A 56,347-nucleotide genomic window follows, 5' to 3' on the forward strand; every position below is an offset into this window, starting at 1 on the left:
GGGCCGGGAACGCTGCCGCGCGACCCGCTCGTCCCTCCTGCCTTCTACCACCCCGCCCTGTTCTACCGGGGCGACGAGGAGTACCTCGCGGGAACCGTCCCTTTCATCCGGGCGGGCCGCGAGGCAGGCGAGCCTGTCGCCGTCGCGGTGCCGGGTGACCGGCTGACCGTGCTGCGCGACGCGGTGGGCGACATGGCCGCCGAGGTGTCCTGGCTCGACATGTCCGAAGCGGGGCGCAACCCCGGCCGGATCATCCCGGGTGTGCTGCGCGACTTCGCCGACCGACATAGCGCCGGGCGGGTACGGATCATCGGTGAGCCGATATGGCCCGGCCGGTCGGCCACCGAGTACCCGGCCTGCGCCCAGCACGAGGCGCTGATCAACCTTGCGTTCGACGGACGCGACGTGTCGATCCTGTGCCCCTACGACATGTCCGGTCTGGACGAAGTCGTGATCGCCGACGCCCGCGCCACCCATCCGGTCCTCATCGACCGGGACGACGAGTACCCGAGCGCCGACTACGCGCCCGACCGGGTGATCCGCACCTACAACAGGCCGCTGCCGGAGCCGGCCGACGCGGTCACGATGACCTTCGACCTCGACGCGCTGCCCCTCGTCCGCGAGTTCGTCACCCGGTGGGCGGCGCGGCTCGGCCTCGGGCCGCGGGCGGTGGGCGATCTGGAGCTCGCGGCGAACGAGCTGGCCGCCAACTCGTGCCTGCACGGCGGTGGGGCGGGCACCGCGCGGTTGTGGGCGGAGGACGGCCAGGTCGTCTGCGAGATCCGCGACGCCGGGACGATCACCGACCCGCTCGCCGGGCGGCGGCCCGTCCACATGAGCCCCGACGGCGGGCGCGGCATCCTGATGGTCAACCATCTCGCCGACCTCGTCCGGATGCACACCGGCCCGGACGGCACCGTCGTCCGCGTCTACATGCGGCACTGACCCCACGTCCGGCCGGGAACCAGCCGCCGTGAACAGGCCGTCGTGAACAGGCGGCCGGGAACCGGCGTCATGCGGCGACGGCGCGGCCGATCCCGGCGAGCGCCTCCGCGAGCAGCGCCGCGCGGCCGGTGCCCGCGGCGTACTCGGCGAGCGTCGCGCCGAGGTTCAGCGCCAGTGTCCGCGCCGCGGCCTCCCGGTCCTGCGGCACCGGCCCGTACGCCTCCAGGAACGCGGCCCGGGCCGCCCCCTCGAACCCGGAGTAGGCGAGGGACAGGTCGAGGGCCGGGTCCGCCAGGCACACGTCACCCCAGTCGATCACCCCGGCGGCCCGTCCGTCCGGGGTGAGCAGCAGATGCCGGACGTGCAGATCCCCGTGGACGACCACCGGGTCGCCGCCGGGCGGATCCAGGTCGCGGGCGGCGGCGAGGAAGTCGTCCACGGCGGGGGCGCGCCGCCACGCGCCGAGCGCGACGAGGGCGTCCAGCCGGTCCACCGTCCGTTCCGCCCGCCGCGCCGGCTCGGCCCGCGCCATCGGGTCGCGGGGCAGCCCGGCGCCGACCTCGCGGGCGAGCGCCGGGTCGTGCAGGGCCCGCAGGAAGGCGCCGGTCTCGGCGGCGAGGACGGCCCGCCGCTCCATCGGAAGGCGCGCGTCGGCGAACTCGCGGCCCGGGATCATCCGCGCGCCCCAGAACGGCCAGGGGAAGTCGCCGGACGGCTCGCCGACGAAGCGCGGCACCGGCACCGGCAGCGGAAGCCGTGGCGCCAGGACGGGCAGTGTCGCGATCTCGCGCTCGACCCCCGCGACGGCGATCCGGCGGCGCGGGAACCGGAACGCCCATCGCCCGCCGACGAGGAAGACGGTGTTGTCCCAGCCTGTGGCGAGTCGTTCCACGGGGGCGTCGCGCAGCTCGGGGAAGCTCCGTCCGATCAGCGCGGCGGCGAGTTCCGGGGTGACCTCGCGCTCGGGGGCCCATTCGGGTGCGGGCGGTGGTCCGTCCGGTCGAGCCGTCACGTCCGTCAACGGTACTTGACCCGGCGGCAAGTGTAGGGGACGGACGGCGGGAATGAACCGACGATGCGTCTTCTAGCTCGCGCTCACCAGATACCCGCCCGGCTCATCGTGGGGGCGTTCGTCTTGAACTCGGGGCTGTCGAAGCTCAAGGGCGGAGACGAGCTGGCCGAGCAGACCCACGGCATGGCCAAGACCGCCTATCCGTTCCTGGAGTCGCAGGACGCCCGCGAGTTCACCCGCAGGCTCGGCACGGCCGAGGTCACGCTCGGCGCCGCGCTGCTGGTCCCGCTGGTCCCGTCGCTGGTCGCGGGCGCGGCGCTCACCGCGTTCGCCGGTGGGCTGGCGGGCCTGTACCTGCGGCTGCCCGGAATGCGGGAGCCCGGCGGGGTGCGGCCCACCGCGCAGGGCATCCCGCTGGCCAAGGACTCCTGGCTGCTCGGCGTCGGCTCCGCCCTCGTCCTGGAGGAACTCGGCCGGGCCCGCGCCGAACGCCGTACCCGTCAACGCCGCACCCACCCACGCCGCACCCACCAACGCCGTAACCGCCGGCATTCGAGGGCGTGAGCAACCGTCCGAGGCACGGCCGCGTTCCGTTCGCCGTTGCGGCTCGACCAGACCGAACACGACGATCGCGTGGACCGACTGACTGCCGTCGGGGCACACCGCATCCTCCCTAGCGAGCATCGACTCATCCAGCCCACCTGGACCGAAGGAGGCGGGCGGACGACGGCGAGCCGTCGTTCGAGGCGCCCTTGGCCAGGCGCCGGTTTCGTGCGCCCTTGACGTGCGGCCGCGCGACGGTGAAGATCGGCGCGTCCCCCGGGAGGCCGCGCATCATGACAGACGAGCCCAGAACGTCCCCGGTCGTCCGGTCGGCGGGTGCGGGCGACGCCGCCGCGCTCGCGGCCGTCCTCGGCCGCGCCTTCCACGACGATCCGCTCTGGAGCTGGCTGGTGCCGGACGACGCCACCCGCGTACGGCGGCTGACCGGCCTGTTCGAGGTGATGCTGCGCCGGGTGCATCTCCCGACCGGCGGTACCGAGTTCGCCGGACGCGGCGCGCGGACCGAGGCGGCGGCGCTGTGGGCCCCGCCCGACCGCTGGCGCGTGCCCATGCGCGTGCAGCTGACCCAGGCCGTGCCGCTGATGCGCGCCTTCGGCACACGGACGCCCACCTCACTGCGCACGCTCGGCCTGGTGGAGGAGCATCATCCCCGTGAGCCGCACTGGTACCTGGCGGTGATCGGCACCGATCCCCCGGCGCAGGGGAACGGGCTGGGCGGCGCGCTGTTACGGTCGCGGCTCGACCGCTGCGACGCCGAGGGCGTCCCCGCCTATCTGGAGAGCTCGAAAGAGCGCAACGTGCCCTATTACGAGCGGTTCGGGTTCCGGGTGACGCGGGAGCTGGCGCTGCCGGGCAGGGGCGCGCCGCCGATCTGGCTCATGTGGCGGAAGCCCGGCCAGGTCGGCTGACCCGTCCGGGAACGTGTGGGACTCGTCACACAGCGTCGGGGCTCCCTCACCGGATCGCGGCCCCTAGGGTGGCCCGAATGCCGACGAACACCCTGACATCCCCGGAAACACGGATCGGCACCCACCCGGACAGGGCGCCCCGGATGGACTCGCTGGACGCCCTGCGCGGTCTCGCCGCGCTGGTCGTGGTGTTCGAGCACTCCCTCGACGTGCTGCTGCCGGAGGTCCGCGAGACGGCGAGCCCGTGGTTCGACTTCGGCCGGTACGGGGTGTTCGTGTTCTTCCTCGTCAGCGGATACGTCGTGCCGTCCTCGTTGGAACGGCGTGGCGGCGTCGAACGGTTCTGGGTGGGCCGCGCCTTCCGGCTCTACCCCGCCTGGGCGGTGTCGGCGGCGCTCGCGCTGCTGCTCGGCGCGGCGGGCGTGTCCTACGGGTTGCCCGCCGCGCTCGGCGACCGTCCGTGGGCGTCGGCCCTCGCGCACCTGACGATGATGCAGGACCTCCTGGGCGTCCCCAACGCCCTCAACGTCTACTGGACGCTGTCCTACGAGATGGTGTTCTACCTGCTGGTGACGGCCATGTTCGTCGCCGGTGTGCATCGTTCCAGCGCCCGGGTGGCGCTGGGGTTCGGTGTCGGCGCGGCGATCCTGGGCGTCGCGCTGCCGTCCGGGCTGCTGGCGTCGCGGTGGCCGGGCGGGACGATCCTCGTCGCCGTGGTGTTCCTCGTCGGCGGGCTCGCGGCGATGGCCTCCCCTCGGCGCGGCGTGCGCCGCGTCGGGGTCGCGGTCGTGGCGGCGCTGGCGCTGGGCCTGCTCGTCCTCAACAGCCGCATCGGCGCCATCGAGAGCCTGTGCGTCATCGCGACGATGTTCGCCGGGACCGCCGTCCGCGGCGTCCAGGACGGGCGGCTGCGCGTGCGGCCCGCCGTCGCGACGATCTCCGTCGTCGCGGTGTTCACGCTGGTCGCGGGGCTGCGCGCGCCGACCCCGTGGGCCCTGCACGCCAATCCGAACCCGCTCGGCCTCGACTGGTCCGTGGCCGTGGGCGCCGCGTGGCTGACGTTCCTCGCCGCCCTCCTGCTGCGCGACCGTCCGATGCCCCGGGCCCTGGTCTGGTCGGGGCTGGTCAGCTATTCGCTGTATCTGCTGCACCCGCTGGTGATCCAGGTGGTGTGGCACGCCGCCGGGCGCGAGCCTGGAACCCTTCCCGGTTTCGTCCGGCTCGCCTGGGGCGTGCTGCTGGTCACGGTCGTCCTCGGCTCCGAGGGACTGACGCACCGCTACGTGGAACTGCCCGCGCAGCGCGCCGGACGCCGCCTCACGGCACGGACCCTTCGGGGGTCGACTCGTGCCGCCGGGTCGCGGCCGTGGAACGTGACAGCATCGCCACCCCGGCGGTGAGGAGCAGGGCGGTGACCGACACGGCGACGAACGCGGACACCGTGCGCGGCGGGAGGGTGTCGAAGGCGAGCACCGCCACCAGGTAGGACGCGATGGGGTTCGTCATGGTCATCGCGGTCATCGCGACGGGCAACGACCCGGCGGCGAACGCCCGCTGCTCCAGGATGAGCCCGAGCAACGTGCTCCCGGCGAGGGCGTACCCGGGCCAGTCGACGGCGGTCGCGGCGACGCCGTGGTCGACGAGGCTGGCCGTGGTGAGCTTGATCAGCACGGCGGTCGCGGCGAAGAACAGGCCCGAGCAGACGCCGAGGAGCGCGGCCCTGACCCGGCCCCGGCGCAGCCACGCCGCCCGGGACAGCACGATCACCAGCGGCAGGGCGATCAGCCCCGCGAGCAGCAGCCGCGGTCGGGACGGTTCCCCCTCCGGCGGGATCGCGCCCGGCACCGTGAACAGGACGGCGAGGCCCGCCGACACGGCGACGCCGCCGAGCAGGTCCATCCGCACGGGACGGCGTCCGGTGCCGACCGTGCCGAGCAGGATGGTGAACACGAGCTGGGTGACCAGTAGCGGCTGAACGATGGCGGTCGACCCGAAGTGCAGCGCGACGGCCTGCGAGCAGAACCCGGCGAGGTTCACGGCCCATCCGGTCAGCCACACCGGGTCGCGGACCAGCCGCCGGATCAGGCCCTGCGCCGCCGTGGCGTCCAGGCCGCCGCGCACGGCGCGTCTGGCCGCGCGGTACTGCAACGCCGCCGCCCCGGCGAACAGGAACGCGGCGAGCAGGCTGAACGCGGCGGACCATGCCATCAGGGTGTTCCGGCCCGGGTGCCGCCGTCCGCGCCGAGACCGGCGGTCAGTTCCTCGAACGCCCGCGCCATACCGCCGGTGAACGCGCCCGCCTCGGGCAGCGACGCCGGCTCGGCCGTCACGGAGATGTGCAGCGCCCCGTTCCAGCTCAGGGCGCCCACGGCGAACGGCACGCCGTCGGCCAGCGGCAGGATCGGGTGGACGTCGCCGAGCGGCGCGCCCGCCATCGACATCGGCACCGCGGGACCGGGCATGTTGGACACGATCCCGCCGAAGTACCGGCCCCGGTACGTGCCACGCGCGGCGCGGGCGTGCAGCCACGGCGGCAGCGCGCCGAGCAGGCCGACCACGGCGGTGCTCGCCACCGCCCGGCCCGACCCGCGGCGCCGCTCGGCGGACCGGTGCACGGCCGCGAGCCGCTCGTGGACGGGCATCGGGTCGACGGGGACGTCCAGCCGCAGCGCGGCCGTCAGGTTGCCCGGCACGGCGGTGCGGCCCCGGCCGGGCGGGGCGGGCGCGCGCAGCGTCATCGGCACGGCGGCGCGCAGGGCCCGGCCGTCGGCGCGTTCACCGCGGCGGGCGAGCACATCCGCGACGACCTCGCCGACCAGCGCGAGCAGCACGTCGGTGACGCGGACACCGGCGGACCTGGCGGCGTCCCGCACCCGGTCGAGCGGCAGCGTGACCGTCCCGAAGACACGTTCGGGCCCCATGTCGCCGGTGCCGTTCCGGACGAGCGACACGGTCGGCGCGGTGCCGTCCAGGCCGAGCAGGATCAGGCCGGGGACGACGGCGGCGGCGCGCACGAACCCGCCGGGTCCCCGTATCGCCGCCGCCTCCGGGAGCGGCGGTTCCAGGATGCCGCGCAGGATGTCGACGACGCCGATGCCGTCCGCGATGGCGTGGTGGAGCAGGATCACGACGGCGTCAGGCCCGGCCGCCCCGCCCGCGACGAGCCAGACGCGCCACAGGGGACGGTCGAGGTCGAGGGGCGCGGCGACGAGGCGGGCCACGAGGGCGTCGAGCGCGCGGCGACCGCCGGGCGCGGGCAGGTCGATCGACCGGACGTGCCGGTCGAGGTCGATCTCGCCGGCGTCGACCCAGCGGGGCCGCCGGACCGGGCCGCCGGGGACGATCCGCTGTGTGAGGCGCGGCAGCCGGGGCAACCGCTCGGCCATGAGGTCACGCACCCGCTCGGCGGACGGCCCCGGCCCGGCGAACTCGGCGACGCCGCCGACGACCTGCGGGACGGCGGCGCTCTCGACGTGCAGGAAGAACGCGTCGGCGGCCGCGACCCGCTGCGCCTGTGCCTTCTCCCGTGCCTGTTCCTGTGCCCGCCCCCGCCGTGCCCGTCGTGGGGGCCGCGCGGGCCCGACGTCCTCCGCACCGGCCACGCCCGCTTCGGAACGGATCAATGCGCCCCTCCCGCCTCGTCCGTCACACCGCCCACTACCGATCATCTTCCCCGTCATCGACAGCAACGACCAGGGTCGGTTTATTGCGGTGCCGCCGCAGGAAGAGGCGCGGCCGGCAGGTGGGGTGAGGCGGGCAGGTGGGGTGAGGCGGGCAGGTGGGGTGAGACGGACGAGGTCCACGGCGAGGGCGCCCGGCGGCCGGACCCGGCGGTCAGGCCGAGCGGGACGGGTGGCCGGCGGGCGAGACGGTCCCGCGGCGTCCGCCCCGGCACCGCGGGACCGTCCGGCCCGCCGGCGACCACCGGCGCGTCCGGTCGCCGCGCGGGCTCCCCTCCTCAACAGCCCGCGGGCGCCATCGCGCACCGGCTCCCACCATGTTCAGCGCACGCCCCCCGTGAAGTGTCACACGGGTGGTCTACCAGGGACGATGCGCCGGAACGGCTTCCGTGGGACCAGGCGGCCGGGGGGCAGGACCGCGTCAGGTCCGCAGGCTCCGCGGGCGCAGGTCGGTCCAATTCTCGGTGATGTGGGCGAGGCAGTCCGGCCTCGCGGCGGGCCCGAACGCGGTCGTCCACCCGGCGGGGACATCGGCGAACTCGGGCCACAGGGAATGCTGGCCCTCGTCGTTGACGAGGACGAGGAACGTGCCGTCGGGGTCGTCGAACGGGTTGGTCATGTCAGATCTCCTGGGTGACGGGAGCGGAGCGGCGGGCGATGGAACGGACGATCTCGCCGGTGCGGACGGCGGTCATGGACAGCAGGGACGAGGCGATGCCGTGGCTGTGCTCGGTGGCGCCCTGAAGGTAGACGTTCCAGCGGGGGCCGGGTGCGGTGGCGACACGGTAGTCGCGTTCCACGACGGGACGTCCGTCGGAGCCGGTCCGGCAGTGCGCGGCGGCCTCGCCGAGCAGGGCGAGGGGGTCGCGCTCTCGGTAGCCGGTGGCGTAGACGAGGACGTCGGCGTCCAGGTCGGTCTCCTCACCGGTCGGCATGAACCGCACCCTCGCGCGCACTCCCCCGGGCTCCTCCCTGACGTTCACGAGGCGGGAGGCGTTGAGGATGCGGAGCCGTTCGGCGCCCGCGACCCTCTCGGCGTAGGAACGCCGGTACAGCTCGTCGATGAGGTCGAGGTCCACGACGGAGTAGTTGGTGTTGCGCGAGTACTCGAACAGCATCCGCTTCACCTCGTCGGGGGCCGCGTAGTAGTGGTCGACGGCCTCCGGGTCGAAGATGCGGTTGGCGAACGAACTGTCGTCGGCGGGCGAGTACCCGTACCGCGCGAACACCGCGCACACCTCGGCGTCCACGAAGGAGCGGTGCAGGTATTCGACGGCCTCGGCGGCGCTCTGCCCCGCGCCGACGACGACGAGGCGCTTCGGGTGCCATCCGGGACGTTCACCGAGGCGGGTGAGCAGGTCTTCGGTGTGCCAGATCCGTTCGCCAGCCTGGACGCCGTCCGGCAGGACGGGCTCCAGGCCCGCGCCGATGACCACGTTGCGGGTCAGGTGCCTCTCCAGCTCGTCGTCACACCGCACGACGACTTCGAGGATGTCGTCGTCGTAAGGGCGCAGCGCGACCACCTCGGACCCGTAACGGACCCGGTCGGTGAACGCGGCGGCGACCCATTCGAGGTAGTCGTGGAATTCCAACCGCGTCGGGAACATCGTCTTGTGGTTGACGAAGTCGATGAGGCGGCCTCGGGCGTGCAGGTACGCCAGGAACGAGTAGGGGCTCGCGGGGTTGCGCAGCGTCACCAGGTCCTTCAGGAAGTGGACCTGCATGGTGGCGCCGTCGATGAGCATGCCCCGGTGCCAGCCGAACTCCTGCTGCTTCTCGAAGAACACCGCGTCCGCGCCGTCGCCCGCGGCCTCGTCGAGCGCGACGGCGAGGGCCAGGTTGGACGGACCGAATCCGACGCCCACCACGTCATGCACGGGGGGCTGTACGCACTCCTCTGACATCGGCGGGTCCTCAGACTGACTTCGCCGCGGCGGACGCCTTGGCGATCTTCGGGACGACCTGGTCGGCGACGTACGGCACCCACAGCGGGGCCGGAGTGCGCGGCGGCCAGAAGGACTTGGGGTCGAGCGCCACGTGCGAACCGCGTTTCACGACGGCGAGGTCGCTGAACAGCCTGTCGCCCTCGATCTTCTTCTGCGTGGCGGGGTCGTCGTTGTAGTGGCTGAGCAGCACGGAGATCTTCTCCATGCTCAACTCGGCGGGCCCGGTCTGGTAGGCGACGGTCGGCGCCAGCTTGGCGTACTCCTTGTCGATGGTGAAGTCCCCCGCCACGAGGAACAGGGCGGGACGCAGCGCCGCGACCTCCTCCCGGTTGGACCCGGCCTCCCCCGCTTTGAGCGACTTCGGCTTCCGACCGGTGAGTTTCGGCGCGCTCCAGGGGGCGAGGCCGTCGGGCCGGACGCCGGTCGGCTCGACCATCCCGACGGGGGTGACGCCGAGGGCGACGACACGCTTCGGCACGGATTCGATCTTGGCGGGGCCGAGCCTGTGGGTGATCATGACCGGGAACGCCCCGGCCGCGGCGTTGCCGGCCGAGGCGTCGTCCGCGGGTTCGTCTTCGCCGCACGCGGCGACCGTGCCCGGACTGGGCACGAGCGCGGCGGTGATGGCCATACGCCGCATAATGGTGCGCATAGAGGACCGGTGTCCTTCCAGGGGGTCCAGGGGTTCGGGGAGTGTCGGGGCGATCTTAGGTTAGCCTCACCTAACCACGCAATGGTTGCGAGGGTCCAGGCGGCCTCGCCGACGCTTCACGCATCGACCTTGGCCCGGAAAAACGGAGAAGGTTAGCCTCGCCTAAGTTGCGGGACGGTTCCGGGCCCGTGAACCCGGGAGTTGGCTGCCTTGGTCATCGCTCCGCACGCTGACGCGAAACCCGCCGAGCCGGTCGTCGAGACCGCCTCCGACCTCCTATCTCTGATGTCCCGCCTGGGGCGACTCGCGGATGTTCACCGAGTACGTGGGCTACGAACGACCCGGCCTCTGGACGTTCGCGGGCGGCTCCGCAGGGAGGTCGTCCTCGACGCGTCCCATGTCCACACCCGCTGGCGGGGCGAGACCCCACCTCCCACACCTGGACGGGCCGCCCGGTCGACGCCCTCCGCACGGCCCTCGACGACGCCCCGCTTCCCACCCGGGCCTATAGGTGGAACGCGTTCGAGTTCGCCGCGTCCCGGCCCCGCCGCGGCAGGCTCGCGCACCCTGCTCGTCCCCCGCACCGAGGTACGCGTCGAGGACGGCCGCGCCCGGATCACCGGCGACGCGGCCGAGGCCGAACAGGTCGCCGCGCTGCTGACCGAGGCCGTGCCCCTCACCGTGGACGCGCCGTCACCGGTCGACATCCGGGCCGGCGGCAACCGCTACCGCGCCCAGGTCGCCGAGGCCGTCGCGGAGATCAGGGCGGGCCGCTACCAGAAGGTCATCGTGTCCCGGCGGTTGGACGCCGTCCGTCCCGTCGACATCGTCGCGACCTACATACGTGGACATCACGCGAACACCCCGGCGCGCTCGTTCCTGCTCGACCTCGACGGTTTCCAGGCCACCGGTTTCAACCCCGAGGTCCTGGCGGCGGTGGACTCCACGGGCGGTGTCCCGCCCAGCCCCTCGCGGGCCCCCGCGCCTTCGGGCTCGGCGCCGCCACCGACGTCTGCACCCGGCAGGACCTGGAGACCGACCCTAAGGAGATTTACGAGCTCGCCGTGTCCGTCCGCACCTCCCAGGAGGAGGTACCAGGTCTGCGATCCCAGCACCGTCCAGGTCACGGGATTCATGACCGTGAAGGGAACGCGGCAGCGTCCAGCACCTCAGCTCCAGGGTCGGCGGCCTCCTCGCCCCCGGCCGCACGTCCTGGGACGCCTTCGACGCCCTGTTCCCCGGCGTCACCGCGTCCGGCATCCCGAAACCGGAGGCGATCGAGGCGATCACCCGCCTCGACGCCGATTCGGCGTAGTCCTCGGTGTCGGTGACGGCGGGTTCGGATGGGGCGCCCTCATCGGTGACGGAGACGGAGACCTCTCCGTCCCAGCGGACGATCTTGACGGCGAACACGCCGCCGGGCTGCCCCGACTAGGTGTGGCGGAGCGCGTTGACCACGAGCTCGTCGACCGCGAGGAGCACGTCGTCCAGCTGCGGACAGTCGGCGAGGAGCGCCGCGCCGAAGCGGCGGGCGGCGCGTGCCTGGTCGAGTTCGCGGGGAAAGGCACGCCGCCAGCGCAGCGCGCTCACCGGGACGGTCGTGGCGGAAATCAGGCAGGACATGGGTTTCCTCAACAGTGTGCGTCCGGTTCGTCATCGAGCGTGTTCATCGTCACAGCACGAACCGGCGAGCACCCGCGAATCCCCTAGTCAGAGCTGATACGGACGCCTGGGATACGCGCGTGGAGGCCCCGTGCACGGGGCACCCGAATGTCCACCGCCCGTGCGTCCGCGCAGCCCGTTCTCGGCCGAACACATGACGATTCAGTGTGGAGGTGCGGCGACCACACCGGCCCAGACCGAGTGGCACTCGCAACCAGCCAGGCGCGCGTCGGGTGGCGACGCTGGAAGAACGGCACCAAGCCGTCCAGGCGCGGGCCGACGTTTTCCCCGCCCGAACAGGCCGCAGGAGCAGCGGAACTGGTGACCATTGGCGTCCTCTTGCTGCGAGGACGCTCCTCCGCCGCCCGTCTTCAGCCAGGGGACAATGCGGAAGTCGTCCGGCCCAACTGCGCCGAACCCGTGTTCGCGACGACCGGCTCCGCCCCCACCCGATGACCGGCACGCGGATTCGACACCGGGACGCGACAAGAGGTCCCTGGGCTCTCGGGCGCAGCCGCACGGAACCCGCAGCAGCTGCCTGGCGACGTCATCGCGCCCGCCGCCGGTTGAAGGCCGCCGCGATTCCGGCTCCGATCGCGAACGGAATGGCGATGATGGTCGCGACCAGCGGCAGCGCCCAGGACGGGTCCGTGCAGGCGAGAAGGACCGCCGGTACGAGGGCGGTGGGGGCGACCAACAGCGCGGCGATTCGCCTTCCGCCCGCCAGTAACACCAGAGCGCCGAGGCCGATCACACCGGACGCGGCGTAGACGTGCGGCCGCGCCTCCCTCGCCGTCCGCTGCTCCTCGCTGGTTCCCCAGTCCACCACCGGTACGGCTCGGCCCATGGCGCTGTAGAGCCAGCAGACGCCGATGGCGATGATGACGAGCGCCACCATAGCCACGGGATCGATGCGTTTGATCCGGTCACGAATGGTCACGAGGTCAACTCATCCTTGCGTATGCGGATTGCAAAGATCAGCCCACAGAGCCTTGCCGGTCAAACGGCAGCACCCCGGGTTCGGGTGAGCCTGAAGCGCGGCATCAAATCCCCTACGCCACGCACAGCCCGTACTTCCTTGAGTCGGACGCGTTCGACCAGGTGCGTCGCATGACTCACACCGTCGGTCAGAGAAGCGAAAAATGACGTGCGACGCCGCCGAGTCCGTATATCACGAGGCGACCGGCCCAACTCCTGCCCGAGGAACGGTACGCCGTCGCCGCACGGATTCGTCTGGGAGTCATCGTGTCTGTCGCGGCTTGAGGACCGCGGCGATCCCCGCCCCGATCGCGAGCGGAATGGTGGCCACGGCCGCGAGGAACGGCAATGCCATGGATTCGGACGTGAAGGCGAGGAGGAGCGCCGGTACGACGGCGGCGGGAGCGACCAGCAGCGCCGCGATCCGCCGCCCGCCCGCCAACAACGCCAGAGCGCCGAGGCCTATCACCCCGGATGAGATGTAGACATGCGGCCGCGCCTCTCGCGCTATCCGCTTCTCCACGCTGGTCCCGAAATCCACCACCGGCGCGGCCCTGCCCGCGGCGTCATATAGCCGGTACGCGCCAACAACGATTACGATGAGCGCCACCAGCGCCACCGGGTCGATCGTTTTGATCCGGTCACGAATGGTCATGAACGATCCCGTCCTGGCGTTCGCGTGCTTTGATGGTCGTCCCCACGGCTCGGTAGGGTCAAGCGATAACGCCCCGAGCCTTCGAAGATCGGAAGTGACTCGGGGCGATATCGAGAAAACTCCATGCGCGCCTTGTCGGCTACTTCACCCTGACCACATCGGCCGTTGCGAAGCCCATCTCGCCTTCGTTGTCCATCACGATGAGCGTGACGGTGTAGGTTCCGGCCTTCTTGTAGGTATGAGAGATGGATTTCCCGTCATCCATCGTCCCGTCGTCGAACTCCCAGAGGTACTGGACGATCTCGCCGTCGGGGTCGTGGGAGCCAGAGGCGTCGACTTTGATGGTGTCACCATGCTGAGTGAGTGTGAGTCGAGCCTTCGGCGGGGTGTTGGCCTTGGGGAGCGGAGTCGGCACCTTGGTGTTTCGCCTGGGCGGCGCGGCGAGCTGTTGTCTGATCACCGGACGCAGGTGATTCGCATTGACTTGGTACCCGAACTTCGTCGGGTGGAAAGAGTTGTAACGTGGGTTGAGGCTGATCCCGTTCAGGTAGTTGTCGTTGCCATCGGGATTGCACAGCTCATGGCCGTCGGAGGCGGCGTAGAAGTCCACCGGGATGGCTCCGACGCTCTGCGAGGACCCGATGATCGCGTCGTCCAGGCGCCTGATCCAGTTGTTGATCCACAACTGGTCGCTGACGCGGACCGCGTGGCATCGCTTGATCAGCAGGCCGCTCTCCCACCAGCGCCACCCACCGCGGCGGGGGAAGAATTTGGCGTAGGTGGGGGTGATGAGGCGGGTCAGCGGCGCCCGGTGGAACAGGTCGGTGTAGACGGCCTGGAGCCGGTTGAGACCCGTGGCGGGGTCGAGAGTGTTCACCAGCCTGTCGAAGTTGGCCTGCACCTGATCGTCGTAGGCGCTCGCGCAGGACCGTCCGACCCAGTGACGGGTCACGCACCTGGTGATGAGCGGTCCGAACTCCAGGTCGTTCCCGCCGATTCCGAGCGTGGTGACCCGGATCGAACCGGCGTTGTCGAGTACCGCGTCCGCCTGGGGCGGCTCGCCGTTCATGCTCCGGTAGAGGTCATGGCTGGTGGCGCCTTCACAGGCCACGAAGGCCAGCGGCTTCGGTCCCGATCCCTCGGCGTCGAGTAGGGAGATGTGCGACCACTTCGAGCGGTGGCAGTCACCGGTGTACTCCTCCGTTCCGGTCCCCGCCTGGTAGGAGTCACCTAACGCGACCCATTCCGCCCCATCGGATAACGGCTCCGCTGCGGCCGGAGCGGCCATGGCCGTGACCGACATCGCGACTCCCATCGCGATCACGAACACGGGTTTCACATACCTCATCACCCATCGTCTCCCTTCTTGCGATCAGCCTTACTTGCCAACGACCGACCGCGTTCGATTCATGACAACTCATCGAACAATGAGTGTTCTGTGCTGCTCGAAGATAGATCAACACTTTGTTACTGACAAGGAGTCATTCACTTCGAAATCGACTGCGGCTACCTCACCTGCGGAGGCAGGATCCGGCCACGCGTTGCGGTAAACCGATCGAGGCGTACGCGAGTCGGCTTCGCTTCAGGGCGCCGATGTCAGCGGCCCCGGTTACGATCGGCAACCTCAACCCACACGCACGCTAGGAGGCAGCCGAGATGCCGTTGACCAACCAGAACGTCCTTGGGCACGAGTTCCTCAAGGGCATGTACGACGACGGATATTTTCCGGATCACCTCGTTGACAAGGGGAAGGCGATCCTGCTGAGGCTGTGCGAGGAAATCGAGGCCGACGCGCCAGCCGACCTGGAGGAGCTCTACCGACTGACGCACGCCGCGACCGAGGAGTTCAACGACCTGGAAGAAGAGTTCGTGAATGCCGGCAGCGAACTCGAAACGGCCGCCCGCGAGGTGATCGGGGAGGAGTTCTGGTTCATCGCCACCGGCTACGGGTTCTCCAACGCCGACCCCGAGGAACTGATCGCCACCCGGAACTGGTGACGCCGAACGTCCCCTGCCGAGCCGATACCTTCCGCGTACGCCTTCGAACCCAACGGGCCCGCCCCCGACCGGTCCGGCCATGCCTCGCCTGCTTGTGTCAGATTCGGCGTCCTCGGCCCCTCGGCGATTGGGCGAGAATGAGCAGATGTACTACCTCCAGGCCGCCGTCGCAGCCGAACATGTCCTTCGCAAGTTGGTCGGCCAGGTCGCGGAGGCTTGCTTCGTCCCTCTCAACCAAGGCCTGTGGCTCCTGCCGATGACCGACGCGCTGTTCGACGCGATCACGGTTCCGGATGCAGCCGAACTCGACGGGTTCTGGAAGGCACCTGCGGGCTTCGAACGCATGCTCATCACGTGCTCGGAAACAGGGCCCGTGGCCTACGTCGAAGCGGACTACTTCGGCGGCACGGGGATGCAGGCCGCGCAGGTCTGGGACGCGGGCAAAGTGGCCCTCGGCCCCCTGTACAAGAATGTGGACGAGCGGTTCCCGCCGACCGGGTCCCCGATCTCGCAGGCTCTGCGGCGGCTCGGCGTCGCCAAGGGCAGACACTTCGACGAGTTCGACGCGGTCGGACTCACCCGCCACCGCGACACTGACGACTGGTTCTCGCGCACGTAGCGGACGGAGCTGTCGACCAGGTGCAGCGAAGCTCCGGGAGCCGGGACGCATATTGGTGCCCTGGTGCGTTACCGAGCGCAGTGCACACCCACTGACGTGAGAGCACAGGCACACGTCCGGCTGCCTCGGTAGGCACCGTCCGTCCGGCGTTCACCCGCGCTCCCGCATTCGTTGGCTTCTCACGCCGCCGTGACGACAACGCCGCTCCCCGCTCATGTCAGGCACGAATACCTGGCACTTCGCATAGTCATCCCGTCGACTCGTCAGCCCGGCTCGCCGCGCACGAATTTCGCACGTGCGAAAGGGCGACATGCACGCTTACATGGACGCGACGCATGGAGGGTCGACTCCGCGCCACCTCCCATCCGACATGCAAGGGAAACGGGCGATAAGTCCGTTATATGGCTGATCGTTCATGCGGACTTGCGGCCACCGGCGGAAAGGGCACCAGGCGTGGGCGTCGAACGCACCCCCGGCACGGACACCCGTACCGACACCACCAACACCCACGACCGGCCCTCCACCCCTCCACCGGACAACCCCGGCGCCCCCGGCCAACCCTCCCGCCTCGAAAGCCTCCGCCGCGCCCGCGAAGAACAACACGCCAGAGCCGCCCAAATCGCCGCGACCCGCGAAGCCCAAACCGAACAACGCGACAAGCCCCGCGAGGACACCTCCTCCACCGAGGACACAGACCAAACACAAGACACCCCGGCCGAACCAGAGGACAACGACGAGACGTGCGAGCCCGACACTCAATCCAGCGAGGCTGACCGCGACCCGGAAGACCCAGACTCACAGGCCGAGACCGAGCAACCTGACATCTCGGACGAGTCGCAAGGCGCCGAGGCCGAGCCCAAGGACGCCGACGAGACGCAACCCGAAACCGGAGACGCCGAGCAACCCGACACCGACGACGAGGAAACCCGCACCCGGGACACCGAGCGGACCGCCCCCGACCCATCGGACGAAACCGAACCCGAAGGACTACAGGAGCACGACCGTCCGCCACTCCCCCAGAACGAGCATCAACCGTCTAACACCGCCGACCGCGACCCGGAAGGCGCACAACCCAACTCCGATGAGACCGAACAACCCGATCTCTCGGACGAAGAAGCCCACAGCCAGGACACCGACCAGACCGCCCATCGCCCGCCCGATGAGACTGAGCAGCCCCAGGTCGGTGATGCCGACAACCAGGACCCACAGGACCAGGGCCGGCCACCGCTCCCCCAACACGAGGAACCATCGTCCGACACCACCGCCCCAGAAACCGCGACCGAGGAGACCCCGGACGAGCCAACCGGTCAAGCCCAAGAGGTAGCGGACGAACAGGCCCCGGCCCCCGAGCACCGACCTCACAGGCCCGAGTCCCCACCACAGCCCGAAGCACAAGCGCCCCTTCCGGACTGGCCACCCAGGACGAACGACGGCACCACCCGATGGTCCACCCCCACCTACCGCGTCGACGACAGAACACCGGGCACCCAGGGCGAGCCCCGTGATAGGAATGCCGAGACCCAAACCACCAACGACGAATCGACCAAATACCGCGAACTACCCGACGCCCCCCGAGACGGAACACCCGGACGCGGCGAACTCCGCAACCCAGAGGACGACCCGGCAAGCCGCGACTACTCCGAAACCGATCCCGAAAAGAGGTCACGCAGGAGAGAGGGCCTAAGGGCTGCTGTGTACAAGCCCGGCGATGCGGCCAAGAGCGCGAACGAGTTGTCGGACAAAGTCAAGAAATTCTTGGATCGACCTCCACCGAAGAGCACTCCGGAAGTCGTCAAGGGCAACTCTCCTGACATGCAGCCAACACAAACCTCCATCAAGTATGGGGACGCGGGAATCGGTGTGATCGGTTTGGCGATCATCACGGTTGGGGCGACCAGAAAGGCAATCGTTGGAAGCCGCTGGCTCCGCGCAGAGATAGGGCGAACACTAGGAAGGGATCATGGCAGTAACCGATGAGCAGGTCGCAGCTCTGCACGCTCAACTCGCCGGTCGCGCTGAAGAGCACAAGAGGCTCCTTCAACAACTTGATCGGGCCAAGGCCAACGAAGGCTACAGCGCGCTTGTCGCTGCGGCCTTCTTCGAGGCGGCGGAGCGACGTTTTATACGGGCCGGCGAGGTAGCGGACAAGGCCGAAGTAATCGACTTCGTCGGCTCTATTCGTGCACGCGCAGAAGAGAACGTAGACCTAATCGATCCTGAGATCGCCGAGCGCATGATTCTACATGTGATCGGCCAAACGTCGAACGAAGAGGTCAGGAGCTTCGACGCCGAGGTAGCTTTCAAACACCAGATCATTCTCATGGCGGCACTGGTCGGAGAAGCACAGTTCAGCGACGAGGAACTGGATGCGTTTATTGTTAAGGTGAGGGCCGACGCCGAGGATCTGTTCGAGTAATGGACTGGGCAGCAGTCAAAATAGATGATGACCACGCAGCAGCGCTGCGCGCGTTTCTGGATGGCGACGTCGAGACGTGGGAAGATCTGTACAGCCGAATGACGACCGATGAGGCGGCTGCCGGTTACATGTCGATGATCTATGCCGGGTTCGTGGTGGCGGTGCGACGCCGATTCTCACCCACATACACGACCCCCGAGATCGTTCGATGGGTCGCGGATCTGCGCATGACTCTTGGAGATGACGGAGAGCAGCTCAATCCGCGAGTGACCGAGAATCTAATGCGAGACGTCCTCGGCGACCCGGATCTAAGGAGCGACGATGGAATAGATGACCCATATGCCGTCATCCCAGCCCAATGCGCAGTTTTGTCAGAGTTGGCAGCCGAGGTTGTGATCGACGAGGCAACGTTGGAGGAGTTCATCAAAGACTCCGTTGATTTCGCCGAACAGTGGGTGTCCGCCAGGCAAGGCCAGACCCGGGAAGCGGCCGCTCCAGAAAGCGTTAGAAGGAACGCCGATGCCTAAGCGTGAAGTTTACATCTCGGCTGATGTGGAGGCTGACGGGCCGATCCCGGGGCCGTACTCCATGCAGAGCTTCGGGTTGTCGGCCTGCGGGACGTTCGATGGACACACGTTCACACCCACCGACCCGACCAAGGACACGTTCTACGCAGAGCTGAAACCGATCACTGACACCTACGTGCCTGAAGCGGTGGCGGTCAGCGGCTTGAAGCATGATCGCCTCGCCGCCGAGGGCCGCGACCCGGCCGAGGCGATGAACGCCGCCTCGGCCTGGGTAGCCGAGGTGGCCGCTACCGCGGGAGCCTCGCCAGTGCTGGTTGCCTACCCACTCGGCTTCGACTGGATGTTCCTGTACTGGTACTGGATGCGGTTCACCGACACCGGGTCTCCGTTCGGCCACTCCCGGCACCTGGACCTCAAAACCCTGTACGCCACCAAGGCCAACACCATGGTGACCCGCTCGACCAAGAGACAGATGCCCGCCGAACTGCTGTCCGACCGACCGCACACCCACAACGCCCTGGACGACGCGATCGAGCAGGCCGAACTTTTTCACAACCTCGTCCGCTGGGCCGGACCACCCAAATAGGGCCACTCCACGGAACACCTCCTTCCGCGCCCCTTCACAGCACCCCCGCCATCGACCGCACCATGTCGGTCCCGCTTAGATCTGTGCTGACACCGACGCTCGGTGATCGGACGGACGAACTAGCACGCTCAGCGAGACCATCGAAACGCAGGAAAATTGTGCGGCCATATACGATCCTGTTCGATATGAAAGCGTAACCATTTTCGACCAGCGAACCCGTTCAATTTGCCGCGCGAGGTCTCAACGGTGGTGTACACAGGGTAGCTAGACGAACACGCTCCAGTTCCCGGGGGGTTGACATGGGTAGCCAGTACGCACGATGCCACCGTCTCGCTGCCGAGCTTCGCGCACTCCGCGAAGAGCAGGCTTGCTGGCAGACGAGTTGGCCAAGCGCATCCACTACTCGCGCACGAAGATCATCCGCCTCGAGAACGCCAGCGGCCGCCCTGACGTCGCCGACGTCATCCGCATTCTTGACGTTCTCGGAGTGCCGGACGACCGGTGGACGTACATCGTCCGCCTAGCCTCCGACGCTGCCAAGAAGGGGTGGTGGGACGCCTACGGTGAATCGATGGGGCGGCGCCAACGCACCTACGCGGACCTCGAGTCCGGAGCGGACACCATTCGCAGTTACAACCCCACTTCTGTCCCGGGCGCCCTCCAGACACCCGAGATGATCGCCGCAATGATCGAACTGGCGAAAGCTGAAGGTCCCACAGACTTCTCTCCCGCAAAGATGACCAAAGCTCGGCTTCGCCGCCAGGAGGAGCTACTGCGGCCTGGTGGTCCAACCTACGATCTAGTCCTGGACGAGGTCGCTCTGCGTCGGATCATCGTTTCCGAAGAGGTCCTCGCAGCTCAAATACGCCACCTCATCGATACTGCCACAGGAGCACCGCAGCTCACCGTCCGTCTCCTACCGGTAGATATCCGAGCCCCGAAGTATCCGCTTCCTACCGTACCGTTCTACGTCTACACCTATCCGGAGGCTGATGAGTCTCCAGTGACTGTTGTGGATACGGTCACAACTAACGTTGTCCACACGGCACCCGAAGAGGTTGAGAGGTATACACGAAGGTATCATCACCTCAGCCGTGTCGCTCTATCCCCCGACGACAGTCTGTCCAGACTGAATGAGATCGCAGAGACTCTGACCAGCCAGGCAGGAGCCAGAGGATGAATGAAAAGTACTCACAGTGGCGCAAGGCTAGCCACAGTGAGGCAGGAAGTGAGTGTGTCGAAGTAGCGTCCGCCAATGACCGTCAAACCGTAGGTATTCGCGATTCCAAGGAGAACAACATCGGTAACATTTTGGAGATCACACGCCTGGATTGGACCGCACTGCTAACGATCATCCGATCAGGTTCGTAGCACGCATAGCGACTTCCCCGCTCGAAAGTGGTTCCCTCCACAAAAAAGCCATATATTCAGGGGCGGAAGTCCGGCCGTGGCGAAGCAGGCGGTCACTGTGTGGAGATGAGTCAGTCCGCCGCTCCAGTAGTCGCTATCCGCGATCCCACACTTCACAGCAAAGTCCCGTTCTTGAGTTGACCTCCCCAGAATGGATCGCTCTCCTTGTAGCCATCAGATTGAATTCATGATGCGCTGTTGGCGGGCGAGACTCTTAGCCCACCGTAGAACTCGTAGCCAGAGCGGCTGTAGTGACGAACGGGAATTCGCAGCGGCTCTAATTTGACTTCTCAGACCAGCCGGAAGCCTCACTTCGTCTGCCCCCTACGCTACGCTTCTCGGGGCACCATTTCCTACGTTCGTCGGCACATATACCCTGCTCGTGCTAATTGGTCCCCAAGCACCTCGTCTCGACATCAGCAGGCCCCCGTCCACCCGAAAGGACGGGTCAACTCCCATACCAGCGATACGCCCGCCTAATCTTCCGGTCGCGTCATGACACAGCGATGAACGAGGCCTATTTAGACGACCGTGAACGTCTACAGCGTGGAACCACTGGAGACGTACCCAAGTCTGCGGCGGCTCTACGCCTGTCTCACCGGATGACCAGGCAGCGTCCCTCCTCCCACCCCACCCATCAAGGCTTCTTGGGACGCCAATTTTCGCATTCGTCGTCCAAAATGCCGTCCTCCCGTCGCCTGATCTCAGGAATATCGCGTACTCGTCAGCAGGCCCTGGCCGCGAGCCGGGTCCCCCGCCGCTGTTTCACCTGTGCCGACCGGGAATCATCCCTCCTCCAGCCGTCGCGCCTAGGTGTCTTAGAACACCAGTTTCTGAGTTCGTCGTCTGACGTGCCTCGCGTTGCTAGGACTCCAGGCGTGTCCGTCTCGGCAGGCCTCTGCTCAATGGCCAGGCCTGCCCATGCCGTTGCCTCACCCGTCAAGCCATCCGGTAGCGTTCACGACACACCAATGAGCGGCGGTCCTCTCAGATCGACCGCAAACTCCTGTAGTGCGGAGCCGCTGTAGACACGTACGCGAGCCCGCGGCGCACTACACCTGGTTCACCGGCCAGCCATAAGACCTTGCCTTTCAACCCCCCATTAGGCCTCTTGGGACGCCGGTTCTTGAGGTCGTCACCCGAAATGCCATCGTCACGCTGCTGGGTCAACCAACCTCCCCTGCCAGTGCCGCCCAGGCGATAGAGAGGGTGGGCACCTTCGGGGGGTTCAACTAGGACGCTCCCCCGGAGACTCACAGCGTCCGCCCAAGCATGAAGGGCCCGACATTTTTCTCGCGCTTCTGCATTCGTTGGGTTCTCCCGCCTGTACGACGGCAACGTCTACCTCTCACGCATAGCGGACACGAAGAGATGACAGAGCACACAGTCATCCCGCCGAGTCGTCTGGTCAGTTCAATGTGCACGAATCTCGCACGTGCGAAGGGGCGACATGCACGCTTACATGGACGCGACGCATGGAGGGTCGACCCCGCGCCACCTCCCATCCGAAATGCAGAGGAACGGGCGAAAAGTCCGTTATATGGCTGATCGTTCATGCGGACTTGCGGCCACCGGCGGAAAGGGCACCAGGCGTGGGCGTCGAACGCACCAACGGCACAGACACCCGTACCGAAACCACCGACACCCCCCACACCCAAGACCGCCCCACACCACCACCGGCGGACAACCCCGGCTCTCCCCGCCAACCCTCCCGCCTCGAAAGCCTCCGCCGCGCCCGCGAAGAACAACACGCCAGAGCCGCCGAAATCGCCGCCGCACGCCAAGCTCAAACCGAACAGAGCGACAAACCCCGTGAAGGCGCCGACACCACCGAACCGACTGCCGAGCAAGAGGACAACGACGAAACGCGAGAACCCGCCGAGACCGGGCACGACTCGGAAGACAGGGACAAGCAGGCGGGAACCGAGAAGGCCGAGCAACCTGACACACCAGGCGAGACGCAGGACGCCACGGCCAAGTCCAAAGACGGCGAAGAGACACAACAGCTCGACGAGACGACTCAGAAGCACGACACCGGGGCCGAAGACACTGGCCGCAACCCAGTCGACACACAAGCCGAAGTCGAAGACGCCGAGCAACCCGACTCCCAGGACGCCGACCGGAACTCCCCCGCTCCACCGGACGAAACCGACCAGCCCCAGGACGGCGAGGCCGACAACCTGGATCTACAGGAGCAGGACCACTCGGCTCTCTCGCCAGACGCGGAACGCTCGTTTAACACCGCCGACCGCGACACCAGCCCGGAGACCGGCGAAGCCGAGCGACTCAACATTGCCGGCGAGACGCAGGACACCTCGGCCGAGCCCGAGGGCGCCGACGAGACGCGGGAAAGCGCCGAGACCGCACCGACACCCGACACCGAAGCCGTTGGAACCGAGCGCGGCTCGGAAGACGGAGACACGGATGCACAGGCCAAGGCCGAGGAGGTCGAGCAACCCGACTTCGCTGACGAGGAGCCCCACTCCCAGGACACCGATCAGGCCAGTCACCGCCCGCCCGACGAAGCCGGCCAGGTCCAGGATGGCGAGCCCGACAATCAGGACCAGCCACTTTCCCGACACGAGGAACCATCGTCCGAAACCGCCGATCAGGGGAGCGGCACCGCGGAGTCCACGACCGAGCAGGACCCGGACGGGCCAACCGGTCAAGGCCAGGAAGTAGCAGACGATCAGGCCCCCGGCCCCGGAGATCAGCGAGCCGCCGAAGACCAACCCCGTGTGTCCGAGCCCCCACCACGGCCTGACGCACCGGCGCCTCTTCCGGACTGGCCGCCGAGAACGAACGACGGCATCACTCGTTGGGCCACACCCGTCTACCGTGTCGACGACAGAACGCCGGGCGGCCAGGTCGAGTCCCGTGATAGGAATGCCGGGACCCAACCGGAAACCTCGACCGCCAACGAGGGCAATGATTATCGATGGCTCCCCGATCTCCCACGCGATGGAACACCCGGACGCGGCGAACTCCGCCCGCCGGAGGAGGACCCTGTGGACCGGGAGGCCGAGTTCGAGGAGAGGAGGCGGAGCCGCTGGGAGCCGCTTGACCGGCTACAGGCTGGGATGGACGGTGTGAAGAAGGCAACGGAAGGCGCAAAAGGCTTCCTAGACAAGCCACCACCGGCTGGCAAAGCGGAAGTGAAGACCGACACCGGTTCCATGCACTCCCCTACGACGAATGCCGCAGCGTATCCCACGGACGCGATACTCGGCGCCGCCATAGTAGCGACAGCGGCCATTGGTGCGATTACCAGAACAGTGGACAGGATCAAGAATAGAGAGGCGGAGCGTGAATGAAGATCACTGACGAACACGTCGCTACCTTGCGCGCCCAACTGTCCGGGGACACAGACGAGTATGCACGCCGTCTCGACGAGCTGGTTTCCACGGAAACCCAGGCAACTTACACAACCCTGATCACGGCCGCCTTCTTCGAAGCCGTCGATCGGCGCTTCGTCATCAATGGCAAGACTGCCGGTGATCGCGAAATCATTGACTTCGTTGCCACGAAGCGCGAAATCAACCCCATCGCCGCCGAACGCCTCGACCCGGTTATAGCCGAGCAAGTGCTCGCGCATGCACTGGGCAAGGGATCGATACCCGGCGACATCGACAGCGACACGCTGATGGAGACTCAGGTCCTCCTGCTCGCCGCGCTGATCGGCGAGGCCGATCTCAGCGAATCAGAGCTTGAGGCATTCCTGGCGAAGGCGCGCGCTGAAGCAGACGAACACCTGGACTGACACACCCGCCCCCAGATCGGATCTCGACATGACAGGCAAGGCTCCCATCACGATTAGCGACCTACACGTAGCAGCTCTGCGTACGTTCTTGGTCGAAGGCACCGAGGTTTGGCTGAAGCAGCACGAAAATCTACTGAAGGACGAAACGGACTTCGGGTACTCGCTTCTCCTCTACGCCGCATTCACCAAGGCGGCAGAGAGGAAGTTTTCACCACTCTACAGCGTTCCGCAACTGATCCGCTACGTCGCCGATCATCGGCTCAGTCTTGAGGAGCATGCGGACGAGTTGAACCCTCGTGTCGCAGAGAAGCTTCTTCGATTCGCGCTGGGCGACGAGGGCTTGAATGAGCGCCCGCCGTTCGGGATGGATCCGGTCAGTGTGGCGCGGGCCGAAATGTACCTGCTCATGGCGCTCGTTCAGGAAGCGAAACTTACCGACGCGGAACTGGAGGAGTTCATCAAGGACTCCGCCGTTCTCGCCAACGAATGGGCGGCCGCCGACCAAGAGCAGGCGTAGGAAGAAGCCACTCCGGGAAGCGCCACAAGGAACGTTGACGCCCAAGCTTGCGGCGTACGCCTCCCCCGATGTGGATGCAGACGGGTCGACCCCAGGCCGTACTCCCTTGCTGCGTTTGGGATAGACGGCCTGGGGGACCTTTGGCGAGCGCATGTTCCGCTGGCACGATCGTCATCATTTAAACGCCATGCGCCGCTGCAACAGCGCCGCCTACGTGGGTTTCGTCCGCGCCCCCCGTTCTTCGAGCAGATCTTTGTTGATTGCCAGGCCCGGCCGGTCTGCTCCCCGCATGGTCGATGCGACCCGAACTGCCCACCCTTGAGCGAAGTATTAGAGCGTCGTTGACGGAACGCTCTGAACCAGAAAACCGGGCGGCTTGGCGTGCCTGCGCGTGCTGAGGCCGACATTCGCCCTCCCCGCGTGCTGGCGGGCCAGAGTCGGCACCGCTCAGTTGATCATCCCCGCCGGGCGGCGTATGGAACGGTGGCGGGCAGGGTCGTCGGTTCGCTGCGACATCGGCGGCGCGTTGCGTCCTGTTGATGGTCGAGCGGGCCTGTGGACTTGGTTGTTAGGTGGTGGGGGTGGGGAGGGTGGCGGCGAGGTGTTCGGCGGCGTGGCGGAGGTGGTGTTCTGGGGTTTTCATTGCGGCCTGGGGTGAGCCTGCCAGGTCGGTGAGGCTGAGCATTGTTACGCCGGGGTGTTCCGTTGTTACGCTTCCGGCGATTACTGCGGCGGGGACGCCGTGGCGTTCTGCGAGGTTGATGATGTGGCCGGTGATCTTGCCGGTGTAGGACTGTGCGTCGTGGCGGCCCTCTCCTGTGACGACCAGTGTGGCGCCCGCGATGCGGGTCGGGAGGCCTGTCAGGGTGGTGAGGTAGCGGGCGCCGGATTCCGTTTTCGCGTTCCAGCAGGCTGAGAGGCCGTAAGCGATGCCGCCTGCTGCGCCTGCGCCTGGGGTGTTCGGGGTGCCGCCTAGTAGGTCCGCCCATCGGTGGAGGCCGTTGTCTAGGACCTGTATGAGGGCGGGGTTTGCGCCTTTTTGTGGGGCGAAGACGATTGCGGCGCCGTGGGGGCCGTAGAGGGGTGCGTCTACGTCGCAGAGGACCAGGACGCCGTCGGGTGGGGGTGGTAGCAGGTTCGTGGTGTCGATGGTGGTCACGTTGGTTAGGGCGGTGCCGCCGGGTGGGAGGGTTTGGCCGTGGTGGTCCGTGGTGCGGAGGCCTAGTTCGCGGAGGCAGCCGGCGCCGCCGTCGGTGGAGGCCGAGCCGCCTAGGCCTACGACGATGCGCCGGGCCTCCTGACGGGCCTCGCGGAGGACGGTGCCCAGCGGGGCGCTGTCGGCGCCGCCCGGGTCGTGGGTGCCGAGGAGGGGGAGGCCGCAGCATTCGGCGAGTTCCACAACCGCCGTGCCGTCGGCGAGCATGAGCCAGCGGGCCTCGTGCGGGCCGCGCGGCAGCCTCACCGTTGTCTTCCGGACGGTCGCGTCCGGGCGGGCGGCCAGCACCGTGTCGAGTGTGCCCTCGCCGCCGTCGGCCTGGGGTAGGAGTTCGGTCGTCACGTCGGGGCGGACGCGGCGGAAACCGTCGGCCATCGCGGCGGCGGCCCGGGCCGCCGAGAGGGTCGACTTGAACGAGTCGGGTGCTAGCACCACCCTCGGGATCACGGTCGGGCGTCTCCCTAAGCGAGCAGCGGGGCGACGGCCCGCCGCATGGTCTCGGTCGGATCGGGCAGGCCCGTCCACCGGCACCATGCGGCGGCGGCCTGCGCGACCAGCATCCCATCGCCGTTCGACGCCCGCATTCCGCGGGCCCGGGCCCGGCGGACCAGTTCGGTCTCCGCCGGGATGTACACGACGTCGAACACGGCCGCGGACGGGTCGAGGACGTCGACGTCGATGACGGGGCCCGGGGACAGCATGCCGACGGACGTCGCGTTGACGAACAGGTCGGCGTTCGTCAGTCGGTCGCGGGCGCGGGGGTCGTCGAACGTTAGGGGTTCGATTTCGGCGGCGTCGCCTAGGTCGTCGGCGAGGCGGCGTGGCATGTCGGCGTCCAGGTCCAGGACGGTGAGGGCTCCTACGCCTGCGGTGGCGAGGCCGTAGGCGGCGGCGTGGCCTACGCCGCCCGAGCCCGCGACGACCACGGACCGTCCCTTCACGTCGCCGTTGAGGCAGGCGTGGACGCCCGCCAGGAAGCCGGTGACGTCGGTGTTGAAGCCGATGAGGCGGTTGTCTTCGGCGGCGACGCTGTTGACCGCGCCGATCGCGCGGGCGTCGGGTTCGATTTCGTCTAGAAGGTCCATGACGAGGAGTTTGTAGGGGGCGGTGATCTGGAAGCCCATCCAGTTGTCGCGGCGGGCCTCGGCGACCTGTTCGGTTAGGCCTTGCTCGTCGACTTCGCGTAGTTCGTATCGGGCGTCTACGCCGGCGGCGGCGAACGCGGCGTTGTGCATGACCGCGGAGTGGCGGCGTCGCAGGGGGTTGCCGAAGAGGGCGACCGTGCGCATGGTGTTCTCCTTGCCGTTCGGGGTCATCGGCCGGTGAATCGGGCCGGGCGCTTGGCCAGGAAGGCCGCCGCGCCCTCCAGCATGTCGTCGGTCGCGAAGACCGTCTCCGAGCCGTCGAGTTCGTGGGCGAGGCCGTCTTCCAGTGCCGTTTCGGTGGAGAGGTCGAGGAGGTGTTTCGCGACGCGCATCGCGACGGGGCCGCGGGAGGCGAGTGTTTCGGCCATCTCGCGGGCGGCGTCGACGGCCTGTCCGGGGTCGACGACGCGGGTGACCAGGCCGATGGCGAGGGCGTGGGCGGCGTCGATCGGCTCGCCGAGCAGGATCATCTCCTTGGCGCGGGCGAGGCCGATGATCCTCGGCAGTCGTTGGGTTCCGCCGCTGCCCGGGGTCACGCCGAGTTTCAGCTCCGGCATGCCGAGCTTGGATCGGCGGGTCGCGATCCGGAAGTCGCAGCACAGGGCCAGTTCTAGGCCGCCGCCGAGGGCGTGGCCCTCGATCGCGGCGACGGTCGGCACCGGGAGCGTGGCGAGCTGGCGGTAGACCAGCCGTTCCAGGAGCAGCTTGTCCTCGGCGACCCGGCCGTGCAGGTCGTGGAACTCGGCGATGTCGGAACCGGCGCAGAAGGCCTTGCCTCCGGCGCCGTGCACGACGACCGCCCGGACCTCGGGGTCGCGGGCCACCGTGTGGAGCGCGGCGCGTAGTTGTCGTGTCAGTTCGCGGGACACGACGTTCAGGGGCGGGTTGTCCAGGACGATTTCCGTGCACGGCCCGGGGACGACGCGGACGAGGTCGGTCATGGGGCGGTGCCTTTCTCGGTGAGGTCGGCGGCCAGGCCCATCGGCGCGGCGGTGAACAGTCGCGGGTCCATCAGGGCGGGCCGGGCGGGGACGGCGGGTTCGATGTCCATGTGGGCCAGGACGTTCTTCTCCACGTCGATGCCGGGGGCGACCTCGATCAGCGCGAGCCCGGAGGGCGTCAACTCGAACACGGCGCGTTCGGTGATGTACCGGACGGACTGTCCCTTCTCCGCCGCCAGGCGCCCGTTGAAGCTGATCTCGTTGACGGCGTTGATGAACTTGCGGTGCCGGCCCTCGTTGAGGATGGTGAGCGTTCCGTCCTCGACGGCTACTCGGAGGCCGCCCGCGGTGAAGGTGCCGACGAAGCAGAGGCGTTTGGTCTTGGTGCTGATGTTGATGAAGCCGCCGGGGCCGCGTGGACGGTCGTCGAACGCGTGGACGTTGACGTTTCCGCGCCGGTCGACCTGCGCGAACGACAGGCTGGCGATGTCGAGTCCGCCGCCGTCGTAGAAGTCGAACATCGACGGTTGTTCCAGCCGGGCCTGGTAGTCGTATCCGGCGCCGCCGTCGCCGCCGAACGCCGGGACACCGCCGAAGATGCCCTGCTCGACGGTGAGGGTCAGCGCGTCCGAGACGCCTTCCTCGGCGGCTATGGAGCCGATCTGCTGCGAGATGCCGAAGCCCAGGTTGCAGATGTCGCCGCGGTGGAACTCCATGAGGGAACGCCTCGCGATGACCTTTCGGACGTTCAGGGGCGAGGCGGCGACGGAGACTGAGGGGGCTCGCAGTTCCCCCGAGTAGTACGGAGAGTGCGCGGTCGCGTAGGTCTGGCGTTGCGCGGCGTCCACGTAGACGAGGTCGACCAGGGCGCCGGGGACGCGGACGTCCGCCGGGCGCAGCGAGCGCCGCGCCGCGAGCCGTTCGACCTGGACGACGACCTTGCCGCCGTTGTTGTGCGCGGCCATCGCCAGCGCGAGCGTGTCGCCGAGGATCGGTTCGTGTTCGAACGTGAGGTTGCCGTCCTCGTCGGCCGTGGTGGCTCGCAGGACGACCAGGTCGATGGGCAACGCGTGGTACAGCAGCCACTCCCGTCCGGCCAGTTCGACGACCTCGACCAGGTCCTCGGTGGTGCGGGCGTTCTGCTTGCCGCCCGTCTGCCGCGGGTCGACGTAGGTGCCGAGGCCGACGTGGGTGAGGTGGCCGGGGCGTCCGGCGGCCATGTCGCGGCACAGTGCCGACAGGACGCCCTGCGGCAGCGAGTACGCCTCCAGGGCGCCGTCGGCGACCAGGGCGCCGAGCCGGGGTTCGTTGCCGATGTTGCTGCCGATCGTCCGGCGGGCGAGGCCGGGCAGGCCCAGCTGGGAAAACCCCTTGTCGGCGAAGTCGCCGACGCCGACGACGCGGACGGTGGTCAGGTCGCGGGGGTGGCCGGTGGCGCGGAACCGCTCCGCGAGCGCGTCGATGAACGCCTGTGGCACGCCGTGTCCGGCGCCCGAGCCGCCGACCCAGACGGCGTCGCCGTCGCGGACGAGGGCGAGCGCGTCGTCGACGGTTCCGATGGCGGGGCTCATGGCATCAGCCCTCCGCTGTTGGGGTTGAGGGTCTGGCCGAGGAGGAGCGCGGACGCGTCCGACAGCAGGAAGACGACGCAGTCGGCGACCTCCTCGGGTTCGCCGAACCGGCCCAGCGGCAGCTCGGCCATGCGTTTGCGGCCGACCTCGCCCTCCATCACGGTCCGGCCCATGTCGGTGTTGGTGACGCCGGGCGCCACGCAGTTCGCGCGGATCCCGCGCTGCCCGAACTCGCGGGAGATCGACTTGGCTAGCGCGATCAACCCGGCCTTGGCGCCGGCGTAGTGCGCTACGCCGGGCCAGCCGACCAGGCCGAGGCGGGACGCGATGTTCACGATGGAGCCCGACCCGCGCTCCAGCATTCCGGGCAGCACCGCCTGGCTCGCGTGGAACGCCGCGGTCAGATCGGTGGCGATGACGCGGTCCCACTCCTCAGGGGTGACGTCCAGGAACGGTGTCTCGGGCATGATGCCGGCGTTGTTGACCAGGCCGTCGAGCCGGCCGAACCGTCGCTCCACCGCCGCGACGAACCCGAACACCTGGGCGCGGTCGGTGACGTCGCAGCGGTGGACGTCCGCGTCGACGCCGAGGGCGCGGGCCTCGTCGGCGACGCTCTTCGCCCCGGCCTCGCTGTCCCGGTAGGCGATCGCGACGTCGGCTCCGGCGGCCGCGGCGGCCAGCGCGATCGACCGGCCGAGGCCCCGGCCGCCGCCGGTCACCGCCACCACCCGGCCGTACAGCGGGCCCGACCCGTTTCGCTCCGACATGCCCCACCTCGTTCTTTGTAAGCGCTTTCAATTTTCCGTTACCATCTCACAGCGTGATGACCACTTCAAGCCCCCATCCGGCCACGGGCGGCGGACGCGTCGTCGACGTCCACGCGCACGCCGTCCCGGCGGCCCTGCTCGCCGAGCTGAAACCACCCGACCTCACCGACGACCTGCGCCTCAGGTTCGGCGCGCGGTTGACGCCGCCCGTCCCGGAGGCCCTCACCGACGTGCGGTCCCGCATCGCGGAGATGGACCGAACCGGTGTGGACGTCCAGGTCGTCTCGCCGTGGCTGGAGTTGAGCCCGGACGAGCTCGACCCGGCCGCGGCCACCGCGTTCCTGAACGTCCTGGACGAGGCCATGGCCGCGGTCGTGGCGACGCGCCCCGACCGGCTGATGGGGCTGGTCCTCCTCGACCGGCACGATCCCAAGGCGGCGGCGGTTCGGCTCAGGCGGGCGGCGGCCCGGCCCGGCTTCGCCGGTGGCGAGCTGGCCGTGGGCGGGCCCGGTCCCCGGCTGGACGACGCGCGCTGGGACCCGCTCTGGAAGGCCGCGTCGGACACGGGCGCGCTGGTGCTGCTACATCCCTGGCGGGCGGCGTCCCCGGCGTGCCTGCACACCGACCGGCTCGGCGACATCGTGGACAATCCCGCGCAGTCGACGGCGGCCGTCGCCGCGATGATCCTCACGGGTGTCCTCGACCGCTTTCCCGATCTGCGGCTGTGCGTCGTCCACGGGGGCGGGTTCCTGCCCTACCAGGCCGGAAGGCTCGACGCGATCGCCCGGCTCCGGGCCGACTGGTCCGATGACCGGGTGCCGCCGAGCATGGCCCTGCGGCGGCTCTACTACGACTCGCTCACCCATTCGGCGACGTCACTGGCGTGGCTCGTCGAGTTCGCCGGGAGCGACCACGTGCTGCTCGGCAGCGACTATCCGTTCCCCACCGGCGACCCCGAGGCGGTCGCGGCGGTGGCGACGGCTCCCGGCCTGTCGCAGGCCCAGCGCGGCGACGTTCTGGGCGGTACCGCCGCGGGTCTCCTCGGCCGCCGCGCCTTGACAGTCCCGAATTCCATGAAATAGAAAGCGCTTACAGAAATCCAGGGAGGTACTCATGGATCAGGTGCGCATCGGCATCATCATGAACGGCGTCACCGGACGGATGGGGACGCGCCAGCACCTCGACCGTTCGATCGTGGCGATCCGGAACCAGGGCGGCCTCGTCCTCCGGGACGGCCGCAGGCTCGTCCTCGACCCCATCCTCGTCGGACGCAACCCCGCGAAGCTGGAGGACCTCGCCCGGCGCTACGGCGTCGACCGCTGGACGACCGACCTCGACGAGGCCCTCGCCAACGACGACGACACGATCTACTTCGACGCGCAGACGACGCAGCGGCGGGCCGAAGCGGTGCGCAAGGCCATCGCGGCGGGCAAGCACATCTTCTGCGAGAAGCCGACGGCGGTGTCGCTCGACGAGGCGCTCGAACTCGCCCGGCTCGCCGACGCGGCCGGGGTCAAGCACGGCGTCGTCCAGGACAAGCTGTTCCTGCCCGGCATCCGCAAGCTGAAGAGGCTCATCGACGGGGGCTTCTTCGGCACGATGCTGAGCTTCCGGCTGAACTTCGGCTACTGGGTGTTCGAGGGCGACTGGCAGCACCTCAACCGCCCGTCGTGGAACTACCGCAGCGAGGACGGCGGCGGCCTCATCCTGGACATGTATCCGCACTGGCGGTACCTGATCGACAACGTCGTCTCGCCGATCAAGTCGGTCCTGTGCCACAGCGCCATCCACATTCCGAAGCGCTGGGACGAGGACGACCGGCCCTACGACTCCACCGCCGAGGACGCCGCCTACGGCCTGTTCGAGTTGGAGAACGGAGTCACCGCCCAGTTCACGACGTCCTGGGCCACCCGCCCCTACCGCGACGAGATCGGCGAGTGGCAGCTCGACGGCACGCACGGCAGCGCGATCGCCGGGCTGCGCGAGTGCCGGGCGCAGTCCCGGGCCAACACGCCGATGCCGGTGTGGAACCCCGACATCCCGAACCCGATCGACTTCCGGGCGGGTTGGCTGCGGGTGCCCGACAACGAGGAGTTCGAGAACGCGTTCCGCGTCCAGTGGGAGATGTTCCTGCGGCATGTGGTCGAGGACGCGCCGTTCGGCTGGGACCTGCTGGAAGGCGCCAAGGGCGTCCAGCTCGCCGAGCTTGCGTTGCGGTCGTCGCGCGAGCGCCGCTGGGTCGACGTGCCCGAGCTGACGGTCGGGTCGGCGTGACCTCGCTGCTGCTGCCCGCCGGCACCAGGCTGGAGAAGTACACGCTACGCGGCGCGCCGCGGCCGTTGCCGAGCCGCCGGGACGCGGCGCGCACCCGCAGGGCTTACGCGGCCGCGCACGTCGTGGCCGACCCGCTCGCCACCGTCGACCCGGCGCTCGACCCGGCCGTCGACTGGAACGCGACACTGCGGTTCCGGCACCACCTGTGGGACCTCGGGCTGGGCGTCGCGGAGGCGATGGACACCGCGCAACGCGGCATGGGGCTGCCGCACGGGCTCGTCCGGGAGCTGATCGAGCGGTCGTGCCGGGAGGCGGTGGGACGCGGCGCCGCCATCGTGTGCGGCGCCGGCACCGACGACCTCCCGGACGACCGGCCCGTCACCCTCGCCGAGATCGAGCGCTCCTACCTCCGCCAGTGCCGGTGGATCGAGGACGCGGGCGGCCGGGTCGTGCTGATGGCCAGCCGGGCGTTGTGCCGCACGGCGCGTTCGGCCGACGACTACCTGTCGGTGTACGGGACGGTCCTCGGCTCGCTGACCCGGCCCGCGATCCTGCACTGGCTCGGCGACATGTTCGACCCGCGGCTGGCGGGCTACTGGGGCACCGCCGACCTCGACACGGCCGCCGACACCGTCGTCCAACTGATCACGGAGTACGCGAGGTCGGTCGACGGCATCAAGATCTCCCTGCTCGACGCCGAGCGGGAGGTCGCCCTGCGCCGCCGGCTCCCCGCCGGGACGACGATGTTCACCGGGGACGACTTCAACTACCCCGAGCTGATCAGGGGCGACGACCAGGAGCACAGCGACGCCCTGCTGGGGATCTTCGACGCGATCGCGCCGCTGGCGGCCGAGGCCCTCGCCCTGCTGGACGAGGGCGACGCGGCGGGCTTCGACCGCGTGCTGGCGCCGACCGTACCGCTGTCCCGGGCGATCTTCGAGGCCCCGACGTACCACTACAAGACCGGCGTCGTGTTCCTGGCCTACCTGCGCGGCCTCCAGCCGCACTTCGTCATGCTCGGCGGGCACCAGGGCGCCCGGTCGATCGGCCATCTCGCGCGCCTGTTCCGGCTCGCCGACCGGGCGGGCCTCATCGAGGACGTCGACCTCGCGGTCGCCCGCATGCGCGCCGTGCTCGCGACCGCGGGCATCGACGGAAGGGACGCCGTGGTCGCGGGGAGCGGCACGTCAGCGAGGAGCGGAACGTGAGCGTCGAACGGCTCTCCATCAACCAGATCACGGTGAAGGCATGGTCCTTCGAGGAGACCGTGCGCGGGCTCGCCCGGCATGGGATCGGCTGGATCGGCGCCTGGGTCGGCCCCGTCGAGGAGTACGGCCCGGAGCGGGCGGCGGCGCTGCTGCGCGACCATGGCGTGCGGGTGTCCAGCATGTGCCGGGCCGGGTTCTTCACTGGAAAGAACCCGGACGGCGGGGGGCTCGACCACGACGCCAACCGCCGTGCCGTGGACCTGACGGCCGCGATCGGCGCGGACGTGCTCTACATGGTGAGCGGGGGCGTCCACGATGACCTGAACCTGGCCCGGTCGCGTGCCGCCGTCGTGGAGGGGATCGCCGAGCTGGTGCCGTACGCGGCGTCGGCGGGCGTGCGGCTCGCGGTCGAGCCGCTGCACCCGATGATGTGCGCCGAACGGTCGGTCACGGTCACCCTCGACCAGTCGCTCGACATCGTCGAGCGGTTCGACCCCGCGCACGTCGGGCTCGCGGTCGACACCTACAACGTGTGGTGGGATCCCGGGCTCGACGCGGCGCTGGCCCGCGCGGGCGACCGGATCATCGGCTACCAGGTGTGCGACTGGCTGGTGCCGCAGCCGCACCCGACGTTCGGGCGCGGGCTGCCCGGCGACGGCGCGATCGACATCCCCGCGATCACCCGGGCCGTCGACGCCGCCGGGTTCACGGGACCGATCGAGGTCGAGATCTTCAACGAGAAGGTGTGGGCACGGGATCCCGACGACGTCCTCGGGGCCGTCGTCGCGGGCTTCCCCCACCACGTCCTGCCCTGAGGACGGCCGGTGCGCCCGGTGAGCAGCGTCGCTCGCCGGGCGCATCGGCATGCCCGCCACGGGCAGGCGCGGCGGTATGCCAGCCTCAGGCGGGGGGGGCGACAGGCCGCGTCAGGCGGGCGGGGTGGCGCTCTCGCGGAGGGCGAGCGTGCCCTCGATCTCCACCACGTGCCGGGGGGACGCGGGACGCAGCGCGAGATCCATCGCCGTCTCCCCCACCCGCTCCAGGGGGATCTCCACCGTGGTCAGCGACGGCACCGCGTCGATCGCCGCGGGCAGGCCGCCGAACCCGGTCACCGACACCTCGTCCGGGACGACGATCCCGGCCGAGCGCAGCCACGACATCGCGCCGAGCGCCAGGACGTCGGCGACGGCCATCAGACAGCGCGGCGGGTTCCGGCGGCTCATCAGCGACTGCGCGGCGGACTGCCCGCCCTCGCGGGACAGGTCGGGGTGGACGATGTCGTCGCGGCGCAGCACGATGCCGTGGTCCTTCAGACCCTGCTTCAGCCCCTGCAGGCGGTCGCGGACGGTCAGCAGCCGCAGCGGGCCCGCGATCACGCCGAACGAGGTGTGCCCGAGCTTCACCATCGCGGCGGCCAGCTCGCGCATGGCGGCGGCGTTGTCGATCTGGACGAGGTGGCCGACGTCGCGGCCACGGGTCACCGAGACGACCGAGCCGCCGGACTCCTGGTAGGCGCGCAGCTCGGCGCGCATGGCGGCGTTGTGCACGGTGTCGCGGAACGCGCTGCCGGTGAGGATGAGCGCCCGGACCCGCTGGTGGACGAGCAACTTGACGTATTCGAGCTCGCGCGCCGGGTCGCGGTAGGTGCACACCATGTTGACCAGGAGGTCCTCGCGGTCGGCCACCGACATGACCCCGCCGCTGAGCAGGGCGAAGTAACTGTCGCGGACGTCGTGGACGACGAGTCCGACACTGCTCGACGACGAGGTGGCGAGTGCGCGGGCGTGCGGGTTCGCCCGGTACCCCAGCTCGGCCGCCGCGGCGAGCACCCGCTCGCGGAGCCCGGCCCGTCCGCCGTAGTTCGGGTCGCTGAGCATCCGCGACGCCGTCGCGATCGAGACGCCCGCGTGCGCGGCGACGTCCTGCAGTCGGACCAGGTTGCGGTCGGCCATGGGTGTCGCTTCCTCCCGGGTACGGTCCGCAATATCGTGGCGGAATCCGTAAGCGCTTACAACTCGCCTCCTCGAACGCGAGTCCTCTCCCCTGCATACCTCGCCGGTGACCAGAAGTGAAACCGCTTACCGTTGGTGTCCGCCCATGGCGAAGGGACGTGCCGCCGACCCGAGCCACCGGGACGACGGCACGTCGTTACAACGAGGTCACCCGTCGGAGAGCCGCATCATCTCGCGGATGTTGCCGTGGTAGATCCGGTCCCGCGCGTCCTCGGCGATGTCGAGGGCGTCGAGGACGCGGATCGTCTCCCGGATGTACAGCGGGCCTCCCTCCGGGTCGAACGGGCAGTCGGTGCCGAACACGACGTGGTCCGCGCCGAAGAACTCCAGGCCGCACCGGGTTCCGATGTCGGAGCCGGACAGCGAGGTGTCGGCGTAGAACTTCCGGAAGTGTTCGAGCGGCCGCCGCGGGGCGTTCCGCAGCCGCTCGTAGGCCGCGCCGGACGTCCGGCTGCCGAGCTGGGGACCCCAGCCGATCCCGATCCTGCCCTCCAGGTACGGGATCATCGCGCCCATGTGATGGGTGATGACCTTGAGGTCGGGATGCCGCTCGAACAGGCCGGAGAACACGAGCCGGGCCATGGCGGCGCTCGTCTCGTACGGCCAGCCGAACGCCCACCAGATCTCGAACTGCGAGGAGTTCTCGGTGGCGTAGTCGGCGAACGCGGGGGTGCGGGCCGGATGCATCCAGACCGGCAGGTCACGGGCGGCCATCTCCGCGAACACGGCGGCGAACGCCGGATCGTCCAGGGGACGCCCGTTCACGTTGGTGAACACCTGCACGCCTCGGGCGCCGAGCTCGTCGATCGCGAACTTCAGCTCCACGAGCGCGGCGTCCGGGTCGTTCATCGGCAGGGACGCGACGAAGGCCGGGAACCGGTCGGGATGCTTCTCGCACAACTCGCGCATCGAGTCGTTGGCGAGCCGCGCCAGCGCCGGGGACTCGCCCGGACCGGCGAGCAGCTCGATCGGCGGTGAGGACAGTGTGAGGATCTGCTGGTAGCCCTCGCCGAACTCGTCCATGATCCGCAGCCGCTCATCGAGGTCGTGCAGCGCGGGCAGTTCCAGCCAGCGCTTGAACGCGGCCGGGTCGGCGAGCTCCCGCATCCGCGCGAAGTACGGCGCGGGCAGGATGTGGCTGTAGGCGTCGATCTTCATCGGTCTCCTCGTGCGGTCTTCGGCACCCAGCGGGTGATCCTGCGGTCGACGGCCTGCACCAGGGCCACCGCGCCCAACGCGACGGCGATGATCACCAGGAGCACCGCCAGGACGCTGGCGCTGTCGAAGCGTCCGCCCGCCTGGGTCACGACCCGTCCCAGGCCGACGACGGCGATGAACATCTCGCCGTTGATCATTCCGGTGACGGCCCGTCCGACGCCGAGCCGGACACCGGCCATGATCATGGGTGCGGCGGCGGGCAGCAGGACGCGCAACAGCACCTGTCCCTCGCCCGCCCCGTAGGAACGTGCCATCTCCGGCAGATGCGCCGGCACGCCCTGGATCGCCGACGCCGTATTGATGATCATGACGAACATCGAGTACATGACGACGACGGCGACGATCGAGCCGCGTCCCTCGCCGAGCAGCGAGAAGAAGATCGGCGCGAAGACCAGGGACGGCGCGGTGAGCAGCGCGTAGACGTAGACGCCGAGGGCGGCCTCAACCTTGCGGTAGCGGCCCATGGCCACCCCGATGGCCAGGCCGCCGAAGAGCGAGATCGCGAAGCCCAGCAGCAGGTTGATCAGGCTGTCGCGCAGGCTGCTGAAGATCAGCCCGCTGGACGCCATGTCGACCAGCCGGCCCAGCACCGTGGTCAGCGGCGGGAAGAACGACGCGTTCGCCACCTGCCCGACCAGTTCCCAGGCCGCCGCGGCGGCGCCCAGGCTGACCGGCGCGGCGGGCAGGCTCCGCCAGGACAGGCGACCGCGCGCCCGCGCGGAGTGGCCGCGGCGTTGTGCGAGCGCGCTCATCCGGCCGCCTTCGCCGGACGGTGCTCCTCGTGCATGTCGCGCAGCCGGTCCCACAGGTACGCGGTGATCTCGACGTACTGACCGGAACGTTCCAGTGCGCCCACGTCGCTGGACCGCGGCCGTTCCAACGGAACCGGAACGATCTCGGCGATCTGGCCAGGCCGGGCGCTCATCAGGACCACGCGGTCACCGAGCAGCACCGCCTCCTCCATGCTGTGGGTGATGAAGACGACGGTCAGCCGGTGCTCCTCCCAGATGGACAGCAGTTCCTCCTGGAGCAGGCGGCGGGTCTGCTCGTCGACGGCGCCGAAGGGCTCGTCCATGAGCAGCACCTGCGGCTGGACGGCGAGGGCCCGGGCCAGCCCGACGCGCTGCTGCATACCGCCGGACAGCTCACCGGGCCGCTTGGTCTCGAAGCCCGCCAGCCCCACCTTCTTGATGAGGACGCGGGCGCGCTCCTCGCGCTCGGCGCGTCCGACACCGCGCATCCGGAGCCCGAAGGCCACGTTGTCCAGCACGGTCGCCCACGGCAGCAACGCGAAGTTCTGGAACACCATGCTGCGGTCGGGGCCCGGCCCGCGCACCGGCGTGCCGTCGATGAGGATGTCGCCGTCGTCCCAGGGGATGAGGCCCGCGACGCACTTCAGCAGCGTGGTCTTCCCGCAGCCGCTCGGCCCGAGCACGGTGAGGAACTCGTTGGGACGGACGTCGAGGTCGACGTCGTGCAGCGCCTCGACGAGACCGCCGTCCTGGCCGACGTAGGTCTTGCGCAGTTCGCGGATTTCGATCATCGAACGCTCCTAGCGGTGGTGGTCTGGGCCCATCGGGTCAGTTTGCGTTCGGCCCACCGCGCCATGGAGATCAGCAGCAGCGCCTCCGCCAGGATGATCACGATGGTGCCGTACAGGAGCGGCGCCTGGAACAGGCCGCGGTACTCCAGGATCAGCCCGCCGAGCGCGTCGGAGACCATGAGCAGCTCGACGATGACCATGCCGGTGACCGCGCGGCCGAGGCCCAGCCGGACGCCCGTCATGATCGCCGGCAGCGCGCCGGGCAGCAGGACCCGCGTCCAGACGGCACGTTCGTCCGCCCCGAAGGAACGTGCCATCTCGATGAGCGACGGATCCACCTGCCGGACCCCTGCGCGGGCGTTCACCACCACCATCACGATCGAGAAGATCGTGACGAGGATGACCCGCGAGGCGAGCCCGAAGCCCACCGACATCACCAGCAGCGGGATGATCGCCGCCATCGGGGTGACCAGCAGGATGTTGAGGTACACGTCCGCCAGCCGCTCCAGCCCGCGGAACCGGCCGAGCAGGATGCCGAGCGGCACGCCCGCGACGACGGTGACGGCGAACCCGATGACGAGCGCCTGGTTGCTGACGTACATCGCCCGCCACAGCTCCGCGCTGCCGAGCATCTCGACGGTCGCCTCGACGGTCTCGGTGAAGCTGGGGATGAGCAGGCCGCCCTGACCGCGGGCGTACAGCTCCCAGCCCGCCGCGAAGACGACGAACGTGAGCACCTGGTACGGCAGGTTCCGGTCGGCGACCCGCCGCAGAACTCCCGGACGCCGCGCCGGGCGCGGGCCGGTGCGACCGCCCCGCGTCCCCGACCGGCGTGGTGGCCGGGACGTCGTCGTGGCCGTCATCGGGCCGCCTGGACGAACGTCAGGTCGGCCGCGTCCTTCGCGCTCATGCCCTTCTTGATCACTCCGGCCCGGACGAAGAATTCGATGGTGCCCTGGACGTTCTTCTCCGTGAGGGCGGCGGCGTCGAACAACCGCGCCTGGACGTACCGTTCCGCGACCTTCGTCATGTCGGCGCCGTCCTCGTCCGGCAGGTACTTGGCGGCCAGCTGCACCAGGTACCGCGGATCGGCGTTGATCTTCGTGTGCTGGCGGACCAGCGCGGTCACCAGCGCCTGTGTCACGTCCTTGTGCTCCTTGATGAAGCCGCTGTTGGCGTAGACGGTCTGCGGACGCAGGTCCGGCAGGCTCTCCGCGAAGTCCGCGATCTTCGCGAACCTGCCGCCCTTGGACTCCAGCGCGACCACGTCGGAGACCTCCAGCGCCGTCGCGTCGATCCGGCCGCTGACCAGGGCCTGGGCGCGCACGTCGGAGCCGCCGATCGTCAGGTACTTGGGCCGCTTGCCCGACGAGCAGTTGGCCTTCACCCACTCCTTGACCATCGCGGTCGCGGTCGCGCCCTCGCTGAAGATCCCGAACGGGTTGCCGTCGAGCTGGTCGCAGGAGGAGATGCCGGGCTTGCCGTAGACCGCCCACTGGTTGCCGATGGCATCAGCGATGATCTTGATGGGGGCCTTGCGCTCCACCGCGAGGAGGGCGGCGCTGGTCGCCTCGGCCGAGAGGGCGTAGTCGCCCTTGGCCAGCCCCTCGATGGACAGTTCGGGCTCGGCCAGTTCGACGACCTTGACGTCGTGACCCTGCCCGCGAAGGTCGTCGAGCGCGGCGAGGATCGGGACGGTGGTGATGTCCGGTTCGGTGATCGCCACCTTGAACGAGAGTTTTCCGTTCCCCTTGGTGTCGGCCGCGCCCCCGCCGCCGCCTCCTCCGCACGCGGCCAGGCTGACGAGGGTCGCGAGCGCGGCGAACCGTCTGAGATGAGTCCAGGCGTCCACAGCCTCCTCCTTCAAGATCGCGCCGCTCCCCGGCTTCCCTTGGGAAACCCGAGGTAATCGACTAGGCAAACGTATGCCTTGAGCCGCATGATAGTGAGGCGTACCACAGAAATGTCAAGGAAGAGCCCGGAATGACTGCGTCTGGAGGGCCGTGAATCCGTTGCTGCCACCAGTGCGCCATGCCATAATTGGGCAAACGTTCTCCTAGAGGGGGTGGCCGTGAGCTCACTCGTAGACGTCGCCCAGGCGGCGGGGGTGTCGGTCTCCACCGCGTCACGGGTGCTGACCGGATCCAGTCACCCGATCTCCGCCAAGACCCGTGCCAGGGTCATCGCCGTGGCCGAGGAGCTGGGCTACTCGCCCAGCGCGCTCGCCCGCGCGCTGGTCTCGCGCAGCAGCCGGCTGATGGGTGTGCTCGTGAGCGACATCGTCAACCCGTACTTCTCCGTCATCGCCCGCGGGGTGGACGACGTGGCCAGCCGCGCCGGTTACGTCACCATGCTGTGCAACGTCGACCGCCGCACCACCACGGAGATCACCCGGGTGCGGACCATGCGCGACTACCGCGCCGCGGGGCTGATCTTCGCGGGTAGCGGGTATGTCGACGACCCGCGTGAGCCGGAGCTCGCCAAGGCGGTCCGCCAGGCGCAGGAGCAGGGCATCCACGCCGTGTCGCTCACCGCCCGCGACATCGGGTGCCGGGTCATCGCCGCCGACGCCCGCGCCGCCGCGTACGACGTCACCGACTATCTCATCTCGCTGGGCCACCGCCGGATCGCGTTCATCGAGGGGCCGGAGGGGATGGTCGCCACTCAGCAGCGCCGCGACGGTTTCCTCGCCTGCATGGAGAACGCCGACCTCGCCGACGGCGCGCAGTGCCTCCCCGGCGGCTTCGACTTCGAGGCCGGGCACGCCGCCGCCATGCGGCTCATCGCGCATCCGCCGCTGCCCGACGCCGTCGTCGCGGTCAACGACGAGGCCGCGGTCGGCGCGCTCAGCGCGCTGCGGCAGGCGCACATCGACGTGCCGGGCGAGATCTCCGTGGCGGGCATCGACGACCTGCGGGTCTCCCGGTTCGTCGGCCTGACCACGGTCAGCCTCCCGCTGTACGAGATGGGCGCCATGGCGGCCCGCCACATCATCGACACTCCCCCGGAGGCCGCCGCGGGCGCCGCCGAGACCACCGTCCTGAGCCACCGGCTCATCCCCCGCGAGACCACCGCGCGGCGCCGTCCCGCCCGCGCCTGACCCCTGGCGGGACGCCCGCGACGGCGAACGAAGAAAGTCATGCCCCGCCGACTGTCGTCGGCGGGGCATGACTTGCGCTGTGCGGCCGATCAGCGTCGCAAGGATCCGTGATGACGGTCCCGGCTCACTCCCGACCGCGAACCCCTCGCGGAGCCGGGATCAGCCCTGGCCGTGTCCCGCGGTCAGAGGGTGGTTCTGCACCTGCTCCTGGTTCAGCTCCTGAACCTGGCTCGGCGCCTCCCCCTGGCTCGGGCTCTTCTCCTGGGCCGTGGGCTGGTTCTGCGCCTGCGGCTGAGCCGCGGCCTCAGGCTGGGCCTGAGCGGCCTCCGGCTGAGCGGCCTCCGGCTGAGCGGCCTCGGGCTGAGCGGCCTCGGCCTCCTGCTGAGCCGCCGGCTGCTCGTGAGCGACCGGCTGAGCCGCGGCCTCAGGCTTGTTCTGCGCCTGCGGCTGGGCCGCGGCCTCGGCCTGCTCCTGAGCGGTCGGCTGAGCCGCGGCCTCGGGCTGGGCCTGCGCCGCCTCCGGCTGGGCCGCCTCGGGCTGAGCCGCCTCGGCCTCTTCCTCGGCGGCCGGCTGAGCCGCGGCCTCAGGCTTGTTCTGCGCCTGCTGCTGAGCCGCGGCCTCGGGCTGGGCCTGCGCCTCGGGCTGGGCCGCGGCCTCGCCCTTGGCCTCTTCCTGGGCGCCGGCCTGGCCGCCGCCCTCTTCCTCACCCTGGTCCTGCTCCGGGCCCTCGACCTCGATGGTGACCGGGCCGATGTTCTTCCCGTGCACGGACTGCTTGATGGGACCGGTCTTGACCGGCTTGTTCCCCAGGTTCACCTTGGCGTGCGGCGAACCGGCGACCTGGCTGAAGTTGAGGTCCCCCGGGCCCTGCTCGATGATGTACTGCGGCCCGACGTTGATGTTGATGTCGGTGGGCTTCCCGCCGTCCGCGGACGCAGCGGGAACCGCCAGAAGGCTGGCGCCGATGACCATGCCGGTCACCGCCGCCGCCCGAGCGATGCGTTTCATTGTATCTCCCCCGTTTTTTCGAGTCGCGTTTTCACACTGCGACGAACTGATCATAACAAGCCCGCGCAAGAGGTCACCCGGGGGTGGGTGGGTCGCCGTGTCGCGGCAGTTCCATTTCACGAAATGCTCGCATCGCCGTGCATTTTACCAATGGGGTATCGCGTCCGAAATGCCGTCCACGGCGGAGCATCGTTATGGCGTGATCCGGGTGCTTTGCGGCGGGCTGGACGGGCCGCCTTATACCAGATCACCGGCCATGGACCCACGACACGCGCGGCCCCGTGACCGGCGATCACCGTACCGAGCTCCGCCGTCCGATAATCCGGCGTGACGTGCGTGGCACATATGGGGGGTGATGCCACTATCTGTGGCCTGTGGTGTGATTTTTCTGGCGGCGACAGGGAAATTACACTTCGCTCTGTACCGACTCATTTCGACGAACCACCCACCGCCATTCAGGACCTGTCCTGGGCGAGCGGGACGCTCATCGCGGGCGCCACGGCGCTTTACGGCCTCGCGTCCGTTTTCTACTCCGCGGACTTTATGTCGGTCGCGTCTGTGACCACGAAGGAGATTTCGATCTGCTTCCGGTCTCGTCGAGCCGCCTTCCGCTGAACGCCAGGTGTCCCCGGGGCGAGACGGTCGCCGAGATCCTGCCGGGCCGGATCAACCCGACGCTTCTCGGCATGGCCCTGCGCACGGGGACTGCACGAAGATGAGGCTGACTCAACCTTGTGGCCCGATAAGTCCGCCCCCTGGGCGCCCGGCGGGCGGGCCCAGGGGGCGGCGAGCATACGGGACGCGGAGCCTACGGGCCCTCGGGGTCGACGATGTCGCGGTCGACCCAGAACGGGTCCATCAGCTCGCGCAGCCGCTCGGCACCGACGCGGTCCAGGACGTCCAGCGCCGCGATGTTGTCCTTGAGCTGCTGCAGGCTCGTGGAGCCGAACAGGACGGTGCTGGTGGACGGGTGGGTGAGGGTGAACGCGATGCACAGCTGCGCGGGCGTCGCGTCGAGGTCCGCCGCGAGCGTGGCGAGGCCCTTCGCGGCCTCCTGGATGCGCGGGCGGATGTCGCCGGGGTCGCGGCCGATCTGCCGCGACTCGCCGGACTTGCCGGCCAGGATGCCGCCCTCAAGGACGTCCGACGCCTGAAGGGACACGCCCTCGGCGAAGACGGCCGCCCACGGTTCCCCGTCGGGGATGGCACGCCGGCACGGGCTGTACTTCAGCTGCGCGAGCTGCGGGCCCGGCGAACCGGCCGCCAGGGCGTGCTCGCGGATCGTCCGGATGGCGGTCGCCGACCAGTTGTTGACGCCCCAGCAGCCGAGCAGGCCCTCCTTCTCCAGCGCGGCGAGGTCCTCGGCGAGCCGCTTGAGGTCCAGGTCGTCGCTGCGGATGTCGCCGAGGACGGCGACGTCCGCGTGCTCGGCGCCGACGCGGAACAGCGCGTTGGTGAGCTGGTCGCGCATCGACTGCTCGGGGTAGCCCTCCAGCCACAGCTTGGTGGACAGCAGGTACTCGTCGCGGGCGACCCCGGCGGCGCGGACCATCGCGGAGAACAGCACGTCGGTGAACACCGGCGGGGTGACGCCCGGGATCCCGTAGACGGCGACGTCGAACAGGTTGATGCCGGAGTCGATGGCGTGCCGCAGCATCTTCACGGCGTCGCCGAAGTCCATCCGGTCGTAGGTGTGCCAGGAGCCGAGGGACAGCACGGACGTCTGCGGGCCCGCCGTGCCGAGGCGGCGGTGGGGGACCTTCCGGTCGGGGGTCTCAGAAACCACGGTGGGGGGTGTCCTTATCGGTTGGGGTTGATGACGGCCTTGACCTGCTCCAGCCGCGACATCGACGCGAGGGCGGCGGACGCGCCGGCGAGGCCGTCCGGCTGACCGAACAGGTCGTCCCAGGCGAAGCGGTCCTGGAACCGGCGCAGGAACTCGATCGAGCGGTACAGGTCGCCGACGTCGCCGTTCAGCGAGCCGAGCACGTCCAGCTGCTTGCCCATGATCGCGCCGAGGGCGAGCGGCTCCGTCTGGAACCCGGTGCTGCCGACGATGACGAACCGGCCGCCGAACGCGGCCATCCCGATGGCCTCGGCGCCGACGCCCGGCGCGCCCGCGAGGTCGAGGACGAGTTCGGCGCCCCGTCCCTGCGTGGCCTCCATGACCGCGGCGACCCGGGAGTCGGCGTCGCCGTCGAGCCCGATGGTCAGGTCCGCGCCGAACCGCCGGGCGAGCTCGCGGCGCGCGTCCGGCGCGCCGATCGTGATGACCTTGCCGGCGCCCGACACGCTGGCCACGGCCGTCGCGACGATGCCGAGCGCGCCCGCGCCCTGCACCACGACCGTCGATCCGGGCCGCACTCCCCCGGCCCGCTCGAAGGCGTGCAGGACGGTCTTGACCGCGCAGCCCGCCGACGCCGCCCAGGTGTCCTTCACGTCGTCCGGAAGGACGAGCTTCAACGCGCCCGGCGTCACGTAGTTGTGCCCGGCGAGGCCGCCCGTCGCGTACGGGGGGCGGTCGGCGCGCTGCAGGAAGCCGTAGCCGCGCTGCGAGCACGCGACGGGGTTGCGCAGGATGGTGCACCCGTAGCAGCTCCCGCACACCGACTCCGACCAGCCGATGCGGTCGCCGACCTTGACGTCCTGGCCGAGCGCGTCACGGGTGCCGGGGCCGACCGCGCAGACGGTGCCGATCATCTCGTGGCCGAGGACGATCGGCAGCATCTCCGGGAACGTCATGGCGCCGGACCACAGGTGCACGTCCGTCGCGCACAGCGTGGCGCAGTCGACCCGCACGACCGCCGCGCCGGGTTCGCACTCGGCGGGAAGCGGCAGCTCCTCGATGCTCAGGTCCTCGCCGTGCTCGCGGAGCACGGCCGCCCTGGTGGTGGTCGGATGACCCATCTTTCCTCTTTCTTCTCCTGGGGGACGGCCCCCAGGCCCCCCGGAAGGGCTCGTTGTTCGTTACCTGCTGTGCGCGGTGTCCCAGACCTCGCGGCGGCTGCGCCACCACAGGAGCACGAGGATCACCAGGAAGGGCACGACGCCCTGGTACTTCTGGATCGAGTCCAGGGAGGACGACATGCCCTCCAGGCAGCCCACGATGAGACCGCCCGCGAGCGTCAGCGGCAGGTTGCGGAACGCGCCGACCATCGCCACCGCCAGGGCGGTGCTGATCAGGCCGGCCAGCGCGCCGAAGTCGCTGCCGAGCCGGGGCGCGACCAGCACGATCACCAGCATGGTGATGGCGCCGACCCCGGCCCAGACCCCGACGGCGAGCCGCGGCGCGGGGATGCCGACGACCTCGGCGGTGCCCGGCCGCTCCGACAGCGCCTGCAGCTTCAGGCCGAGGCGGGTGCGGGTCAGCATGAGCCCGACGCCCAGGGTGATGAGCACCGCGAACGCGAGCGACACCAGCACCGACTGGGGGACGACGACGCCGCCGACCGTGAACACGGGGTCGTCGAACGGGTTCGGGAACTGGCGGGCGCCGGTGGTGTTGCCGCCGAACAGCCGCAGCCCGAGCGCGGTCAACGCCACGTACAGCGCCACCGTGACGGCGGCCTTGGTGCCCTCGCGGTGCCCCGCGAACCAGCGGACGAGCGCCGCGCCGAACACACCGGACAGCAGCGCGGCGGTGGCGGCGCCGATCAGCAGGGCGAGCCAGACGTTCAGTCCCTCGTCGGTGAGCGTCACCATCACGAAGGCGCCCATGGCGCCGACGGCCGTCATCGCGAAGTTGACCACGGCGACGAGCCGGTAGGTCAGCACGACGCACAGGCCGAGCAGGGCGTAACCGCCGCCGCTGGTCAGCCCGGCGATCACAGAGTTGAGCATCGGATTCCTCCGGGTGGGGCCGGACGCGCGGCGGGCCGCGCGTCCGGCTGCGTACCGGCTACTTCTTGGGGGCGGGGACGGTGAAGCCGCCGGGAAGGACCTTCCAGGCGCCGTTCTCCGCCTTGACGAACTGGCTGCCCTTGATCGGGTTGTGCTCGTTGCCCGGGCCGAACACGTACGGGGTACCGACCATCGGGTAGTTGATCGGCTTCATCTCCTTGAACGCCTTGGTCACCGACTCGCGGGTGATGTCGCCCTTGATGCCCTTGAGGACCTGGACGACGACGTCCGCCGACATGACGGCGCCCTGGCTGAACGCGGTCTTCTGGATGTTGTTCGACGTGACGATCTTCGACCAGCGGTCGTTGCCCGGCAGCGTCGGGTCGGTGTACGGCTGCCACTCGGTGCCCGCGTAGGCGTTCATGTCCGGCGGGATCACCTTGGCGTTGGCGTCGCTGTAGCTGTTGGCCGCGAGGATGAAGTCGACCTTCTGCATGCCCTGCGTCTTGGCCTGCTGGAACCACGGTCCGACGGTCGCGTTGTAGGCCACGGCCTGGCAGCCGGCGTTCTTGATCGCCACCAGGTAGCGGGTCGGGTCGCCCTGGCCGACCGCGAGGTTCTTGTGCGCCAGGGTCTTGCCGGTGAGCTTCTCCCACTCCTTGATGGCGTTCTCGATGCCGCCGCCGCTGCCGGGCAGCACGGTGTAGGCGATACAGACCTTGTCGTGCTTCAGCGTCTCGGACGCGTAGTACAGCATCGCCGTGGTCAGCGTGTACGGACCGGGGTTCACCGGCGCGATGTTCGGGCTGGTGAAGCAGGCCGGGTCCACGCCGATGGCCGGAACCGAGACGATCTTCTCCTTGGAGTAGGTCGCGCGGTTGACGCCGCAGTCGACGGCGCTGGACGAACCCGCCAGCGCGACGACGTTCTCCGACTTGATCAGCTGGCGGGCGGCCTGGCTGGACCGCGCCGGGTCCATGGCGTCGTCCTTGCTGACCAGTTCGATCTTGCGGCCGTTGATGCCGCCCGCGGCGTTGACCTCGTCGAAGACGGCCTTGACGGCCTTGGGCACCTCGGGGGTCTGGAACAGCCCGGTGATGCCGTTGATGGCTCCGATCTTGATCGGTCCGTCGGACCCGCCGGAGTCCGAGCAGCCGGAGGCGACGGAGAGGGCGAGCGCGGCCGCTGCCGCGATCGCGGAGGTGCGAACGAAAGTGCGTTTCATCGAGTGGACCTAGTTTCGCGGGGATGGGGATGGGATGGACGACGGAATCCGCTCCAGATTCCGTTCAGGTCGCCGGGACGTCCGCGGCGCCGAGATAGGCGGCCCGGACGGCGGGGTCCTCCAGGACCTCGCCGGTGGGGCCGCTGGCGATGACATTGCCGAAGTCCAGGACGGTCACCTGCTCACAGACCGCCTGAACGAGCTCCATGTCGTGTTCGACCAGCAGGATCGAGACCCCGAAGCGCTCGGGGACCTCCGCAAGCCTGGCGCCGAGCGTGAGCGACTCGGCCGCGGACTGCCCGGCGGCGGGCTCGTCCAGCAGCGCCACCTTCGGCCGTGCCGCGATCGCGGCCGCGACGTCGAGCAGCCGGCGGGTTCCGGCGTCCACGATGGACACCGGCACCTGCCCGGGCGGGCAGCCGAAGAACTCCAGCAGCTCGTCCGCCTCGGCGCGCGACAGCCGCCGCCCCGCGCCGATCGTCAGGTACTCGTACTGGCTCAGCTCCGGCGCGATGGCCGTCGTCTGGAAGGTGCGGCGCAGCCCGAGGGTGGCCCGCTTGTTCGGGGAGAGACGGTCCAGCTGACGCCCGTCCAGCGCCACCGCGCCCTCGCAGCGGACGAAGCCGCTGACCGCCGCGATGAACGTGGACTTGCCCGCGCCGTTCGGGCCGATGAGCCCGACGACACCGCCCTCGGGGACGGTCACGTCGACGCCGTTGAGCGCGACGACCTCCCCGAACTTGACGGTCAGGCCCTGCACGGTCAGCAGCGGCTTGGCGTCCCCGACGGGTCGCCGCGCGGGCACCTCGGCGAGCGCGGCGGCGGCCGCCTCCACCTGCGCCTCCGCCTGCGCGGTGGCGCTCTCGCCCTCCGCGTCCTTGGCGTCCTCGGCCGCCTTCAGCAGTTTGCGGGCGTCGACCTCCCGCTTTCGCAGGCGGGTCATGTCGGTCTGGCTCAGCCCGCTGCGCAGCGCGAGCAGGGCGCCGACGCCGAACAGCACGCCGCCGAAGTCCTGCGGCAGGGAGATCTTCTCCATCAGCGTCCCCATCAGCGCGCCGAACACGCCGCCGATCACCGCGCCCTCGGGGTGGTGCGGGCCGATCATGACGGCGACGGCGAACAGCGCCAGGGACTGGCCCATCGCGAAGTTCTGCGGGACCACCAGGCTGAGCTGCCCGACCAGGAGCCCGCCGCCGATGCCGGCGACGAACGCGCTGATCGCGAAGGCGGCGAGCTTGCTGCGCGCCACCGAGATGCCGTGGGCGGCGGCGGCCCGCTCGGAGTGCCGCAGCTCGTACCACGACAGCCCGAGCCGGGTCTTGCCGATGATGCCGAGCCCGATGGCCAGCACGGTGAACACGATCACCGTGAAGACGAAGTAGCCGCCGTCGGTGTCGAACGGCGCCGGCCGGTCCAGCATGACCAGGTCCTTGGCGCCGGGGAACGGGTTCACGTTCAGCACGATGTCGGTGGACACCGCGAACCCGAACGTCACCACGGCCAGGTTGACGCCGCGGATCCGTAGCGCGGGCAGTCCGATCGCGACGCCGACGGGCACCGCGGCGAGGCCGCCGAGCAGCAGCCACAGGAAGAAGCCGCCCGGCGCCTCCGCGACGTTCAGCCGCAGCACGACCCACGCGCCGATCGCCGCGAACGACATCTGGCACAGCGACATGACGCCGGCCCGGCCGACGATCACGCCGAAGCTCAGCATGATCACCGCGCTGATCGCGGCGCTGATCGCCAGATAGATCCAGTACGGCGGCAGCACCGCCGGGAGCAGCGCGCACGCGAGGATCGCGGCACCGACCCCGGTGCCGAGACCCCGCTTGTCAACCAGGTTCATTCGAGCTCGCTCTCGTCTGCAGCGTCCGTTCCGGCGGCGCTGAGGGGCGGCCCGCCGAAGTAGAGCCGGTGCAGGCGCTCATCGTCGCCTCGCAGCTCCTCGCACGGGCCGGAGAAGACCACGCCGCCCTTGCGCAGGACGTAGGCGTGGGTTCCGACATCGAGGGCCAGGTTCGCGAACTGCTCGATCAGCAGCACCGCGATGCCCATGCCCGCCAGTTCCCCGACGGTCGACATCAGCCGGCGCACCACCAGCGGGGCGAGTCCGAGGGACATCTCGTCGATCAGGACGACCTTCGGCGCCGAGACCAGCGCCCGGCCGAGCACGAGCATCTGCTGCTCGCCGCCCGACAGGTACCCGGCCTGGAGGGTGCGCCGCTTCTCCAACTCGGGGAAGAGCTTGTAGACCGTCGCGATGTCCCCGTCGGCCGACTGGGAGACGATGAGGTTCTGCTCGACGGTGAGCGTCCGGAACGTGGTGCGGGCCTGTTCGACGTAGCCGAGGCCCGCTCGGGCGCGCTTGTAGGGCTGGAGCTTCTCGATGGCGGTGCCGTCCAGCCGGATCGTGCCGGACTTGACGGGGGCGAGGCCGGCGATGCCGTCCATCAGCGTCGTCTTCCCGGCGCCGTTCGCGCCGAGGACGACGGTGACGGCGCCCGGGGCGGCCTCCAGGGAGACATCGTGGACGACCGGGACCTCGGCCCGGTTCACGGCGACGCCCTCCAGCGCGAGGGCCGGCGCGGTCATCGTTCGCCGTCCGTCCCGAACGCGGCGCGGAGCGCGGCGGCCGCCTTGGCCTGGGCCTTCCGGCCGGCCGACAGCTCGGTGGCCAGCGGCCCGAAGAACGCGTGGATGATGCCGTCGTAGCGGACGAGCTCGGTGTCGACGCCCGCCTCCTTCAGCCGCGCGGCGTACTCCTCGCCCTCGTCGCGGAGCACGTCGTACTCCGCGCCGAGGACCAGGGCCGGGGCGACGCCCGACAGGTCGTCGGACCGCAGCGGCAGCAGGTAGGGGTCGTCGAGGTCGGCGGGGCTCTTCGGGTAGGTGGTGAAGAACCAGTCCATGCTCGACTTGGAGAGGAAGTAGCCCTCCGAGTAAAGGCTGTAGGAGGGGCGGCCGTCGTCCGGGTGGCCGAGGACGGGCGACACCAGGACCTGGAGCGCGATCCGCGGGCCGCCGAGGTCGCGGGCCTTCAGCGCGGCGACGGCCGCGAGGTTGCCGCCCGCGCTCTCCCCGCCGACGGCGATCCGGGCGGGGTCGGCGCCGATCTCCGCGCCGTGTGCGGCGACCCAGGAGACGGCGGCGTAGGCGTCGTCGGCCGCGGCCGGGAAGGGGTTCTCGGGAGCGAGCCGGTAGTCGACGGAGATGACGACCGTGTCGGCCGCGGCGCAGACGGCGCGACACGAGTACTCGTTCTCGTCGAGGCCGCCGACCGTCCAGCCGCCGCCGTGGAACCAGACGAACGCGGGGAACGGGCCCTCGCCCTCCGGTGTGTAGACGCGGACGGGCAGCTCCCCGGCGGGGCCGGGGATGGTGGTGTCGGCGACGGAGCCGACCTCCGGCAGGTCGTCGGGCATGACGAACATCTGCTTGAAGCCCTCGCGTATCGCGATGACGTCGAGCGGCCCCGACGCGTTCGGGTCCTCGGCGGGGGTGCGGTCGATGATCCGCTGCGCCTCGGGATCCAGGGGCATCGTTTACCTCCGAAGGCCCGGTGTGTCCGGGACCGCGGGCGGAACCCGCAGGTCGGACACTCCAAAATCGTATCTGATTCCGTGTACGTTAATTGCAGCTTGTCGATGGTGTCCAGAGTTGGAGCACGATATGCCGGATGAATCCGTACCCGCCGACCTCGTCCTGACGGGTGGACGGGTCCACACGGTCGACGCGAGGGATCGTGTCGCCGAGGCGGTCGCCGTACGCGGTGGCAGGATCGCCCGCGTCGGCGGGGCCGAGGAGATAGCGCCCCTGGTGGGAGCGGGTACGCGGGTCGTTCGGCTGGACGGGCGGTCCGTCCTGCCCGGCATCAACGACTCGCACCTGCACGGTATGTGGCTCGGCTCGATGTGGCCAAACCTGCTGATGGATCAGTTGGCCGGTTCCGGCGGCCACACGCACGAGCCCCCCGCCGCGCCGACCCGGCTGGAGACCTCCGAGGACCGCCGCCGGGCCCTGCTGCGCACCGCGGACCTGCTCGCCTCGTTCGGGATCACCAGTTACACCGAGCCCGGTCTCGGGCCCGGTGAGGACGACGGCGCCACCGGCTGCTTCGGCTCCGCCGCGCTGTGGGACTACGCCGAACTCGCCGCGGAGGGCCGGCTCAAGGCCCGGGTCACCGCCCTGCTGCTGTTCGGGGAGCTGGACGGACGCAGCTCGGCGAAGGACCTGCTGGCCGGGCTGCGCGACTTCGTCCCGCCCGCGGACGTCCCCGGCCGGTTCCGGGTCGCGGGCGTGAAGATCTTCGCCGACGGCATCCCGCCGATGCGGAACGCCTGGACGGACCGTCCCTACACCGACGGGTCCCACGGCGCGTTGCTGGTCGACGGCGACACCGACGCCGAGCGCGAGCGGGCCCTGCGCACGATGATCGACGCGGCGCACGACGCCGGGCACCAGATCGGCGTGCACGCGACCGGCGACGCCACGACCCGGGTGGTGGCGGACGCGTTCGCGGCGGCGCTCGCCCGGGACGAGCGGGACGCGCGGCACTACGTCATCCACGGGGACCTCCTCTCGCCGCGGACGCTGACCGTCCTCGCCGCCGCCCGTATCGGGGTGAACACGCAGGCCGGGATCCCGGTCGCGACCGAGCCGATGCTCGTGGACGCCCTCGGCGAGGACGCCCTGCGGGACGCGTGGCCGACCCGCGACGCCCTCGACGCGGGCGTGCCGCTGTGCCTGAGCTCGGACGCCCCGGTGCTGACCCCGGACTGGCGGGCCGGGGTGGCGGCCGCGGTGACCCGGCGCGGCCTCGACGGCTCGGTTCGCGGGGCGGCGCAGCGGCTCGCGGTCGCCGAGGCCCTGCGCGCGTACACGATCACCCCCGCGTGGCAGGACGGCGCCGAGAAGGAGAAGGGCTCCGTCGAGCCGGGCAAGGTCGCCGACCTGTGCGTGCTGGACGGCGCCTTGGACGACGTGGAGCCGGAGGCCCTGCCGTCGGTGCCGGTCCGGATGACCGTCCTGGACGGCGAGGTCGTGTACGAGCTCTGAATGCGCCGGAGCCGCCGGGCCCCGCGGGTGGGGGCTCGGCGGCTCGGCGGTGCGTCACCGGCAGGGGGCGGTGTCCTTGGGAGCCGTGGGCGCGTCGGTCCCCCAGGAGGCCGCCGGGTCCACGACGCCCTCGTCGAGCCACAGCCCGGCCACGGCCTCGCGCAGTTCGTCACCGCGGCGGGCGCACAGCCCGAGCGCGGCCAGATTGTCCTCGAACTGGCCGATCCGGCTGACGCCGACCAGGACGTTCGACACCGCCGGATAGGCGAGGGTGAAGGCGATCGCGAGCTGCGCGGGCGTGACGCCGAACCCGTCGGCGATCCGCCGGATCTCGGGGAGCGCGGCGCGGATCCGGTCACGGATGCCCCCGGGGTCGGCGCCGATCTTCCGCTGGGGGTCGAGCTTGCCGGCGAGGATGCCGCCCTCCAGGACGTCCGACGCCTGCAGAGCCAGCCCCTCCTCGGAGAACAGCCTGCCGTACAGGTCGCCCTCGGGAACCGACCGCCGGGCCAGGTTGTACTTCAACTGCGCGAACGTCGGCGGCACCAGGCCCTCGGCGGTCGCGAACCGGCAGGCGAACAGCACATCGCCCGCCGACCAGTTGTTGACGCCCCACGCCTTGAAGCGCCCGGCCCGCACGAGCTCCGACACGTCCCGCACCACGGCCTTCAGGTCGGGGCGTTCCATGAAGTCGCCGACCACGACCATGTCCGCGTGGTCGGTGCCGATCCGTCCGAGCGACACCTTGATCTGCTCGGCGAACGAGGACGCCGGGTACTCCCACAACCAGAGCTTCCCGCACAGGAGGTAATCTTCGCGAGCGATTCCGGCATCACGGACGGCCTGGCCGAACAACACATCGGTAACGGCGTTTTCGGCATGGGGGCCGAAGTTGTAGTGCGCCACATCGAACATGTCGACACCGCGGTCGACCGCCAGCCGGACGAGCTCGGCCGCGTCGTCACGGTCCATCCGGTCCCACGTGTTCCATGAACCGAGCGATAGCAGCGGGACCTCGGGACCGTGCACGCCGAGCCGCCGCCGGGGTACGCGCTCTGCGAACTCCATCGTGACCTCCGATGAGAGGGGTGGTCGGCCCCGGGAGGACCCCTGGCCGTCTCAGCATAGATCGTATAGCATCCTGCATATTCTTACCGCGAAGGAGACATTTTCATGTCGCATCCCTCCCCGGGCGCCGACCCCTCCAGCATCCTCGGCGTCGCCACCGGCTACATGGCCGCCAAGCAGCTGTTCGCGGCGAGTGAGACCGGCGTGTTCGCCGCGCTCGCGGACGGACCCGCGACGGCGACCGAGATCGCCGGACGGGCCGGGCTGCCCCAGCGCACCGCCCGCATCCTCGCCGACACCATGGCCGCCCTCGGCCTGCTGACCCGCGAGGACGGCCGCTACGCCAACACCCCGGCCACCGCCGCCTACCTCGCCGGGGACGCCGGCGGCATCGACCTGCGGCCGTTCCTGGCGTTCCTCGACGCCATCAGCTACCCCCACTGGCTCGGGTTCGCCGCCACCACGCGCAGCGACAAGCCCCAGCAGCTCGACATGGCCGGCGAGCGGATGCAGACGTTCATGACCGGCGTGATGACCTACAACGCGCTGCACGCCCGGATGCTCGCGGAGAACTTCGACTTCACCTCCCACTCCCGCATTCTGGACTTCGGCGGCCTGTCCGGCTCGTTCCTCATCGAGGCGCTGAAGGCCGCCGACAAGGCGCACGGTACCTTCCTCGGCCCCGCCGACTTCACCGGCTTCGCCACCACCGCCTTCGAGGAGGCGGGCCTCGGCGAGCGCACCGCGGTCGTCGAAGCCGACCCGCTCACCGGCGAACTGCCGGACGGGTTCGACTGCGTGCTGATGGAACACGTCGTGCACCGCTTCGACGCCGAGCAGAACAAGACCCTCATCGAGCGGGCCCGCCAGGCCGCCGCGCCCGGCGCCAAGCTCGTCCTGCTCGACTTCTTCCTCGACGAGGACCCGGAGCAGCGCCTCATCGACGCCCTCCACGCCGGTGAGTACCTGGTCATCGACGGCACCGTCGTCTACCCCGAGGCCGAGGTCCGCGGCTGGCTGACCGACGCGGGCTGGGAGCCGGTCGAGACCCGCGCCCTGCCCGGCAGCCCGCGCATCATCATCGCGGAAGCCCGGTGAGCGGCCGGGTGAACGACGGCAGGGTCGTCCTCGTCACCGGCGGCGCCAGCGGCATCGGCCGCGCCATCGCCGCCGCGTTCGCGGCCGCGGGCGACCGTGTCGTCATCGCCGACCGGGACGCCGAGAACGCCGCCAAGGTCGCCAAGGAGATCGACGCCGACTCCGTCACCATGGACATCACCGACGTGGACTCGGTCACCACCGGAGTCGCCCACGTCGCCGAGACCGTCGGTCCCGTCGAGATCCTCGTCAACAACGCGGGCCTCGTCGCCGGCGGCGGCCCCCTGGCGTCCCTGCCGATGGAGATCTTCGACACGGTCGTCGCCGTCAACCTGCGCGGCACCTTCACCGTCACCCAGGCGGTCGCCACCCAGATGATCGAACGCGGCACCAAGGGCCGCATCGTCAACATCAGCTCCATCGGAGCGCGCCAGCCCACCGCCGGCCTCGGCCACTACGAGGCCACCAAGGCGGCCGTGGACGCCCTCACCCGCACCGCCGCGCTCGAACTCGCGGGCAACGGCATCCGGGTCAACGGCGTCGCGCCCGGCCCCGTCCACACCCCGATGACGGCCGGGCTCATGGACGTCCCCGAGGCCCGCGCGGCCTGGGAGTCCCGCATCCCGCTGAGCAAGATCGCCACCACGGACGACATCGCCCCGCTGGTGCTGTTCCTCGCCTCCGACCAGGCGAACCACATCACCGGCGCCATCATCCAGGTGGACGGCGGCCAACTGCTCACGTGACCTTCCAGGGGGCTGTCCACCCAGGTGGGCGACCCGCTGGAACCCCCGTGACCCGGGCTGGGGTCACCACCTCGGGGTCCGGGATGGGGGCTGAGCGGTGAGCGGGGGAAACAGACGAACGCGCCGTCCCTTTCGGGGCGGCGCGTTCGGGGTTCTGGTCGTTTATTTGTGGGGGACGGCGCTGTGGAGGGCGTGGGCGGTGGCGTTCTTGTGGGCGCAGGCCACGCGCTCGATCTCGCCGGGGTCGGCGCCCTTGGCGATGAGGTCGAGGATTCCCTCGTGCTCGACCACCGAACGGCGGGCGCGGCCGGGGACGTAGGTGAAGGTGGAGCGGCGCATGTGGTCCAGGCGCGTCCACTCCGCCTCCAGCAGGGCCCGCAGGTGCGCGTCGGGGCAGTGCTCGTAGATCGAGAAGTGGAACTCGCGGTTCAGCGCGGTGAACGCGGTCGGGTCGAACTCCTCCAGCGCCTCCACCAT

The 56,347-nt window shown here is 69.7% G+C and carries 55 protein-coding genes and 2 pseudogenes (2 of these 57 running past the window's edge); 25 read left to right on the forward strand and 32 right to left on the reverse strand.

Annotated elements, in window-relative coordinates:
- Positions 1–945, forward strand: partial view of a sensor histidine kinase gene (locus tag D0T12_RS27110; protein WP_117402837.1) — the 3' portion only. 18 nt of this gene lie to the left of the window's left edge; 945 of the gene's 963 nt are visible here — the last part of the coding sequence; its start codon lies beyond the left edge, outside the window; it ends in the stop codon at positions 943–945.
- 67 nt (positions 946–1,012) lie between these two features.
- Here D0T12_RS27110 and D0T12_RS27115 read toward each other — a convergent pair whose 3' ends face one another.
- Entirely contained in the window at positions 1,013–1,957 is a 945-nt protein-coding gene (locus D0T12_RS27115) for a phosphotransferase (RefSeq protein WP_117402838.1), read from the reverse strand.
- 63 nt (positions 1,958–2,020) lie between these two features.
- Here D0T12_RS27115 and D0T12_RS27120 point away from each other — a divergent pair, with 63 nt between their 5' ends.
- From D0T12_RS27120 to D0T12_RS27130, 3 genes are all read left to right on the forward strand, one after another.
- Entirely contained in the window at positions 2,021–2,521 is a 501-nt protein-coding gene (locus D0T12_RS27120) for a hypothetical protein (protein WP_117402840.1), read from the forward strand.
- Between the two features lie 272 nt (positions 2,522–2,793).
- Positions 2,794–3,429: a GNAT family N-acetyltransferase gene (locus tag D0T12_RS27125; protein ID WP_117402842.1), complete on the forward strand. Its 636-nt coding sequence runs from the start codon at positions 2,794–2,796 to the stop codon at positions 3,427–3,429.
- A 77-nt stretch (positions 3,430–3,506) separates the two neighbouring features.
- On the forward strand, positions 3,507–4,829 hold the full coding sequence (locus D0T12_RS27130) for an acyltransferase family protein (RefSeq protein ID WP_117402844.1): 1,323 nt from the start codon (positions 3,507–3,509) through the stop codon (positions 4,827–4,829).
- Here D0T12_RS27130 and D0T12_RS27135 read toward each other — a convergent pair.
- The 5 genes from D0T12_RS27135 to D0T12_RS27155 form a co-directional block, all read right to left on the reverse strand.
- Positions 4,747–5,637 carry a DMT family transporter gene (locus D0T12_RS27135; protein WP_117402846.1) on the reverse strand — a complete coding sequence of 297 codons (891 nt, stop codon included), beginning with the start codon at positions 5,635–5,637 and terminating at the stop codon, positions 4,747–4,749. The two genes, D0T12_RS27130 and D0T12_RS27135, sit on opposite strands and share 83 nt — an antisense overlap.
- Positions 5,637–7,052: a wax ester/triacylglycerol synthase domain-containing protein gene (locus D0T12_RS27140; RefSeq protein WP_158581645.1), complete on the reverse strand. Its 1,416-nt coding sequence runs from the start codon at positions 7,050–7,052 to the stop codon at positions 5,637–5,639. The genes D0T12_RS27135 and D0T12_RS27140 overlap by 1 nt, the downstream gene beginning before the upstream one ends.
- A gap of 478 nt (positions 7,053–7,530) precedes the next feature.
- Entirely contained in the window at positions 7,531–7,728 is a 198-nt protein-coding gene (locus D0T12_RS27145; RefSeq protein ID WP_117402850.1) for an MbtH family protein, read from the reverse strand.
- A 1-nt stretch (position 7,729) separates the two neighbouring features.
- Entirely contained in the window at positions 7,730–9,013 is a 1,284-nt protein-coding gene (locus D0T12_RS27150) for a lysine N(6)-hydroxylase/L-ornithine N(5)-oxygenase family protein (RefSeq protein WP_117402852.1), read from the reverse strand.
- 10 nt (positions 9,014–9,023) lie between these two features.
- Positions 9,024–9,686, reverse strand: a complete 663-nt coding sequence (locus D0T12_RS27155; RefSeq protein ID WP_117402854.1) for an ABC transporter substrate-binding protein — start codon at positions 9,684–9,686, stop codon at positions 9,024–9,026.
- Between the two features lie 306 nt (positions 9,687–9,992).
- On the opposite strand from D0T12_RS27155, the pseudogene D0T12_RS37460 reads away from it, so the two are divergent.
- Positions 9,993–10,589 (forward strand): annotated as a pseudogene (locus D0T12_RS37460) (hypothetical protein); the annotation flags it as partial.
- Here the strand turns inward: D0T12_RS37460 and D0T12_RS36030 are convergent.
- On the reverse strand, positions 10,559–10,843 hold the full coding sequence (locus D0T12_RS36030; protein ID WP_199487742.1) for a hypothetical protein: 285 nt from the start codon (positions 10,841–10,843) through the stop codon (positions 10,559–10,561). The pseudogene D0T12_RS37460 and the gene D0T12_RS36030 sit on opposite strands and share 31 nt — an antisense overlap.
- A 71-nt stretch (positions 10,844–10,914) precedes the next feature.
- On the opposite strand from D0T12_RS36030, the pseudogene D0T12_RS37465 reads away from it, so the two are divergent.
- Positions 10,915–11,022, forward strand: a pseudogene (locus tag D0T12_RS37465) (hypothetical protein); the annotation flags it as partial.
- Between the two features lie 116 nt (positions 11,023–11,138).
- Here D0T12_RS37465 and D0T12_RS36040 read toward each other — a convergent pair.
- The 4 genes from D0T12_RS36040 to D0T12_RS27175 form a co-directional block, all read right to left on the reverse strand.
- A complete protein-coding gene (locus D0T12_RS36040) occupies positions 11,139–11,330 on the reverse strand; it encodes a hypothetical protein (RefSeq protein WP_199487743.1) in 192 nt (63 codons plus the stop codon).
- Positions 11,331–11,916: 586 nt separating this feature from the next.
- A complete protein-coding gene (locus tag D0T12_RS27165; protein ID WP_117402858.1) occupies positions 11,917–12,309 on the reverse strand; it encodes a hypothetical protein in 393 nt (130 codons plus the stop codon).
- 300 nt (positions 12,310–12,609) lie between these two features.
- On the reverse strand, positions 12,610–13,002 hold the full coding sequence (locus D0T12_RS27170) for a hypothetical protein (RefSeq protein WP_117402860.1): 393 nt from the start codon (positions 13,000–13,002) through the stop codon (positions 12,610–12,612).
- Between the two features lie 139 nt (positions 13,003–13,141).
- Positions 13,142–14,350: a PKD domain-containing protein gene (locus D0T12_RS27175; RefSeq protein ID WP_117402862.1), complete on the reverse strand. Its 1,209-nt coding sequence runs from the start codon at positions 14,348–14,350 to the stop codon at positions 13,142–13,144.
- A 308-nt stretch (positions 14,351–14,658) separates the two neighbouring features.
- On the opposite strand from D0T12_RS27175, the gene D0T12_RS27180 reads away from it, so the two are divergent.
- The 11 genes from D0T12_RS27180 to D0T12_RS27230 all read left to right on the forward strand — a co-directional run bounded on the left by D0T12_RS27180 (position 14,659) and on the right by D0T12_RS27230 (position 24,835).
- Positions 14,659–15,000, forward strand: a complete 342-nt coding sequence (locus D0T12_RS27180) for a DUF5713 family protein (RefSeq protein WP_117402864.1) — start codon at positions 14,659–14,661, stop codon at positions 14,998–15,000.
- A gap of 145 nt (positions 15,001–15,145) precedes the next feature.
- Complete coding sequence (locus tag D0T12_RS27185) at positions 15,146–15,619, forward strand: hypothetical protein (RefSeq protein WP_117402866.1); 474 nt, start codon at positions 15,146–15,148, stop codon at positions 15,617–15,619.
- 453 nt (positions 15,620–16,072) lie between these two features.
- Entirely contained in the window at positions 16,073–17,596 is a 1,524-nt protein-coding gene (locus tag D0T12_RS35000) for a hypothetical protein (protein WP_147339649.1), read from the forward strand.
- Positions 17,580–18,035 (forward strand): hypothetical protein, encoded by a 456-nt coding sequence (locus D0T12_RS27195; RefSeq protein ID WP_117402870.1) that lies wholly within the window; start codon positions 17,580–17,582, stop codon positions 18,033–18,035. The genes D0T12_RS35000 and D0T12_RS27195 overlap by 17 nt, the downstream gene beginning before the upstream one ends.
- Positions 18,035–18,562 (forward strand): hypothetical protein, encoded by a 528-nt coding sequence (locus tag D0T12_RS27200; RefSeq protein ID WP_117402872.1) that lies wholly within the window; start codon positions 18,035–18,037, stop codon positions 18,560–18,562. Before D0T12_RS27195 ends, D0T12_RS27200 begins: the two co-directional genes overlap by 1 nt.
- Positions 18,563–18,623: 61 nt before the next feature.
- Positions 18,624–19,148: a 3'-5' exonuclease family protein gene (locus D0T12_RS27205; RefSeq protein ID WP_199487727.1), complete on the forward strand. Its 525-nt coding sequence runs from the start codon at positions 18,624–18,626 to the stop codon at positions 19,146–19,148.
- 367 nt (positions 19,149–19,515) lie between these two features.
- Positions 19,516–20,328 (forward strand): helix-turn-helix domain-containing protein, encoded by an 813-nt coding sequence (locus tag D0T12_RS27210; protein ID WP_158581646.1) that lies wholly within the window; start codon positions 19,516–19,518, stop codon positions 20,326–20,328.
- Complete coding sequence (locus D0T12_RS27215) at positions 20,325–20,519, forward strand: DUF397 domain-containing protein (protein WP_117402876.1); 195 nt, start codon at positions 20,325–20,327, stop codon at positions 20,517–20,519. The genes D0T12_RS27210 and D0T12_RS27215 overlap by 4 nt, the downstream gene beginning before the upstream one ends.
- Positions 20,520–22,150: 1,631 nt before the next feature.
- Positions 22,151–23,872, forward strand: a complete 1,722-nt coding sequence (locus tag D0T12_RS35005; protein WP_147339650.1) for a midas domain-containing protein — start codon at positions 22,151–22,153, stop codon at positions 23,870–23,872.
- Positions 23,869–24,318, forward strand: coding sequence for a hypothetical protein (locus D0T12_RS27225; protein ID WP_117402878.1), 450 nt, complete (start codon positions 23,869–23,871; stop codon positions 24,316–24,318). The genes D0T12_RS35005 and D0T12_RS27225 overlap by 4 nt, the downstream gene beginning before the upstream one ends.
- 28 nt (positions 24,319–24,346) lie before the next feature.
- The gene (locus D0T12_RS27230; RefSeq protein ID WP_117402879.1) at positions 24,347–24,835 is read left to right on the forward strand and encodes a hypothetical protein; all 489 of its coding nucleotides are present in this window, start codon (positions 24,347–24,349) and stop codon (positions 24,833–24,835) included.
- A 568-nt stretch (positions 24,836–25,403) separates the two neighbouring features.
- On the opposite strand, the gene D0T12_RS27235 is transcribed toward D0T12_RS27230, so the two are convergent.
- From D0T12_RS27235 to D0T12_RS27255, 5 genes are read right to left on the reverse strand one after another with little or no spacing between them, the layout of a single operon-like run.
- On the reverse strand, positions 25,404–26,498 hold the full coding sequence (locus tag D0T12_RS27235; protein WP_199487728.1) for a glycerate kinase: 1,095 nt from the start codon (positions 26,496–26,498) through the stop codon (positions 25,404–25,406).
- Positions 26,499–26,512: 14 nt separating this feature from the next.
- Positions 26,513–27,340, reverse strand: coding sequence for a shikimate dehydrogenase family protein (locus tag D0T12_RS27240; RefSeq protein ID WP_158581647.1), 828 nt, complete (start codon positions 27,338–27,340; stop codon positions 26,513–26,515).
- A 23-nt stretch (positions 27,341–27,363) separates the two neighbouring features.
- Complete coding sequence (locus D0T12_RS27245) at positions 27,364–28,137, reverse strand: enoyl-CoA hydratase/isomerase family protein (RefSeq protein ID WP_117402883.1); 774 nt, start codon at positions 28,135–28,137, stop codon at positions 27,364–27,366.
- Entirely contained in the window at positions 28,134–29,708 is a 1,575-nt protein-coding gene (locus D0T12_RS27250) for an acyl CoA:acetate/3-ketoacid CoA transferase (protein WP_117402885.1), read from the reverse strand. Before D0T12_RS27250 ends, D0T12_RS27245 begins: the two co-directional genes overlap by 4 nt.
- Positions 29,705–30,475, reverse strand: coding sequence for an SDR family NAD(P)-dependent oxidoreductase (locus D0T12_RS27255; protein WP_117402887.1), 771 nt, complete (start codon positions 30,473–30,475; stop codon positions 29,705–29,707). The genes D0T12_RS27250 and D0T12_RS27255 overlap by 4 nt, the downstream gene beginning before the upstream one ends.
- A 56-nt stretch (positions 30,476–30,531) precedes the next feature.
- Here D0T12_RS27255 and D0T12_RS27260 point away from each other — a divergent pair, with 56 nt between their 5' ends.
- From D0T12_RS27260 to D0T12_RS27275, 4 genes are read left to right on the forward strand one after another with little or no spacing between them, the layout of a single operon-like run.
- Positions 30,532–31,557 (forward strand): amidohydrolase family protein, encoded by a 1,026-nt coding sequence (locus D0T12_RS27260; RefSeq protein ID WP_117402889.1) that lies wholly within the window; start codon positions 30,532–30,534, stop codon positions 31,555–31,557.
- A 31-nt stretch (positions 31,558–31,588) separates the two neighbouring features.
- A complete protein-coding gene (locus D0T12_RS27265) occupies positions 31,589–32,749 on the forward strand; it encodes a Gfo/Idh/MocA family protein (protein ID WP_117402891.1) in 1,161 nt (386 codons plus the stop codon).
- The gene (locus D0T12_RS27270; RefSeq protein WP_117402893.1) at positions 32,746–33,957 is read left to right on the forward strand and encodes a dihydrodipicolinate synthase family protein; all 1,212 of its coding nucleotides are present in this window, start codon (positions 32,746–32,748) and stop codon (positions 33,955–33,957) included. The genes D0T12_RS27265 and D0T12_RS27270 overlap by 4 nt, the downstream gene beginning before the upstream one ends.
- Positions 33,954–34,772 carry a sugar phosphate isomerase/epimerase family protein gene (locus D0T12_RS27275; RefSeq protein WP_117402895.1) on the forward strand — a complete coding sequence of 273 codons (819 nt, stop codon included), beginning with the start codon at positions 33,954–33,956 and terminating at the stop codon, positions 34,770–34,772. Before D0T12_RS27270 ends, D0T12_RS27275 begins: the two co-directional genes overlap by 4 nt.
- Positions 34,773–34,883: 111 nt before the next feature.
- Here the strand turns inward: D0T12_RS27275 and D0T12_RS27280 are convergent, their stop codons facing one another.
- The 6 genes from D0T12_RS27280 to D0T12_RS27305 all read right to left on the reverse strand — a co-directional run bounded on the left by D0T12_RS27280 (position 34,884) and on the right by D0T12_RS27305 (position 40,582).
- Entirely contained in the window at positions 34,884–35,909 is a 1,026-nt protein-coding gene (locus D0T12_RS27280; RefSeq protein WP_117402897.1) for a LacI family DNA-binding transcriptional regulator, read from the reverse strand.
- Positions 35,910–36,116: 207 nt separating this feature from the next.
- On the reverse strand, positions 36,117–37,127 hold the full coding sequence (locus D0T12_RS27285) for an amidohydrolase family protein (protein WP_117402899.1): 1,011 nt from the start codon (positions 37,125–37,127) through the stop codon (positions 36,117–36,119).
- Entirely contained in the window at positions 37,124–37,939 is an 816-nt protein-coding gene (locus D0T12_RS27290; protein ID WP_117402901.1) for an ABC transporter permease, read from the reverse strand. Before D0T12_RS27290 ends, D0T12_RS27285 begins: the two co-directional genes overlap by 4 nt.
- Complete coding sequence (locus D0T12_RS27295; RefSeq protein ID WP_117402903.1) at positions 37,936–38,730, reverse strand: ABC transporter ATP-binding protein; 795 nt, start codon at positions 38,728–38,730, stop codon at positions 37,936–37,938. Before D0T12_RS27295 ends, D0T12_RS27290 begins: the two co-directional genes overlap by 4 nt.
- Entirely contained in the window at positions 38,727–39,593 is an 867-nt protein-coding gene (locus D0T12_RS27300) for an ABC transporter permease (RefSeq protein ID WP_117402905.1), read from the reverse strand. Before D0T12_RS27300 ends, D0T12_RS27295 begins: the two co-directional genes overlap by 4 nt.
- Positions 39,590–40,582 carry an ABC transporter substrate-binding protein gene (locus D0T12_RS27305; RefSeq protein WP_117402906.1) on the reverse strand — a complete coding sequence of 331 codons (993 nt, stop codon included), beginning with the start codon at positions 40,580–40,582 and terminating at the stop codon, positions 39,590–39,592. The genes D0T12_RS27300 and D0T12_RS27305 overlap by 4 nt, the downstream gene beginning before the upstream one ends.
- Before the next feature lie 219 nt (positions 40,583–40,801).
- On the opposite strand from D0T12_RS27305, the gene D0T12_RS27310 reads away from it, so the two are divergent.
- Positions 40,802–41,830, forward strand: a complete 1,029-nt coding sequence (locus D0T12_RS27310; RefSeq protein WP_117403023.1) for a LacI family DNA-binding transcriptional regulator — start codon at positions 40,802–40,804, stop codon at positions 41,828–41,830.
- Positions 41,831–41,989: 159 nt separating this feature from the next.
- On the opposite strand, the gene D0T12_RS35565 is transcribed toward D0T12_RS27310, so the two are convergent.
- The 8 genes from D0T12_RS35565 to D0T12_RS27355 form a co-directional block, all read right to left on the reverse strand.
- Entirely contained in the window at positions 41,990–42,838 is an 849-nt protein-coding gene (locus tag D0T12_RS35565) for a hypothetical protein (protein ID WP_158581648.1), read from the reverse strand.
- 808 nt (positions 42,839–43,646) lie between these two features.
- Positions 43,647–44,624: an aldo/keto reductase gene (locus tag D0T12_RS27325; RefSeq protein WP_117402910.1), complete on the reverse strand. Its 978-nt coding sequence runs from the start codon at positions 44,622–44,624 to the stop codon at positions 43,647–43,649.
- 14 nt (positions 44,625–44,638) lie between these two features.
- Positions 44,639–45,745 carry a zinc-binding dehydrogenase gene (locus D0T12_RS27330; protein ID WP_117402912.1) on the reverse strand — a complete coding sequence of 369 codons (1,107 nt, stop codon included), beginning with the start codon at positions 45,743–45,745 and terminating at the stop codon, positions 44,639–44,641.
- Between the two features lie 60 nt (positions 45,746–45,805).
- On the reverse strand, positions 45,806–46,678 hold the full coding sequence (locus D0T12_RS27335) for a branched-chain amino acid ABC transporter permease (protein WP_117402913.1): 873 nt from the start codon (positions 46,676–46,678) through the stop codon (positions 45,806–45,808).
- Positions 46,679–46,736: 58 nt separating this feature from the next.
- Positions 46,737–47,903, reverse strand: coding sequence for an ABC transporter substrate-binding protein (locus D0T12_RS27340; RefSeq protein ID WP_117402915.1), 1,167 nt, complete (start codon positions 47,901–47,903; stop codon positions 46,737–46,739).
- A 64-nt stretch (positions 47,904–47,967) separates the two neighbouring features.
- A complete protein-coding gene (locus D0T12_RS27345; protein WP_117402917.1) occupies positions 47,968–49,749 on the reverse strand; it encodes a branched-chain amino acid ABC transporter ATP-binding protein/permease in 1,782 nt (593 codons plus the stop codon).
- Positions 49,746–50,495, reverse strand: coding sequence for an ABC transporter ATP-binding protein (locus tag D0T12_RS27350; RefSeq protein ID WP_117402919.1), 750 nt, complete (start codon positions 50,493–50,495; stop codon positions 49,746–49,748). The genes D0T12_RS27345 and D0T12_RS27350 overlap by 4 nt, the downstream gene beginning before the upstream one ends.
- The gene (locus D0T12_RS27355; protein ID WP_117402921.1) at positions 50,492–51,442 is read right to left on the reverse strand and encodes an alpha/beta hydrolase; all 951 of its coding nucleotides are present in this window, start codon (positions 51,440–51,442) and stop codon (positions 50,492–50,494) included. The genes D0T12_RS27350 and D0T12_RS27355 overlap by 4 nt, the downstream gene beginning before the upstream one ends.
- A gap of 130 nt (positions 51,443–51,572) precedes the next feature.
- Here D0T12_RS27355 and D0T12_RS27360 point away from each other — a divergent pair, with 130 nt between their 5' ends.
- Positions 51,573–52,958, forward strand: coding sequence for an amidohydrolase (locus tag D0T12_RS27360; protein WP_117402923.1), 1,386 nt, complete (start codon positions 51,573–51,575; stop codon positions 52,956–52,958).
- A 54-nt stretch (positions 52,959–53,012) separates the two neighbouring features.
- Here D0T12_RS27360 and D0T12_RS27365 read toward each other — a convergent pair whose 3' ends face one another.
- Positions 53,013–54,026 carry an aldo/keto reductase gene (locus D0T12_RS27365; RefSeq protein WP_117402925.1) on the reverse strand — a complete coding sequence of 338 codons (1,014 nt, stop codon included), beginning with the start codon at positions 54,024–54,026 and terminating at the stop codon, positions 53,013–53,015.
- Between the two features lie 105 nt (positions 54,027–54,131).
- On the opposite strand from D0T12_RS27365, the gene D0T12_RS27370 reads away from it, so the two are divergent.
- On the forward strand, positions 54,132–55,124 hold the full coding sequence (locus D0T12_RS27370) for a methyltransferase (protein ID WP_117402927.1): 993 nt from the start codon (positions 54,132–54,134) through the stop codon (positions 55,122–55,124).
- Positions 55,121–55,870, forward strand: coding sequence for an SDR family NAD(P)-dependent oxidoreductase (locus D0T12_RS27375; protein WP_233526309.1), 750 nt, complete (start codon positions 55,121–55,123; stop codon positions 55,868–55,870). Before D0T12_RS27370 ends, D0T12_RS27375 begins: the two co-directional genes overlap by 4 nt.
- Positions 55,871–56,032: 162 nt before the next feature.
- Here the strand turns inward: D0T12_RS27375 and D0T12_RS27380 are convergent, their stop codons facing one another.
- Positions 56,033–56,347: the end of a GntR family transcriptional regulator gene (locus tag D0T12_RS27380; protein ID WP_117403025.1), read on the reverse strand. Its footprint extends 360 nt past the window's final position; 315 of the gene's 675 nt are visible here — the last part of the coding sequence; the start codon falls outside the window, past its right edge — the gene reads right to left on this strand; the stop codon is at positions 56,033–56,035.

The organism is Actinomadura spongiicola, assembly GCF_003432485.1.
Taxonomy (GTDB): domain Bacteria; phylum Actinomycetota; class Actinomycetes; order Streptosporangiales; family Streptosporangiaceae; genus Spirillospora; species Spirillospora spongiicola.

Coding starts and splice junctions, on each gene's coding strand:
- D0T12_RS27120 (WP_117402840.1), top strand. CDS start 2,021: ATGCGTCTTCTAGCTCGCGCTCACCAGATACCCGCCCGGCTCATCGTG.
- D0T12_RS27125 (WP_117402842.1), top strand. CDS start 2,794: ATGACAGACGAGCCCAGAACGTCCCCGGTCGTCCGGTCGGCGGGTGCG.
- D0T12_RS27130 (WP_117402844.1), top strand. CDS start 3,507: ATGCCGACGAACACCCTGACATCCCCGGAAACACGGATCGGCACCCAC.
- D0T12_RS27135 (WP_117402846.1), bottom strand. CDS start 5,637: ATGGCATGGTCCGCCGCGTTCAGCCTGCTCGCCGCGTTCCTGTTCGCC.
- D0T12_RS27145 (WP_117402850.1), bottom strand. CDS start 7,728: ATGACCAACCCGTTCGACGACCCCGACGGCACGTTCCTCGTCCTCGTC.
- D0T12_RS27150 (WP_117402852.1), bottom strand. CDS start 9,013: ATGTCAGAGGAGTGCGTACAGCCCCCCGTGCATGACGTGGTGGGCGTC.
- D0T12_RS27155 (WP_117402854.1), bottom strand. CDS start 9,686: ATGGCCATCACCGCCGCGCTCGTGCCCAGTCCGGGCACGGTCGCCGCG.
- D0T12_RS36030 (WP_199487742.1), bottom strand. CDS start 10,843: ATGAATCCCGTGACCTGGACGGTGCTGGGATCGCAGACCTGGTACCTC.
- D0T12_RS36040 (WP_199487743.1), bottom strand. CDS start 11,330: ATGTCCTGCCTGATTTCCGCCACGACCGTCCCGGTGAGCGCGCTGCGC.
- D0T12_RS27170 (WP_117402860.1), bottom strand. CDS start 13,002: ATGACCATTCGTGACCGGATCAAAACGATCGACCCGGTGGCGCTGGTG.
- D0T12_RS27175 (WP_117402862.1), bottom strand. CDS start 14,350: ATGAGGTATGTGAAACCCGTGTTCGTGATCGCGATGGGAGTCGCGATG.
- D0T12_RS27180 (WP_117402864.1), top strand. CDS start 14,659: ATGCCGTTGACCAACCAGAACGTCCTTGGGCACGAGTTCCTCAAGGGC.
- D0T12_RS27185 (WP_117402866.1), top strand. CDS start 15,146: ATGTACTACCTCCAGGCCGCCGTCGCAGCCGAACATGTCCTTCGCAAG.
- D0T12_RS27195 (WP_117402870.1), top strand. CDS start 17,580: ATGGCAGTAACCGATGAGCAGGTCGCAGCTCTGCACGCTCAACTCGCC.
- D0T12_RS27200 (WP_117402872.1), top strand. CDS start 18,035: ATGGACTGGGCAGCAGTCAAAATAGATGATGACCACGCAGCAGCGCTG.
- D0T12_RS27205 (WP_199487727.1), top strand. CDS start 18,624: ATGCAGAGCTTCGGGTTGTCGGCCTGCGGGACGTTCGATGGACACACG.
- D0T12_RS27215 (WP_117402876.1), top strand. CDS start 20,325: ATGAATGAAAAGTACTCACAGTGGCGCAAGGCTAGCCACAGTGAGGCA.
- D0T12_RS27225 (WP_117402878.1), top strand. CDS start 23,869: ATGAAGATCACTGACGAACACGTCGCTACCTTGCGCGCCCAACTGTCC.
- D0T12_RS27230 (WP_117402879.1), top strand. CDS start 24,347: ATGACAGGCAAGGCTCCCATCACGATTAGCGACCTACACGTAGCAGCT.
- D0T12_RS27240 (WP_158581647.1), bottom strand. CDS start 27,340: ATGCGCACGGTCGCCCTCTTCGGCAACCCCCTGCGACGCCGCCACTCC.
- D0T12_RS27245 (WP_117402883.1), bottom strand. CDS start 28,137: ATGACCGACCTCGTCCGCGTCGTCCCCGGGCCGTGCACGGAAATCGTC.
- D0T12_RS27250 (WP_117402885.1), bottom strand. CDS start 29,708: ATGAGCCCCGCCATCGGAACCGTCGACGACGCGCTCGCCCTCGTCCGC.
- D0T12_RS27255 (WP_117402887.1), bottom strand. CDS start 30,475: ATGTCGGAGCGAAACGGGTCGGGCCCGCTGTACGGCCGGGTGGTGGCG.
- D0T12_RS27260 (WP_117402889.1), top strand. CDS start 30,532: ATGACCACTTCAAGCCCCCATCCGGCCACGGGCGGCGGACGCGTCGTC.
- D0T12_RS27265 (WP_117402891.1), top strand. CDS start 31,589: ATGGATCAGGTGCGCATCGGCATCATCATGAACGGCGTCACCGGACGG.
- D0T12_RS27280 (WP_117402897.1), bottom strand. CDS start 35,909: ATGGCCGACCGCAACCTGGTCCGACTGCAGGACGTCGCCGCGCACGCG.
- D0T12_RS27285 (WP_117402899.1), bottom strand. CDS start 37,127: ATGAAGATCGACGCCTACAGCCACATCCTGCCCGCGCCGTACTTCGCG.
- D0T12_RS27290 (WP_117402901.1), bottom strand. CDS start 37,939: ATGAGCGCGCTCGCACAACGCCGCGGCCACTCCGCGCGGGCGCGCGGT.
- D0T12_RS27295 (WP_117402903.1), bottom strand. CDS start 38,730: ATGATCGAAATCCGCGAACTGCGCAAGACCTACGTCGGCCAGGACGGC.
- D0T12_RS27300 (WP_117402905.1), bottom strand. CDS start 39,593: ATGACGGCCACGACGACGTCCCGGCCACCACGCCGGTCGGGGACGCGG.
- D0T12_RS35565 (WP_158581648.1), bottom strand. CDS start 42,838: ATGAAACGCATCGCTCGGGCGGCGGCGGTGACCGGCATGGTCATCGGC.
- D0T12_RS27330 (WP_117402912.1), bottom strand. CDS start 45,745: ATGGGTCATCCGACCACCACCAGGGCGGCCGTGCTCCGCGAGCACGGC.
- D0T12_RS27335 (WP_117402913.1), bottom strand. CDS start 46,678: ATGCTCAACTCTGTGATCGCCGGGCTGACCAGCGGCGGCGGTTACGCC.
- D0T12_RS27340 (WP_117402915.1), bottom strand. CDS start 47,903: ATGAAACGCACTTTCGTTCGCACCTCCGCGATCGCGGCAGCGGCCGCG.
- D0T12_RS27345 (WP_117402917.1), bottom strand. CDS start 49,749: ATGAACCTGGTTGACAAGCGGGGTCTCGGCACCGGGGTCGGTGCCGCG.
- D0T12_RS27350 (WP_117402919.1), bottom strand. CDS start 50,495: ATGACCGCGCCGGCCCTCGCGCTGGAGGGCGTCGCCGTGAACCGGGCC.
- D0T12_RS27355 (WP_117402921.1), bottom strand. CDS start 51,442: ATGCCCCTGGATCCCGAGGCGCAGCGGATCATCGACCGCACCCCCGCC.
- D0T12_RS27360 (WP_117402923.1), top strand. CDS start 51,573: ATGCCGGATGAATCCGTACCCGCCGACCTCGTCCTGACGGGTGGACGG.
- D0T12_RS27365 (WP_117402925.1), bottom strand. CDS start 54,026: ATGGAGTTCGCAGAGCGCGTACCCCGGCGGCGGCTCGGCGTGCACGGT.
- D0T12_RS27370 (WP_117402927.1), top strand. CDS start 54,132: ATGTCGCATCCCTCCCCGGGCGCCGACCCCTCCAGCATCCTCGGCGTC.